Below are 55,536 nucleotides of genomic sequence, written 5' to 3' on the forward strand. Positions count from 1 at the left end.
GTTCGCCGCGGCGATAAGGCAGCCCACCTGCTCGCCCCGCCGGAAGGTGGGGCCGGCGTGACGCCGGCCCCGATGCCTACTGCGCGGCCTCCATCACCTTGACCGGTTTCACGTTGTGATTGACCCGGAACAGGTTGCCCGGATCGTACTTGGCCTTGAGCTCCTGCAGCCGTTTCAGGTTGCTTCCGTAGACGCCGTTCACCCGGTCGGTTTCATCCTCCGGCATGAAGTTGATATAGGCGGTGCCCATCGAGAAGGGCGCCGTCCGCTTGAAGACGTCGCGCGCCCAGGCCCGGCAGGCCTCGTCCCTGGCCTTGTCGACCCAGCGGGTGTGGATGTTCATGATGTAATGCGCATTGCGCTGCGGATAGGCGGTTTCGCCGGGGGCCACCCTTGCCATCGCGCCACCGACCTGTGCGATGAATATCTCGCAATCCGGCGCCGGGCTGTCGTCGAGCGCCCGCGAAAGCGAGTCGATCAGGTCATCGGGAAGGTCTGCGAAGTCGTGGCTTTTCCAGTAGTTGCGGGAACCGGGCGCGAGCAGCGGATCGAAGGCCGTCTGCCAGCCGGTGAAGGGGTTCGGGCCGACGACGTCGGCGATCGGCTTGCCGAGCCCGCGCAGTTCCTTCAGCGCCTTTTCCCCCTCTGCCGGGTCGCCGGCATAGCAGACCGCGAAGACGAAGATTTCCCGGCCGTGCCAGTCCTCGGGCAGGAACGGCAGCGGCGGCGCCTTGCGGCAGACGGTCCAGACCGCAAGCTCTTCGGGCAGGCGCGGCGCAATCTCGCGATAAGCGCGATAGAGCCGCCGGGCCTCGGCAAAGGGATGGACGATCAGCCCGGCGAGGACCTCGCCACGCATGGGATGCAGGGCAAACTCGAAGCCCGTGACAATGCCGAAATTCCCGCCACCTCCCCGGATCGCCCAGAACAGGTCGGGGTTCTCCGTGTCGCTCGCACGCCGGCGCTTGCCGTCCGCCGTCACCACATCGGCGGATATGAGGTTGTCGAGCGTCATGCCGTATTTCCGCGTGAGCCAGCCGAACCCGCCGCCGAGCGTGAGCCCGGCGATGCCGGTCGTGGAGTTGATGCCAGTGGGCAGGACGAGGCCATTGGCGGCCGTCTCCTTGTCGACATCGCCAAGCGTGGCGCCCGGCTCGACCCAGGCGGTCTTGGCGGACGCATCGACGCGAACCGACTTCATCAGGGACAGGTCGAGCAGCACGGCCCCCTCGGCGACCGAATGGCCCGCGATCTGGTGCCCGCCGCTGCGGATCGAGATCAGGAGGCCATTCTCGCGGGCGAAGTTGACGGCCGCGCAAACGTCGGCGGCCCCGAGGGCACGGACCACGAGGCCGGGCTTGCGGTCCACCATCGCGTTCCAGACGGTCCGGGCCTCCTCATACCCAGGCTCGCCGTCGAGGGCGACCGTTCCACGGATTTGTGCGCGTAGCGCCCCCACGGCGTCTTCAGAGACAGCGACAGGCTTCAACTCGAGACTACGGATTTGCACTGTCATGGCGTTTCCTCCTTGTGGACTGCTAGGTCTTGCCTGCTGAAACGCCGTTCAAACGCATACCAGATCGCGCCGCTTTCTCCAAAGGCTTCCGGTCGGGCTCTTGCAGTCTCTCAGGCCGCGCTCCCGGCGCCGGTCCCGACCATCAGCCGTTCGAGGCCGTGGAAGTGATAGAGATTGGCGTAACGCGGCGATTCGGCCAGCCCAAGGCGCGGGAGGCGCGCGAAGAGGATCGGCAACGCGATCTGCAACTCCAGCCGGGCGAGCGGCGCGCCGACGCAGAAATGCAGGCCCGCGCCGAAGGTGAGATTGGGTTTCGCCGGTCGGGCGGGGTTGAAGCGGGCGGGCCTTTCCCACTGCGCGGGGTCGCGGTTCGCCGCGGCGAGAAGGCAGCCCACCTGCTCGCCCCGCCGGAAGGTGTGGCCGGCGATCTCCACCTCCTCGTAGGCCCAGCGGGTGAAGAGGTGCAAGGCGGGGTCGAAGCGCAGGATTTCCTCGACCGTGCCCTCGACGTTTTCCGGTGAAAGCGCCCCGCCGCCGAAGCCGTTCTCGATCAGCGTCTTCACGCCGTTGCCGAGGGTGTGGACCGTCGCCTCGTGGCCCGCATTCAGGAGAAGGATGCAGGTGGCGATCAACTCTTCGGTGGTGAGCCGCTCGCCCTCCGCCTCGGCGGCGATGAGGTGGGTGATGAGGTCGTCGGCGGGGCGCGAGCGGCGTTCCTCCACGTAGCCGCGCAGAAAGGCGACGAAGGCTTCAGTGGCAGCGATGGCGGCGTCCTCGGTCGCGCGGCTGCGGCGGGCCTGGTACATGCCGACCATCGCGTTCGACCAGGCGAGAAGGTCGGGGCAGCGCTCTTCGGGGACGCCGAGAAGCCGGGCGATGACGATCACGGGCAGGCGCTGGGCGAAGGCCGGCAGCAGATCGAACTCGGCCTGCGGAAAGGCGTCGATGAGGTCATGCGCGAGGGCAGCGATCTCGGGCGCCAGCGCGGAGATCCGGCGCGAGGTGAAGGCGCGGAGCACCAGTGAGCGGAGCCGCGTGTGGCGCGGCGGCTCCAGTTCCAGCATCGAATGCGCCTCGACCGCGTAGAAGGGGGCAAGGTGATCCGGGGCCGGGCGGCGCCGTTCGTCGGGCACCTCGCGGCCGAAGCGGCGGTCGCGCAGGATGGCGCCGACCACGGTCGCGGAGGTGGCGCAGACGAGCCCGTAGTCGTGCCAGAAGAAGAGCGGGCCGGCTTTGCGGGCGCGGCCGTAGAAGCGGTAGGGGTTCTGGACGAAGGCGTCGTCGGTCGGCGACTGGGTCAGCGTTTCCATGGGGCGAGCTAAGCGCAGGCGAGGGAAGGGTTCAAGCGCGGGGCCTCGTCTGGGCGAGGGCAACGCCGGCCAGCACGAGCGTTGCCGCCAGCGCGGAGGGCCAGCTCCAGCTGTCGCCGAAGGCGAGGGCGAAGAGCATCACGTAGAAGGGCGCCACGTTGGTGTGCATCGCGGCGACGCCGATGCCGAGGCCGGCGACGCCGATCAGGAACAGGATCTGCGACAGCGCCATCGAGCCCGCGCCGTAGGCGGCGGCGAAACCCCATTCCCGCGCACCGATCAGGTGCCAGGGAACGGCCTGGCCGCCGACGGCGGGCAAGGTCGCCTGAACCACGAACACGAGGAGCATCCCCCCGGCGATGGTGACCGCCGTCCGGCCGACTGCCGAGAGCCCCGGCAACGCCGTCACCGAGGCGCGGGAGGCCCAGGTGAAGATGATCGTCGAGGCGAACGTGGCGAAGGCGCCGAGGCCGAGGTTCAGATGTCCCATCCGCGCGCCGTAGACCGCGACACCGCCCGCGACGCTGAGCACGATGCCGAGCACGATCCGTCCAGTCAGGCGGCGGCCGTCCAGCAGGCATTCGAGCGCGATGCCGGTGATCGGCATCGTGGCGGCGATGACCGCCGTGGTGATTCCGTCGGTCCGGCTCTGGCCAAAGATCAACAGGAGCGAACCGCCTCCCATTCCGATCGCCCCCACGGCAAGACCCCGGGTCCAGCGGGCGCCGCGCAGAGCCTGCCAGCCTTCGAGGAGGAACCAGGCTGGCAGCAGGAAGGCGCTCGCGAAGGCGAGGCGCAGTGCCGTGACCGTGACCGGCGGCAGGACGGCGAGGAGCGCGTCGGCGAGCGGAAATCCGATCGCCCAGACAATCATGGAGCCCATGCAGGCCAGGTTGGCCAGAACCACCGAGGGGCCGGGCGAAGGTATCGTGGTTGCGATCGTCACGCCCGGCGTCCGTGCTTGAGGTCCGAGGGCGAGGCTAGGTGCCGGACGGCGGAACCTCCCGCCCGGAAGCGACAGGGGGCGTCGCGAATGTCAGGCGGAGTCGAGCGCGGCGAGGATCGCCCCGAAATCTGCGGCCTTGAGGCTCGCACCACCCACGAGCGCGCCATCCACGTTCGACGTGGCGAAGATATCGGCCGCGTTCGAGGGCTTCACCGAACCCCCGTAGAGAAGCCGCACCCCCGCGGCATCGGCGAGGCGCTTCGCCAGTTCGGCGCGGAGGAAGTCATGGACCTCGGCGATCTGCGCGAGCGTCGGGGTGCGGCCGGTCCCGATGGCCCAGACAGGTTCGTAGGCGATGACCGTGTTGGCGGCCGTCGCCCCGTCGGGAACCGATCCGCGAAGCTGGGCGCCGATGACGTCTAGGGTCGTGCCCGCGTCGCGCTGGGCCTCGGTCTCGCCGAGGCAGATCACCGCGACGAGCCCCGCGGCATGGGCCGCCTCGGCCTTGGCGCGCACGAGGGCGTCCGTCTCGCCATGGTCGGCCCGGCGTTCGGAATGGCCGAGGATGACGTGGCTCGCACCCGCGTCCTTCAGCATGGCCGCAGCAATGTCGCCGGTATGTGCGCCCGAGGCCTCCGGATGGCAATCCTGGCCGCCGACCATCACCGGTCCGCCCTTCGCCTTCCATGCCATCTGGGCGAGGAGCGTCGCGGGCGGGCAGAGCAGGACCTCGGACCGCGGGGCGGGATGGGCCTTCGCCAGCGCCTCGACCTCGGCCAGGCTCGCGGCCAGTCCGTTCATCTTCCAGTTGCCGGCCGCCAGTTTCCGCCGCATCCGATCCTCCCTCAGGTCAAGGCACGCAATGCCTCGCGGGCGAGATCGCAGGCGAGGTCGGGGTCGTCAAGGGCGGCGTGGGGCAGCCGCCAGTAGGGCATGGCAGTCGGTTTCCGCCCGGGGCGGGCATAGGTCCAGCGTTCCCACCCTTCGGCGGTGATCCTCTCGGCGAAGGCGCCCTGGCCCTTCAGCCAGAGCGACCCGTCGGAATGGAGAAGCGCGAAGATCACGCCGTCGCGGTAAAGGCAGAGCCCGCCCATCATCCTGCGGGTCGTGAGGGGGGCGAGTCCGTCGAAGAGCTCGCATGCGAAGGCGATGTCGGCGTCCGAGACGCTCATCCCCGCGCGCCGTCGGCCGGAACGTCCTTGAACTTGATCGATTCGCCGCAGCCGCAGGCTTCGGCCACGTTGGGGTTGTTGAAGCGGAAGCCCGATTCCAAGAGCGAGGTCTCGTAGTCGATCTCGGTTCCGAAGAGGAACATCTGCGCCATCGGCGCGATCATGACGCGCGCGCCGTCCTGTTCCACGACTTCGTCCATGGCGCCGGGTTCGGCGGCGAACTCCATCGTGTATTCCATCCCCGCGCAGCCGCCCTTCTTCACGCCGAGGCGGAGCCCGAAGGCGCCGTCCTTTGCCATCAGGCGGCTGATCTGCGCCACCGCGCGCGGGGTCAGTGTGACCGGGCTCTTGCCGGGAATGCCGAACATGTCGCGTCTCCGTTTCCTGACGCTTAATCTAAGGAATTGCGGCGGGAATTCCAATGGGCGGCAGCGCCGCCATCAGCGCCTGCGTTGCATAGGCCGCGACGAGCGCCCAGCCGAAGGAGGCGAGGGTGCCGATGATGACGTATTCGCCGGCGCGCTGATCCCTCGAGGTCGTCTCGAACCTGAGGACGGATTTCGCAGCGACGAGGAATCCGACGCCGGCGGGCTGGCCAACCATCACCAGAAGGAAGATGAGCCCGCGTTCGAGCAGGCCGATCAGCGTGCCGCCGTTGGTCAGGCCCTTGGGCAGGTCGTCGCCGGCCCAGGGCCGCATCAGGAGCCCGACCGCGAAGCCGCCCGCCCGCGTGGCGATGATCGCGCCGGCGAGTGCCGTCATCAGCCCCGGCAGCCAGGCGAGGCCGGCCCAGACGCCGCCCGCCCAGAGATCGGGGCGGAGAGCTGCGAGGGCCACGAGCGCGGCCAGGTGCGCGCCCTGATCGGCGAGGAAGGCGCCGAGCCCCGGCATGGCCAACCGGGCCTTCACTCCGTCGATGGCCATGTGGAGCAGGGCGAGCGCGAGAAGCTCCCAGGCATCGACCCGGCCGAGCGCCGCCTGCATGAGTGCCAGCGCGATCGCGCCATGGAGGAGGAGGACCGACGGACGCCGCTTGTTCTGCACGATCCAGCGCGTCTGGAAGACGAAGTCGGCGAGGACATGGGCGAGAAGGAGCGCGGCGAGGGTCTCGGTCATGGCAGGTGCGGGGCCAGGGCGGAAAGGCGCTGCATCTCGAATTCCTCTTCCCAGTCGCGAAGGGCTCTGCGGATCGCGGAGGCGCCCGCGCCGTTCAGCCGGTAGCTGACTGCCTGCGGTGAAATGCCGAGGTGCGTGGCGAGGTCGGCGAGGGTCGGATTGTCGGGATCGAGCGCCAGCGCGACGGCCTCGGCCTGCTGCGGCGACCAGCGCCGGGCGCGCTCTTCGATGAGGCGGGTGATGATGGCGTCGCTGGTCGTGACCGCCGGTCCGGCAAGGCCGAGCCAATGGGTCCGGCCCATGTCCTCCAGCGCCTTTCCCGAAAGCTCGAACGCCGGGCCGCCGGCATCGGCCAGCGACTCCCCGCCGAGGTTCCCGGCCTCGCCCAGGCCGATCGCGACGCGCGTCGCGGGCGCGCCCTTCGCCCGCAGCCGCGCGGCGAGGCACAGCGCCGCGCGCAGGCAGAGCCACGGCCGATCGGTGATCACCAGTTGCCAGCCGTCGCCGCGATAGCGGGTGAAGCGGGTGTCCGATCCGCCCTGCCAGGTGGCAATCTCGGCCGCGGCCGCCGCGAGTTCCGCCATCGCGATGCCGAGCGCATCGCCTCCGGCCGCGGTTGAGCCGATCAGGTCTCCGGTGAGGACTGCCGCGATGGTCACCTGTTCAAGTCTCGTTGCTTGATTCCGTGAAATCAAGCTATAAGGCTTGAAGTGAGTAAAATCAAGCCATAATGCTTGATCACATGAAGCCGAGTTCCAGCCGCGCCTCGTCGGACATCATGTCCATGCCCCATTGCGGCTCGAAGGTCATCTCGACATCGACCTGCTTCACCCCGTCGATCGGCTCCACCGCATCGGCGACCCAGCCCGGCATCTCGCCAGCCACGGGGCAGCCTGGCGCGGTGAGTGTCATCACGATCCTCACCTCGTTTTCTGAAGAGATATCAATCGTGTAGATGAGCCCGAGGTCGAAGATGTTGACCGGGATCTCCGGGTCGTAGACCGTGCGGCACGCGCCCACCACGCTCTCGTAGAGCGGATGTTCGGTGGTGGAGGGCTTGATCAGCGGCGTGCCTTCGATCGGCTCTTTCGATTCAGCTGTCATGACGCCTCGTTCGGTTCCTGATAGAATATATAAGGAATGGCGCCGGCGAGGTCCAGAGGCGAAAGGCGGCTAGCCCGCCCGCGCCGCCCGCGCCTTCAGATGTGCGACAAGGGCCCGCACATCGGGGCGGCGTCCCCGCGCGGCCGGGAGGACGGCGACATAGGGCAGGGGCATCGGCATCTGCGCGGGATGGGCGAGCCCGAGCGCGCCCGAGGCGAGGAAGGGCGCGGCCATCCGCCGCTGCACCAGCGCGACCCCCAGCCCCGCGCGCGCCACCGCAAGCGCAAGGCCGGATTGGCCGACACGGGTGCCGCGGGCGGGATCGAGAGACCTGTCGATCCCCGCATGGGCGCAGAAGTTCGCCCAGGTGGGCTGGGTCAGGTAGGTCGGGCCCCAGTGGGTATGGATGAACTCCGCCGCGTCGAGATCGCCCAGCCTGCGCCCCGCGCAGACCTGCGGCGCGGCCACCGCCACGATCACGTCGGTGTAGAGGTCCTCGATCTGCATGCCTCCGTAATAGGTGGCGCCATAGGTGATGCGGATGTCCGCGCCGTCGCGCGCGAAGGCCACCGGGTCATCCTCCACCCGGATGTCGAGGCCGCCGCGGCTTGCGATCCCTTCGAGCGCGGGGGCCAGCCAGTGCTCGGCGACGGAAGGCAGGACAGAGAGGACGAGGCGCGGCCGCGCTGTTCCCTCGCGCAGTTGCCGGGCAAGGGCCGCAATCTCGGTCAGCGCCTGTTCCAGCCGCGGCTGAATCTCGCGGCCCGCGTCGGTGAGGAGAAGCTGGTTGCCCTGTCGCACGAACAGCCGCTTGCCGACATGGTCCTCGAGGTTGCGCACCTGCTGGCTGACGGCGGCCGAGGTCACGCCAAGCTCGCGTCCCGCCTCAACGAAGCTGAGGTGGCGGGCGGCCACCTCGAAGGTGCGCAGGGCGTTCAGCGGGGGCAGGGATTGCACGGCAGCCTCCGAAAGGTTTTCTTACGGATATCGAAAATGAAGTTGGTTGCAAGCCTGCCGCAAGCGGGGAAACCTGCGCCCAAAGGGAGGACGCCATGCATTCCATCATCGATCTCGACCGCTATCCGCTCGGCCGGCCCGGAGCGCCGGAGTGGCGGCACCTCGTCGACCGGGCGAAAGCCGACCTTGCGCGGGACGGCATGTTCAACCTGCCCGGTTTCCTCGCCGAGACGGCCCGGACCGCGACGGTGGCGGACCTCGCGCCGAAGTTCGCGGCCGAATGCTTCACCCACAAGCGCCGCCACAACATCTATTTCCGCAAGACCGTGGAGGGGCTGCCGCCCGATCACCCGGCGCTGCGCGAGGTCGAGACGGTCAACCATACGCTCTGCGCGGACCAGGTGGGGGGCGCGTTGGCGGAACTCTACCGGTGGCCGGCCTTCGCGGCCTTCCTCGCCGCCACGATGGACAAGTCCGCGCTTTACCCGATGGCCGATCCTCTCGCGTCCCACAATGTCATGAGCTACGGCGCGGGCGAGGGGTTGAACTGGCATTTCGACCGCTCGGAGTTCACCGTTACACTCCTCTTGCAGGCGCCCGAGGCGGGCGGAACCTTCGAGTTCCGCAGCGACCTGCGCAGCGAGGACGACCCGAACTACGACGGCGTCGCGCGGCTTCTGGAGGGCGCGGACCCGGAACTGCGCCGGCTCGACCTCGAGGCAGGAACCCTGAACGTCTTTCGCGGCAAGAACACCGCGCACCGGGTGACGCCGGTCGAGGGCGGGAGGAACCGCATCGTCGCGGTCCTGACCTACTACGAACGCCCCGGCGCGCGATTCACCAGCGAGGAGCAGATGGGATTTTACGGCCGCGTCGCCTGACCGGCCGGGTCCCCGTCGCCGGTCAAGCCGGGGCGAGGGGGCGGGGGCCGCGCGGCCGGGCGTGCGGCCGTCGCCGGCCCTTGGCAGCAGGCGCGCATCTGGTATATCGGCTGACGTCATGACAACAGCCTTCTCCTTCCGCATCGACGCCACCGACGGCGCCGCCCGCAGCGGCGTGATCGCGACCCCGCGCGGGAAAATCCGCACCCCCGCCTTCATGCCGGTCGGCACGGCGGCCACGGTGAAGGCGATGCTGCCCGAGAGCGTCCGTGCGACCGGCGCCGATATCCTTCTCGGCAATACCTATCACCTGATGCTGCGGCCGACCGCCGAGCGGATCGCGCGGCTTGGCGGGCTGCACCGCTTCATGAACTGGGAGAGGCCGATCCTGACCGACTCAGGCGGCTTCCAGGTGATGAGCCTCGCCGCCTTGCGCAAGCTCAGCGAGGAGGGCGTGCGCTTTTCCTCCCATATCGACGGCTCCAGGCACATGCTCAGCCCCGAGCGCAGCATGGAAATCCAGCGGCTTCTGGGCAGCGACATCGTCATGTGCTTCGACGAATGCCCCGCGCTGCCGGCGCCGGTCGAGAAGGTGGCCGAAAGCATGCGGCTTTCCATGCGCTGGGCGCAGCGGTCGCGCGACGCCTTCGGCGACCGGCCGGGACATGCGCTCTTCGGCATTCAGCAGGGCGGAGTCACTCGGGAACTGCGCGCCGAGAGCGCCGAGGCGCTGAAGGCCATCGGCTTTGACGGCTACGCGGTGGGCGGCCTCGCGGTTGGCGAGGGGCAGGAGGCGATGTTCTCAGTCCTCGACTACGCGCCCGGCATGCTTCCGCAAGACAAGCCGCGCTACCTGATGGGCGTGGGCAAGCCCGACGACATCGTCGGCGCTGTGAGCCGCGGCATCGACATGATGGACTGCGTCCTGCCCTCCCGATCCGGCCGCACCGGGCAGGCCTTCACCCGGCGGGGCGTCGTCAACCTCAAGAACGCGCGGCACCAGGACGACCCGCGCCCGCTCGACGAGCACTGCACCTGTCCGGCCTGCCGCACCTACAGCCGCGCCTATCTGCACCATGTCTTCCGGGCGGGAGAGATCATCTCCTCGATGCTCCTGACCTGGCACAACCTGCACTATTATCAGGAACTGATGCAGGGCCTGCGCGATGCCATCGCCGCCGGACGGCTTGCCGCCTTCGTCGCGGAATTCCACGGGCAACGGGCCGAAGGCGACATCGAGCCTCTCTGACGGCCTGCCTCACCCGTGGGTCAGGTAGATCGACATCTGCTTCAAGGTCATGTGGACGTCTGGCGAGAAGGTCTCCACCGTGCCCGTCAGGTCGTGGAGTTCCTCCAGAGTGCTCTTCAGCGTCGCGATCTCGTCGTCGGAAAGCTCGCGGTCGCCGCGGGCGAAGCCCGCCATCGTCCGGCTGCCGTCATGCACGAAGGCGACGACCGCGCCGTATCGCAGGCCATGTGCCGCCGCGCGGTCCATCACGCGCGCAGGATCGTCGAGCGCGTTCCACCGGATGGTGCCCTCGTGGGTGAAACCCCAGCGCACCACGGGGTCGTGCAGCACCAGCCCCTCGCGCGAATAGGTGTCGAGCCACTCTTTCGCATAGGACTGGAAAAGATAGCGCGGAGAGGTGTAGCGCACGTGGAGCGCGATCGCGAAGCCCGCCGGGCTCGCAGCATGAAGCTTCGTCAGAAGCGCGCTTATCCTGTCCTGTCCCTTCATCCGGTCTCCCGGTCCCTTTGTCTTCCGTCGCCCGTCGTTTCGTGGCATATGCGCGAAGTTGCCACAACTCTGGGTCGTTTGTCGCAGGCCCGCCGGATCGCGAACGGGACGTATTTACCATGGAACAGGCCGGGGAGGGACGTGAGTTTTCCTACATCGCCCCCGCGGGTTACTACATCGCACTGCGCGTCGGCTTCGCTTTTCCGATCGCCGAGACCAATGCCTTACCCGACGCATGGATCGAACGCTACACCCAACGCGGCTACATGCTGTTCGATCCCGTCATGCAGTGGCTTTACGGCAATTCCGGGGCGATCCGCTGGAGCGAGATCGGGCTCCCGGACCCGATGGGCATCCTCACCGAGGCGGCGGCGCACGGTCTTGTCCACGGCGCGGCGATCTCCTGCGCCTCGACCGGCACCGAGGGGCAGCGCAGCTTCGGGTCCTTCGCGCGGAGCGACAGGGAGTTCAACGAAGAGGAGATCGCGCTCCTCGCCCAGAAGCTGCGCCGCCTGCACGAGGCGACGGCGCCTCCGACGAACCTGACCGAGGCCGAGCTCGAGGCGCTCAGGATGGTACGGGGCGGGCTCCTCCTGAAGGAGATCGCCGGCCGGCTTGGCGTCTCGGAGGGGGCGATCAAGCAGAGGCTGAAAAACGCCAAGCTGAAACTCGGCGCCAAGACGATCAGCCAGGGCGTGTCCACGGCATTGCGTTACGGGCTGATCTGAACCCGAAAACGCGCCGGGATGGTCGGGCCGTGACCGCGCGCACACTCATACGGCGAAACTATGTCACGGACTCGCCAATAAGGATTTTTCCCCATTCTGGTTAATGCTCTAATCGCCTCGCCTATCAGGAGGGGCACATCATGGAAAACATCACCTTCGACCTTCTCGGCATGCATCGGCACGGTGTGGCGTTCTACGACTATCTGAAGATGCGCAAACGGGTATTCGTCGACGAACTCGGGTGGGACATCCCCCACAACGAGTTCGTCGAGATGGACCAGTACGACAATCCGCTGACGCATTATTCGCTCGTCGTCCGGGACGGCCGCCTGATTGGCGGGGCCCGGATGCTCTCGACCCTGGCCGAATGGAACGGCGCGGGCTGCATGCTCAACGACGTGCTTGCGGGCAAGCTGCCGACGATCCCGAAGAGCGTCATCGACGGGCCGATCCGCAGCGCGCAGGTCTGGGAATGCTCGCGGCTCGTCATGGCCGAGGACATCGGCTCTGCCGAGGAGCGGGCGGAATGCCTGTCGCTGATCGTCGACGGTCTGGCGGACATGGCGCGCAGGCAGGGCGCCTCGCAATTGATCTCGCTGACCCGCCTGCCGCTTCTTCGCGCGCTGCGCCAGCTTGGCTGGGCCTGCGACCGGATCGGCCAGCCCTATGTGCAGGACGGGCGCAGCTACGCTGTCCTGAGCATGCCGGCCGCGAAGACCCCGGTCGCCATCGCGGCGGAGTGACCGCAGCCGGGGCGACGCCCCAGCCCGACCTGCGGGCCGGGCGCAGGGCGTCGCCCGGCCAAGGGGGCGACGCGTCGAATTCGCACGTTTGCATCCTTGCCGCGGATGCCGGTTGACGGCAATGTGACAGCGCCCGGCGGAGTCCGGTTGAACGCGGGTGCCGCCCTGCATAAATAGGACGCGGAACGGAAAGGGCCGGGTGCCGCCGATGTCCGGGGCCGGTGTCCTTTTGCGAAGAACAGGAAACGCGAATGAAAGAGCAGCTTTCGCCCAGCTACCCGGTGTTGCCCCTGCGCGACATCGTGGTGTTTCCGCACATGATCGTCCCGCTCTTTGTCGGGCGCGAGAAGTCGGTGCGGGCGCTGGAAGAGGTGATGAGGGAGGACAAGCAGATCCTGCTGTCCTCGCAGATCGACCCGACGCAGGATGAACCCACGCCCGAAGGCATCTACAAGGCCGGCGTCCTCGCCAATGTGCTGCAACTCCTGAAGCTGCCGGACGGCACCGTGAAGGTGCTTGTCGAAGGCCGCGCCCGGGTGCGGATCGTCGAATTCATCGACAATGACGCCTATTTCGAGGCGCGGGCCGAAGGCCTGACCGAGATGCCGGGCGACCGCGCGACGGTCGAGGCGCTCCTGCGCTCGGTTGCCGAGGAATTCGAGCGTTACGCCAAGATCAAGAAGAACGTGCCGGAAGAGGCGCTTTCGGCAGTGTCCGAGGCGCGCGACCCGGCCAAGCTCGCGGACCTCGTGTCGGGCCATCTCGGCATCGAGGTGGGCCACAAGCAGGAACTCCTGGAGACGCTCGATGTCGCCGAGCGGCTGGAGAAGGTCTATGGCCTGATGCAGGGCGAGATGTCGGTCCTGCAGGTCGAGAAGAAGATCAAGAGCCGCGTCAAGAGCCAGATGGAGCGCACCCAGCGCGAGTACTATCTGAATGAGCAGATGAAGGCGATCCAGCGCGAGCTTGGCGACGGCGAGGAAGGCCAGAACGAGATCAACGAGCTGACCGAGAAGATCGCCAGGACCAAGTTCTCGAAGGAGGCACGCGACAAGGCGGAAGCTGAACTGAAGAAGCTGAAGTCGATGTCGCCGATGTCGGCCGAGGCGACGGTGGTGCGCAACTACCTCGACTGGCTTCTGAGCCTGCCCTGGGGCGTCAAGTCCCGGGTCAAGAAGGATCTGAGGAAAGCCCAGGAAGTCCTTGATAACGATCACTATGGCCTTGAAAAGGTCAAGGAGCGGATCGTCGAGTACCTGGCCGTGCAGCAGCGCAGCCAGAAGATGAAGGGTCCGATCCTCTGCCTCGTCGGCCCTCCGGGCGTCGGCAAGACCTCGCTCGGCAAGTCGGTCGCGCGCGCCACGGGGCGCGAGTTCATCCGCATCTCGCTCGGCGGTGTCCGGGACGAGTCGGAGATTCGCGGCCACCGGCGGACCTACATCGGCTCCATGCCCGGCAAGATCATCCAGGCGCTGAAGAAGGCCAAGACCACCAATCCCCTCATCCTGCTCGACGAGATCGACAAGATGGGGCAGGACTTCCGCGGCGACCCGGCCTCGGCGATGCTTGAGGTGCTCGACCCGGAACAGAACAACACGTTCATGGACCACTATCTCGAGGTCGAATACGACCTTTCGAACGTGATGTTCCTGACCACGGCCAACAGCTACAACATGCCGGGGCCGCTACTCGACCGGATGGAGATCATCCCGCTCGCCGGTTACACCGAGGACGAGAAGCGCGAGATCGCCAAGCAGCACCTGATCCCGAAGCAGGTCAAGAACCACGGCCTGAAGAAGACCGAGTTCAAGCTGACGGACGAGGCCTTGCAGGAGATGATCCGCACCTACACCCGCGAAGCGGGGGTGCGGAACCTCGAGCGCGAGATCTCCAAGATCGCGCGGAAGGCGCTGACCCGGATCGTCCGCAAGGACGTGCAGAGGATCGAGGTGACGCCGGAAAACCTCGAGGACTTCCTTGGTGTGAAGAAGTTCCGCTACGGCCTGGCCGAGAAGGAAGACCAGATCGGCGTGGTCACGGGCCTTGCCTGGACCTCGGTCGGTGGCGATCTTCTGTCGATCGAGGCGCTGAAGCTGCCCGGAAAGGGGCGGATGAAGACCACCGGGAAGCTCGGCGACGTGATGAAGGAATCGATCGAGGCGGCGTCCTCGTTCGTCCGCGCGATCAGCCCGGAGATCGGGGTGAAGCCGCCGCTCTTCGAGAAGATCGACATCCACGTCCACGTGCCGGAAGGCGCCACGCCCAAGGACGGGCCGTCAGCCGGCGTGGCGATGGTCACCTCCATCGTCTCGGTCCTGACGCAGATCCCGGTCCGCAAGGACATCGCCATGACGGGCGAGGTCACGCTGCGGGGCAACGTGCTGCCGATCGGAGGCTTGAAGGAGAAGCTTCTGGCAGCACTTCGGGGTGGCATCAAGACCGTGCTGATCCCTGAGGAGAACGCCAAGGATCTGGCGGAGATTCCGGACAACGTGAAGGCAGGACTGACGATCATCCCGGTTGCCCATGTCCGCGAGGTCCTGAAGAACGCGCTCGTCCGGATGCCCGAGCCCGTCGAATGGGACGCCGAGGCCGAAGAGGCTGCCGCGCGGGCGGCGGTCGCGGACAAGTCCGGCGCGGCGGCGACCGCGCACTGAGCGCCTGACGCGGATCGCCTGTGGATTGCCCTGCGGCCGGCAGTGACCGGCCGCAGGGCTCTTTCGTTTATGCCGCCTCGCGCCGAGCACGGCGCTCGCGCCACTGCTTGCGCCGGCGCGACTTGCGCTCGCTCACCAAGTCTTGCGTGCGCAAGTCGTCTGTTCAGCGAGGGATGACGCTGTCCCGACCATGCCGCCGAGCCGGTCGGGCGTGGCGACGGGTTCGGCGTACGCGCCCCCCGGGCCCCGTGCAGCGGCAGTGTCGATCCGTCCACGCAATCGCCCCCGTCTGCGTGCGGTCTGCCCTCTTGCGCAGTGGCGCGATTGCGGCTAGGAACCGCGCCGATCGGGTGATTAGCTCAGTGGTAGAGCGCTTCGTTCACATCGAAGATGTCGGGGGTTCAAATCCCTCATCACCCACCATCCCTCCTTGCCCTGCGCCATGCCCGTCGTCGCTGGCACCCCTCCGGCCGACAGGCGCCCGCCTGCCAGGGGCGCCGACGCGCGGGAGGGGCGCGAATGTCCGGCCTGAACGCGTCGGCTTGCCACAAGACTGTTGATCTGTCGGCCAGTCGCATTATTGTCGGAAAGGAACGACTACAACTTCATGCGGCAACCAGGCCCCGAGCGCAGCGTCCGTCCTGCTGCTTCGGGGCTTTTGCGTTCAAGGGATACGGCGTGACCAAGCGGCGCATCGAGATTGGACTGCTCTATTCCCGTTCGGGAAGCTATTCGCTGATCTCCGAGGCCTGCCGTTCCGGCGCGCTCGCCGCCATCGCCGAACTGAACGCCGACCCTGCGCTCGATCTGTCCTTCGTGCCGGTCGAGCGCGATCCGGAAGGCAACGTCGATCTCTATGGCCCCCTCTGCGAGGAAATCCTTCGCGACACGGGCGCACGCCATGTTATCGGCTGCGTGACGTCCTGGAGCCGCAAGGAGGTCATCCCCACGCTCGAGCGCTATGGCGGGACGCTCTGGTATGCCGTTCCCTACGAGGGGTTCGAGGCGTCGGACCATGTCGTCTATACCCATGCCTGCCCGAACCAGCACCTTCTGCCACTGCTCGAGTGGGTGATGCCCGCGCATGGCCGCAAGGCCTATCTGACGGGATCGAACTACATCTGGGGCTGGGAGATGAACCGTCTCGCCCGCGAGCGCATCTCGCAGGCCGGAGGCGAGATCGCCGGGGAAAGGTATCTTCCCATCGGATCGCGCGACGTCGGCCGGATGATCGAGGAGATCCGCTTCTCGCGGCCTGATTTCATCCTGAATTCGCTGATCGGGCCCTCATCCTACGAATTCCTCTCTGCCTATCGCGATCTGGGCCAGCAGGACCCGCATTTCCAGCCGTCGCGCTGCCCGGTCCTGTCGTGCAACATGACGGAATGCGAACTGCCCGCGATCGGGATCGCCGCGGAAGGAATTGTCGCGGCCGGCCCCTACTTCCGCGGGGTGGAGGGCTGGCCTGGGGGCGGAAGGTTCGGCTCCTCGCACGAGGCGGCCGCCTATACCGCGGTGCGGGAACTCGCACGGTTGCTGGACGGGCGGCCGGGGGCCGAGGCACTGCCGCTGTCGCAGCTTCTCGCGGACGGCCATGCCCTGGGCGGGATCATCGACCCCGAAACGCATCATACCGTCCTGCCGGCCCTAGTGGCGCGGGTGGAGGGCGGCGTATTCCGCCTCGTCCACAGGCGCGATCGCGTGGCCGGCGATCCCTACCTCACCCGCTCGACCCATATGGGCACGGGCGCGAAGCTGCGGGTGGTGTCGTGAGGCGGCCGATACGGATTCCGGATCTCGGCGGCGCAAGGGTGGCAATCCTTCACCGGCCCCATCCGACCGTCCACGCCCTGGTGCGGCAGTTGACGGCCATCGGCCTCGACGTGGCCCAATCCTGGCCGGAACTCGGGGCCGATGCGATCGGCGCGGATTACGTCTTTTTCGATGCCGACATGGGGCATGACGGAATGTTCCCGTGGCCGCCCGGCCAACCCCCGGTGCCGATGATCGCGCTCATCGGGTCCGAGGCGCCGGGGCGGATCGAATGGGCGCTCAGGGCGGGCGCCCATGCCCAGCTTCTGAAGCCTGTGGGCGACAACGGGGCATATTCGGCGCTGTTGATCGCCCGGGACGCCTTCGACGCACAGAGGGCGCTCTTTGCAGAGATCGCCGACCTGAGGCGCAGGCTCGACGGGCGCCAGACGGTCGTGCGTGCGGTGACGCTGCTCGCCGCGCGGGGAAAGACCGAGGAGGAAGCCTACGCGCAACTGCGCCGGATGGCGATGGCCTGGCGGATCAGCTTCGAGGATGCCGCCGCGCGCATCGTCGCCAGCCGCGACGCGACCCTTCCTGGCGGAGAGGAGGTTCAGGGTGGCTGACCTGTCGCTTGCCGCGCCTCCCCCGCGGCCCCGGAGCGCCCTGCGACGCCTGATGGAGCGGCGGCTCGCGCTTTTCGGTCTTCTGCTTATCGTCCTCGTCGTCGGGGCCGCGGTGTTGGCGCCCTGGCTCGCCCCCTATCCGCCGCAGGAGCAACTCTTCGACGGGCTCACCCTGGAAGGCGCGCCGCTGCCACCCGACGGCCGCTTCGTGATGGGGACCGATCTTCTGGGGCGCGACCTGTTCAGCCGGATGCTCTACGGCGCGCAGACCTCGCTCATAATCGGGGTCGTGGCCAACGGGATGGCCCTCCTGATCGGAACGCTCGTCGGGCTGACCGCGGGCCTCTTCCGGGGCTGGATCGGCTCGGCGCTGATGCGCTTCACCGACCTGATGATGGCGTTTCCCGCGCTGCTCCTCGCGATCTGCCTCGCGGCGATCTTCAAGCCCTCGCTCTGGATCGTCGCGCTTGTGATTGCTCTGGTGAACTGGGTGCAGACGGCACGGGTGATCTATACCGAGACGACATCGCTCGCCGAGCGCGACTTCATCGCCGCCGAGCGCACGCTGGGCGCGGGAACCGGCCGCATCCTCTTTCATCACATCCTGCCGCACCTCGTGCCGACGATCATCGTCTGGGGAACGCTCGGAATTTCCACGACCGTGCTTCTTGAGGCGACGCTATCCTTCCTCGGCGTGGGCGTGCAGCCGCCGACGCCGTCCTGGGGCAACATCATCTTCGAGAACCAGACCTATTTCCAGGCCGCCCCCTGGCTCGTCTTCATCCCCGGCGCGGCGATCATCCTGCTGGCGCTCGCCTTCAACCTCGTGGGCGATGCCTTGCGCGACGTGCTCGACCCCACGCAGCGGGGGCGCGACTGACATGGCCGGCTACATCCTCCGCCGTCTGGTCCAGTCCGCCCTGATCCTTGTGGGGATCAGCTTCGTGACCTTCGTTCTGCTCTATGTCCTGCCCGCCGATCCGGTGCGCCAGATCGCCGGTCGGTCGGCCACGGCCGAGACGGTGGAAAACATCCGCCGGCAGCTCGGCCTCGATCAGCCTTTCGTGGTGCAGTACGGCCGCTACCTCGCGGCGCTGCTCCAGGGCGACATGGGGCGAAGCTACCTCCAGAAGACCGAGGTGACGGAACTCATCCTGTCGCGGCTTCCAGCCACGCTGCAACTCATGTCCGCCGGGATCGTGGCGGAACTTGTCCTCGGTCTCTCGATGGGTGTCGCGGCCGCTCTGATGCGGGGCAGGGCGGGTGACCAGCTTCTGATGATGGCCTCTTTCGTGACGGTCTCCGCTCCTCAGTTCGTGGTCAGCCTGCTTCTGCTCTATGTCTTCGCGGTGAAGCTCGGCTGGTTTCCGATCGGCGGCTACGGGACGGCGGCCCATCTGGTGCTGCCCGCGGTCACGCTCGGTATTCTCGGATCGGGCTGGTATTCGCGGATGATGCGCTCCTCCATGATCGAGGTCTTGCGTGCCGACTACATCCGGACCGCGCGGGCCAAGGGTCTTTCCGGCCTTCGCGTCGTTCTCGGCCATGCCCTGCCCAATGCGATCCTGCCGGTCGTCGCCATGATCGGCATCGACATCGGCATCTTCATGGGGGGCATCGTCGTCGTGGAGAGCGTCTTCGGCTGGCCCGGCATCGGCCAGCTTGCCTGGCAGGCAATCCAGCGGGTGGACATCCCGATCATCATGGGCGTCACCCTGGTCTCGGCGTTGGCCATCGTCATCGGGAACCTTCTGGCCGACCTCGTTGCCCCGCTCATTGATCCCCGCATCCGTCTGCGCTGACCATCACCAACCAGAAACCACCTCAACAGGAGAGAAGACATGAAGAAATGGCTCGTTTCCACCGCCCTCGCGCTGACGCTGGCACTGCCCGCCGCGGCGCAGGATTATACCCCCGACCCCAATGCGAAGCCGGGCGGGACGATCACCATCACCTACAAGGACGATGTGGCGACGCTCGACCCGGCGATCGGCTACGACTGGCAGAACTGGTCGATGATCAAGTCTATCTTCGACGGGCTGATGGACTACGTGCCGGGGACAACGACCCTGCGCGCCGGCCTCGCCGAGAGTTACGAGATCTCGCCCGACGGGCTGACCTACACCTTCAAGCTGCGCCCGGGCGTGAAGTTCCACAACGGTCGCGAGATGACGGCGGAGGACGTGAAATATTCGCTCGACCGGGTCACCGACCCCGCCACACAGTCGCCGGGCGCGGGCTTCTTCGGCTCCATCGCAGGGTTCGAGGCCGCCGGCCCCGACGGGCTGTCGGGGGTCGAAGTCGTCGATCCTCTGACGGTCAAGATCACGCTGTCGCGCCCCGACGCCACCTTCCTGCATGTCATGGCGCTGAACTTCGCCTCCGTGGTGCCGAAGGAGGCCGTGGATGCTCTGGGCAGCGATTTCGGCAAGCAGCCGGTCGGCACGGGGGCTTTCCGGCTCGGCGAATGGACGCTGGGACAGCGGCTGGTCTTCGAGAAGAACGCGGATTACTGGCGCGAGGGCGTGCCCTATCTCGACAGCGTCGTGTTCGAAGTCGGGCAGGAACCGGTGGTCGCCCTCCTCAGGCTGCAGAACGGCGAGGTGGACGTGCCCGGCGACGGCATCCCGCCGGCAAAGTTCACCGAGGTCATGGGTGACCCGGCGCAGGCGGCCCGCGTCGTCCAGGGCGGCCAGTTGCACACCGGCTACATCACGCTGAACGTGACGATGCCGCCGTTCGACAAGGTCGAGGTGCGCAAGGCCGTGAACATGGCGATCAACAAGGAGCGGATCACCCAGATCATCAACGGCCGCGCGGTGCCCGCCACCCAGCCGCTGCCGCCCTCGATGCCGGGCTACACGGAAGGCTATGCCGGCTATCCCTATGACGTGGAAGGCGCGAAGAAGCTTCTGGCCGACGCGGGCCTGGCCGACGGTTTCGAAACCGACCTTTACGTCATGAACACCGACCCCAACCCGCGCATCGCCCAGGCGATCCAGCAGGACCTCGCGACCATCGGCATCAAGGCCAACATCCAGTCGCTCGCGCAGGCAAACGTGATCGAGGCAGGCGGCGCGGGCACGGCACCGATGATCTGGTCCGGCGGCATGGCCTGGATCGCCGACTTCCCCGATCCGTCCAACTTCTACGGCCCGATCCTCGGCTGTGCCGGTGCGGGCGACGGGGGCTGGAACTGGTCGAAGTTCTGCGACGAAGCGCTCGACAAGATGGCGGTGGAGGCCGACAGCCTCTCCGACCCGGCGCGGGCGGAGGAGCGGCTCAAGCTCTGGTCGGATGTCTACATGGGGGTCATGGAAAAGGCGCCGTGGGTGCCGGTGTTCAACGAGGAACGCTACACCATGAAATCTGAACGGATGGGCGGCGACGACGCGCTCTACGTCGATCCGGTCTCGATCCCCGTGAACTATGACTACGTCTACGTGAAATAACATGTGCAAGGACTGCAACTACACGATCCATGGCGCGCAGCACCACTTCGGCTGGGACAACACCCTCGCCCCGGCGCTGCGCGTCGCCCCGGGATCGACCATCCTGTTTCACTGCAACGACTCTTCGGCGGGCCAGCTTGGCCCGTCGTCCACCGTCGCGGACGTTCAGACGCTCGACTTCGGCAAGATCAACCCGGTATCCGGGCCGATCTTCGTGGAAGGTGCCGCACCGGGCGACGCACTGAAGATCACCGTCGGCGATTTCATCCCGAGGGCGTTCGACGGCGCCGGCTTCGGCTGGACGGCGAACATCCCCGGCTTCGGGCTGCTGGCCGACCAGTTCCCCGACCCCGCGCTGAAGGTGTGGAAGTTCGACCCCGGCACCATGGCCCCGGCGCTCTGGTCCGATCAGGCGCGGGTTCCGCTGAAGCCCTTCGCCGGCACCATCGGCAACGCGCCGGCCGAAGCGGGGCTCCACAGTGTGGTGCCGCCGCGCCGGGTGGGCGGCAACCTCGACATCCGCGACCTGAACGCAGGGACGGTCCTCTACCTGCCGGTCGAGGTGGCGGGGGCGCTCTTCAGCGTGGGCGACACCCATGCGGCGCAGGGCGACGGCGAGGTCTGCGGCACGGCCATCGAAAGCCCGATGGATGTGGTGCTGACGCTCGATCTGGTGCGGGGGGCGAACCTGAAGACCCCGCGGTTCACCACGTCCGGCCCGGTGACACGGCACCTTGACGTCCGCGGCTACGAGGTCACCACCGGCATCGGTCCCGACCTCATGGCGGCCAGCCGGGACGCCGTGGCCAACATGGTCGACCTTCTCTCTGCCCGGCATGGCATGGCGGCCGTCGAAGCCTACATGCTGGTCTCGACCTGCGGTGACCTCAGGATATCCGAGATCGTGGACATGCCGAACTGGGTCGTCAGCTTCTATTTCCCGCGCTGCGTCTTCGAATGACTCTCGCGGAAGCGAACCAGCCCGGGGCCGTGCCGGCCCCGGACCCCGGGCCGGTCCTCTCGGTCGAGGGGCTGACAGTCTCGGTCAGGACCGAGGCGGGATTGCAGCCCCTCGTCCAGGACCTGTCCCTCACGCTGAAGCGGGGCGAGACGCTGGCCATCGCCGGCGAAAGCGGTTCGGGCAAGTCGATAACCTCGCTTGCGATCATGGGACTCCTGCCGCCGCCGGCGGTCCGCGTCACCGCCGGTCGCATCCGGCTCGGCGCGACCGAACTGACCGCGCTGACCGAGTCGGAGATGCGCAGCCTGCGCGGCGACCGGATCGCGATGATCTTCCAGGAACCGATGACGAGCCTGAACCCGGTGCTGACCGTGGGTTCCCAGATCGCCGAGGCGATCCGCGCGCACCAGCATGTCAGCCGCGGCGAGGCCCGCAGCCGGGCGCTGGCCGCGCTCGCCTCCGTCCGACTGTCGCAGCCCGAACGGCGCATGGCGCAATATCCCCATGAGCTTTCGGGGGGCATGCGCCAGCGGGTGATGATCGCGATGGCGCTTGCCATGCGGCCCGAGGTGCTGATCGCGGACGAGCCGACGACCGCCCTCGACGTGACGGTTCAGCGCGAGGTCCTCGACCTGCTGCGCGACCTGCAGCGGGAACTGGGGACGGCCATCATCCTCATCACCCATGACATGGGCGTCGTCGCCGAGATGGCCGACCGCGTGATCGTCATGAAGTCCGGCCGCAAGGTGGAAGAGGCCGCCGTCGGATCGCTTTTCCACGCTCCCGCAGAGCCCTACACCCGCGAGCTTCTCGCCGCGGTGCCAAGGATCGGCGACCGCCCCGACCGCACCCTCCGTCCCGACGCGCCGGCCGACGCGACCGTGGCCGAGCTTTCCGATGTCGTGGTGCGCTTTCCGATCAAGACAGGCTGGCTGGGCCGGGCGGCCCTCAACGTTCACGCGGTGGAACATGTCGGCTTCGACATCCGCAAGGGCGAAACCTTTGCGCTTGTCGGGGAATCGGGCTGCGGCAAGTCCACCATCGCCCGGGCCATGGTCGGCCTCGTGGCGCATTCCGGCCGCATCGCGATTGGCGGGCAGGTCCTGACGGGGCAGGGCCGGGGCGAAGCGAGATCCCTGCGCCGCAGGGTCCAGATGGTGTTTCAGGACCCGATGGCGGCGCTCGACCCGCGGATGCGGGTCGGCGAACTGATCGCCGAACCGCTTCTCATCCACGGTATCGGCTCGGCATCCGACCGGCGTGCGCGCGCGGCCGACCTGATGCTGCGGGTCGGCCTGTCACAGGACCAGCTGGATCGCTATCCGCACGAATTCTCCGGCGGCCAGCGCCAGCGCATCTGCATTGCCCGTGCCCTGGCGCTGAAGCCGGACCTGATCATCGCCGATGAAAGCGTGTCCGCGCTGGACGTGAGCGTGCAGGCGCGGGTGCTGGGGCTGCTGAAGGAACTGCAGGAAGAGATGGGCGTGGCCTATCTCTTCATCAGCCACGACATGGCGGTGGTCGACAACATCTCGGACCGCGTCGCCGTGATGTACCTCGGCCAGATCGTCGAGATGGGGACGCGGGCGCAGATATTCACGAACCCCCGACACGCCTACACGCGGCGCCTGCTCGACGCCGTGCCGGTGCCTGACCCTTCGCACCGGCGTCAGCACCGTGAACGCCCGGGCGGCGAAGTCCCGAGCCCGGTCTACCGGACCGGCGAGGGCCCCGGGCGGTTGACCCTTCGGGACGTCGGGGAGGGGCATCTGGTCGCAGGGGCCGGATAGGCACGGCGCGGGACGAGCGAACGCAGGCTTGGCGCGCCCTTAACCCGGGCGCTGTGTGATCGGGGGCGTTTCCGATCCAGCCAGGGACCCGCCGCCGTGCCAGCCTTCCGAAAATACGTCAAGCCGACCTCGCTCACGTGGGTCGCCTCGGCCCTGCCGATTCTCGCGGGCGTCTTCATCGCCTTCGAACCGGTCCATCATCTCGCCGACTGGACGCGGGCGGTGAGCCGGACCTTCGGCGATACCTCGCCGTACCTGCTGATCAATGCGGGTCTCGTCGGGATCGGACTCAGGGGGGCGGTCCGGGGCTGAGGCGCCGGCAGGGCTTGCCCCGGCCTGGCCAAGCCGCTAAATGCGGGTCCGGTGCCCGTGACGCCCCGGTTGGGGCGCCGCAGGGGTCGTTAGCTCAGTTGGTAGAGCGCTTCGTTTACACCGAAGATGTCGGGAGTTCGAGCCTCTCACGACCCACCATCCTCCTTCTCCAGCCATGAAAATCCCTCGCCGAATCTGCTCGGGCGCGCTTGACGGGGGGGGCGGGGATGCCTATTAACCGCTCCACGCTCGGGCGGCGATCCGGGCGGGGATGCGCGGTTGTAGCTCAGTCGGTTAGAGTACCGGCCTGTCACGCCGGGGGTCGCGGGTTCGAGCCCCGTCAACCGCGCCACCCGCCCCGGATCGCCCGAGTGTTCCCCTCCAGGGGGGCCATGCGCGGTTGTAGCTCAGTCGGTTAGAGTACCGGCCTGTCACGCCGGGGGTCGCGGGTTCGAGCCCCGTCAACCGCGCCATTCCATTCCCGATGATGTTCCGAGCCGGCCGATTCCAGCCCAGGGTGCGGGCTTTCCGGCAAGGGCTTGCCGATCCGGCCACGCGATCCGTCACGCCCCGGTCACCGCCGATCAACCCCGCGTGCGCCCCCCTTCCGGCACCGAAAGCGCCGGCTATGTTCCGCGCTGAAACCGCGGCCCGCCGGGCGGATACGGACCCGCCGACGCGACGGACCGGGACGGTTTCGCAAGGTGGCCCTGCCGGACCGGCGGGGTCTCAGACGGAGTGACGCAGATGCGTTCCCACATTCTCCCCCTCGTGCTCGTGACCGCGCTCGGCGCGACCTCGGTTGCCTATGCCTCCGAAACGACGACCGCCATGATCAAGTCCTTCGACATGAAGGCGCACACGCTCACGCTCGAGGATGGCACGATCTACATGCTGCCGGGCGTCTTCAAGGATCCCGGCCTGAAGATCGGCGAGAAGGTCAGCGTGCTTTGGAACAAGAAGTCCGGCGCGGGCAGCTCGAATGAGGAACGTGACGCGGTGTCGGTGACCATCGTCAAGTGACGGGGCCGAAGGGCACCGGCGCGGGGGCCTTCGGGCCCCCGTTGCGTTCTGCGCCCGCGCCAAATCGTCCCGCTGCGGCGGCCGGCGCGAAGGGATAAGACGGGACAGTACATTGCAGGACCAGCAGATGGCATACCTCGACCGGATCCCCCTAAGTCTCGCCGTCGTCGCGGCGCTGACGCTCGGACTTGCGCCCTTCGTGCCCGAACCGCACATCTGGGAAAAGCTGAAGATGCTCGCGGCCGGGACGCTCAGCCGGCGGATCGACATCTTGGACCTGCTTCTCCATGCCGTGCCCTGGGCCGTGCTGGCACTTAAGCTTCTGCGCATGGCGATGGTTCGCGGTTAGGAGCCTCCGGCCGGGGTGTCTCGGCAACAGGGACGCCCGGCCGCGTCAGAGCCGCATCCGGTAGCGGATGTGGCCGTCGCTTGCCGTGTAGCTGTCGTAGAGCGTGCGGGCGCGGGCGTTGCCTTCGTCGGTGTGCCAGTAGAGCCGGTGCCAGCCCCGCGCGCGCGCCAGGGCGATGAGGTCGTCGATGAGCGCCCGGCCGACGCCCGAGCCGCGCGCCTCGGCGTCCACGAAGAGGTCCTCGAGATAGCAGTCGTCGCCCGCCACCCAGCTCGACGGATGGTGCTGGTGCAGGGCGAAGCCCGCGAAACGGTCGCCCCGCAGCGCGAGGCGCAGCTTGAGCGGCGACGCCGGGTCCATGAGTCGCGCCCAGGTGGCGGCGGTGATCTCGGGCGCGAGGGCAATGTCGTAGAAGGCGAGGTATCCGTCCCAGAGGCGCCGCCATTCGGCTTCGTCGTCGGGGGTTGCGTCGCGGATCGTGATCGTCATGGCAGGAAGTCCAGAAGCGCCGCGGCCGTGGCGCCGGGCGCGGTGTCGATGAAGAAATGCCCGCCCGGGATCATTGCAGCGCGGCGAGGATGCACGCCCAGGAACGGATGCCCTTGTGGAAGCTTTCCACGTCGTATTTCTCGTTCGGGCTGTGGATCTGGTCGTCGTCCTTGCCGAAGCCGATGAGCATCGCGTCCATGCCGAGGATCTTCTGGAAATATCCGGCGATCGGGATCGAGCCGCCGCAGCCGATGTAGGCGGCGGGCCTTCCCCACTCCTCGCCGAGCGCCTTGCGCGCGGCCTCGAAGGCGGGGTCGGCGATGTCCATCACGCCCGCCTCGCTCGCGCCATGCTCGTGGAAGGCCACCTGGCAGTCGAAGGGGACCATGGTGCGGACATGGTTGCGGAAGTTGTCGCGCAGGCGATGCGGGTCCTGACCGGGGACGAGCCGGAACGAGATCTTCGCGTGGGCCTGCGACGGCAGCACCGTCTTGAAGCCCGCGCCGGTGTAACCGCCCCAGATGCCGTTCACCTCGCAGGTCGGTCGCGACCAAAGCATCTCGAGCGGCGTCCGGTCATGTTCGCCGGCAGGCACCGAAAGGCCCACGTCACCGAGGTACTTCCCGTAGTCGAAGGCCAGCGCCTGCCATTGGGCGCGCACCGCCTCAGGCAGTTCCTGCACCCCGTCATAGAAGCCGGGCACGGTGATCCGCCCGTGCTCGTCGTGAAGCGAGGCGATGATCCTCGCCAGCACCCGGATCGGGTTCATCGCGGCGCCGCCATAGGAACCCGAATGAAGGTCCTTGTTCGGGCCGGTGATGGTGATCTCCTCGCCGAGGAGGCCGCGCAGCATCGTGGTGATCGCGGGCTGTCCCTCGAAGAGGCCGGTATCGCAGATCAGCGCGATGTCGGCTTTCAGTTCCTCCCGATGCGCCTGCATGAAGGGGATGAGCGAGGGAGAGCCCGATTCCTCCTCGCCCTCAAGAAAGATCGTCAGCCGGCCGGGCAGGGCGCCGTGGACGTGTTTCCAGGCGCGCGCCGCCTCGATGAAGGTCATGAGCTGGCCCTTGTCGTCCGAGGCGCCGCGGGCGCGGATCACCCGGCCGTGGGGCGTGTCCTCCAACGCCGGATCAAAAGGGTCCCGGTGCCAGAGGTCGAGCGGATCGACGGGCTGCACGTCGTAGTGGCCGTAGAAGAGAAGGTGCCGCCCGCCCGTCCCGCCGTGGCCGACGACCATCGGATGTCCGGGCGTGGGCCGCGCGGCGGCGTCGAAGCCGAGCCCGCGCAGGTCCTCGGCAAGCCAGTCGGCGGCCCTGGCGCAATCGGCCTTGTAGGCCGGATCGGTGGAAACGGACGGAATGCGCAGGAGCGCGAAGAGACGCTCCATCGCGTCAGGCAGGGTCTCGTCGATGCGCGACAGGACGGCTTCGAGGGTCATGGGGGTCTCCTCCGGGTGTCGGGCAGGACGGTAGCAGCGTGTCCGGCATTGTCCAGTCGCGGCGGAACAAGGGAACGCGCATCGTGACCCGCGCGTCAAATTGTACCGTCGCGCCGGACGACTTTGACCTTTATCAAGGTAGCCTGCGGAGAGAGGGCGTAGGTCCCAGGATACGGAATGACAGCCGGGAGACGTGCGATGGACTACGAAGCTCAACTCGACAAGGCGCTCCAGCGTCTGCACGACGAAGGCCGCTATCGCACCTTCATCGACATCGAGCGCCGCAAGGGCAAGTTCCCGAAGGCCGTCTGGACGCGGCCCGACGGGACCGAGAAGGAAATCACCGTCTGGTGCGGCAACGACTATCTCGGCATGGGCCAGCACCCGGCCGTCCTTGCGGCGATGCACGCGGCGCTTGATGCCACGGGTGCGGGGTCCGGCGGCACCCGCAACATCTCGGGCACCACCGTCTATCACAAGCGGCTCGAGGCCGAGATCGCGGACCTGCACCGCAAGGAGGCGGCGCTGGTCTTTACCTCGGCCTACATCGCCAACGACGCCACGCTCTCGACCCTGCCGAAGCTCTTTCCCGGCCTCATCATCTATTCGGACGCGTTGAACCACGCCTCGATGATCGAGGGGATCAAGCGCAACGGCGGACAGAAGCGCATCTTCCGGCACAACGACGTGGCCCATCTGCGCGACCTGATGGCGGCGGACGACCCGCAGGCGCCGAAGCTGGTGGCCTTCGAGTCGATCTACTCGATGGACGGCGACATCTGCCCGATGGAGGCGATCTGCGACGCGGCGCAGGAATTCAACGCGCTGACCTACCTCGACGAGGTGCATGCCGTCGGCATGTATGGCCCGCGCGGCGCGGGGATCGCCGAGAAACTCGGTCTGATGGGCCGGATCGACATCATCAACGCGACCCTCGCCAAGGCCTATGGCGTGATGGGGGGCTACATCGCCGCGACGGCGAAGATGGTGGACGCGATCCGCTCCTATGCGCCGGGCTTCATCTTCACGACCTCGCTGCCGCCGGCGGTGGCGGCCGGTGCGGCCGCCTCGGTCCGCCATGTGAAGACGGCGCAGCACCTGCGCGACAAGCAGCAGGAACACGCCCGCATCCTGAAGACGCGGCTCAGGGCGCTCGGTCTCCCGATCATCGACCACGGCACCCATATCGTCCCGGTGCATGTGGGCAACCCGGTGCACTGCAAGATGATCTCGGACATGCTGCTGGAGCACTACGGGATCTATGTCCAGCCGATCAACTTCCCGACCGTGCCTCGGGGCACGGAACGGCTGCGCTTCACGCCCTCGCCGGTGCACACGCCGGAAGACATCGACCGGCTGGTTCGGGCGATGGACAAACTCTGGGCACACTGCGCGCTGAATCGCGCCCAACTCACCGCCTGAGGCCCTGCGCCGTCGCAATCGGTCTTGCCCTATGGTATGGATTTACCGATAGGACGGCACGGCCGAAGCGAATCGCCGGCCGTCGGGGAATTCGAAACGGGGCAGTGGGCATGATCGGGCGGAGGGTTCCTCCTTCGACGCGGGACGCGGACAAACCGAAAGGGTTTGACGACTACGAACTGCGGCTCGGCGACATCATGCGCGGCGAGCGCGCGACGATGGCCAAATCGCTCCTCGACGTGCAGCGGGAACTGAAGATCAAGGCGAGCTACATCGCCGCGATCGAGAATTGCGATGTCACGGCCTTCGAGACGCCGGGCTTCGTCGCGGGCTATGTCCGCTCCTATGCGCGCTATCTCGGCATGGACCCGGAAGTGACGTTCAGGCGCTTCTGCGAAGAGGCGGACTTCACCGTGGCGCATGGCATGTCCGCCGCCGCCTCCGGGCCGGTCAAGGCGCGGCGCAAGGTGGAATACGCCGATCCGCTCGCCAATCCCAATGCGAGCTTCGTCCCCAGGGGCGAGGCGGTCTGGGCGGGTATCCAGCCCGGTGCGGTCGGCTCCATCCTGGTTCTGATGCTGCTCATCGGCGGCATCGGCTATGGCGGCTGGTCCGTTCTGCAGGAAGTGCAGAAGGTCACGCTTGCGCCCATCGACCAGGCACCGGGCGTGGTGGCCGATCTCGACCCGCTCGCCGGGGCAGGCCAGACCCTGACCGCGCAGCAGGACACGGGCGAGGTCGCGCTGGCCGCGCTGCCCGGGCAGGACGCGCTGCCGCCCGCGCCCGAGGCGCTCGACCGGCTCTACCGGCCCCAGGCGCTCGACGTGCCGGTGCTGGTCGCGCGCGACGGTCCGATCGCGGCGATCGACCCGCGCAGCGTCGGCACTATTCCGGTCGTGACCGCCGCGGCCGAGCCGGCCCCGGGCGAGTTGCAGGCGCTGCCGGCCCTGGGCGAGACACCGGTGCAGGTCGTTGCGGCCGATGCGGCAGAGGTCGAGCTTCTCGCCGTGCGCCCGGCCTGGGTCCGGGTGCAGGCCGCCGACGGCACGGTGATCTTCGAGAAGATCCTGGATGCCGGTGAACGCTACGCGCTGCCCAAGCTCGAAGAACCGCCGGTCATGCGGGTGGGCGAGTCGGGCGCGCTCTATTTCGCCGTGAACGGTCAGACCTACGGGCCGGCGGGTTCCCGCGGCTCCGTGACGAAGAACCTCGTCCTGTCGCCCGAGGCGCTGACGGGAAAATACGCCGTCGCCGATCTGGAAAGCGACGCCGACCTCGCGAAGTACGCGACCGCCGTGGCCGATGCCGGCGCCGCCCTTCCCGCGGTCGACCCGGCTGCGCCCGCGGGCGAGTGACGGGCCGCACATTGCCGTCCGGCCACTCAGGGTCTATCTATCGCCCGACCGAACGCGCGCCGAGGCTGACATGACGCACAATCCGATCCGACCCTGGCGGAACATCGACCGGCGGAAGTCGCGCAGGATCATGGTGGGCACCGTGCCCGTGGGCGGAGACGCGCCGATTACGGTGCAGACGATGACCAACACGATCACCTCGGACGTGCGGGCGACCGTGGATCAGGTGCAGCGCGCAGTGGCGGCGGGCGCCGACATCGTGCGGGTCTCGACGCCGGACGAGGAGTCGACCCGCGCCCTGCGGGAGATCGTGCGCGAAAGCCCTGTGCCGATCGTGGCCGATATCCATTTCCACTATCGCCGCGCCATCGAGGCCGCCGAGGCCGGCGCGGCCTGTCTCAGGATCAACCCCGGCAACATCGGCTCGGCCGATCGGGTGCGCGAGGTCGTGAGGGCCGCGAAGGATCACGGCTGTTCGATCCGGATCGGCGTCAATGCCGGCAGCCTTGAAAAGCACCTGCTCGACAAGTACGGCGAACCCTGCCCGGACGCGATGGTGGAATCCGGTCTCGACCACATCAAGCTCCTGCAGGACAACGACTTTCACGAATTCAAGATTTCCTGCAAGGCCTCCGACGTCTTCCTCGCCGCGGCTGCCTACCAGCAACTGGCAGAAGCCACCGACGCGCCGATCCATCTCGGCATCACCGAGGCCGGGGGCCTTGTCTCCGGCACGGTAAAATCCGCGATCGGGCTCGGCAACCTCCTCTGGATGGGGATCGGCGACACGATCCGCGTCTCGCTCTCCGCCGATCCGGTCGAGGAGGTGAAGGTCGGCTACGAGATCCTGAAATCGCTCGGCCTCAGGACCCGCGGCGTGCAGATCATCTCCTGCCCGTCCTGCGCGCGGCAGGGCTTCGACGTCATCAAGACCGTCGAGGCGCTGGAGAAGCGGCTCGAACACATCAAGACGCCGATCTCGCTTTCGATCATCGGCTGCGTGGTGAACGGGCCGGGCGAGGCCCTGATGACCGACATCGGCTTCACCGGCGGCGGGGCAGGGTCGGGCATGGTCTATCTGGCCGGCCGGCAGGACCACAAGATGACCAACGACCGCATGATCGACCATATCGTCGAACTGGTCGAGGCGCGCGCGGCCGAACTGGAATCCGCCAGGGCGGCGGCCGAGTAGGTCGCGGCCGAATGGGCGGGGGCGCCGCCCCGCCGAGGTGTCTGGCGCAAGATGAAAGCACGTTGACGGCGTGCGGGCCGCCAATTAGCTGAGCCGTCATGGCACGCGCACCGCTTCTCCAGCTATCCGGCATCTCTTTGACCTTCGGCGGCTATCCGGTCTTCGAGGCACTCGATCTCACCGTCCAGCCGGGCGACCGCCTGGCGCTTGTCGGGCGCAACGGGTCGGGCAAGTCGACGCTGATGAAGGTCATGGCGGGGCTGGTGGAGCCGGACCGGGGCGAGCGGGTGCTGCCGCCCGGCGTGACCGTCGGCTACATGGAACAGGAGCCCGACCTTTCGGCCTATGCAACGCTCGGGGATTTCGCCGCCTCCGGCCTGCCGGAAGGCGAGGGCTACCGCGTCGCGGTCGTGGCCGAGGGGCTGAAGTTCGATCCCGCGACGCCTGTCGCCGCCGCCTCGGGCGGCGAGCGGCGGCGCGCGGCGCTGGCCAAGCTTCTGGCCGAGGCGCCGGAGCTGATGCTTCTGGACGAGCCCACCAACCACCTCGACATCGAGGCGATCGGCTGGCTGGAGGAACGGTTGCAGGACACCCGCGCCGCCTATGTCATCATCAGCCACGACCGCGCGTTCCTCAGGGCGCTGACCCGGGCGACGCTCTGGATCGACCGGGGCGAGGTCCGGCGCAACGAGCGGGGGTTTGACGCCTTCGAGGACTGGCGCGAGACGGTCTGGGCGGAGGAAGACCTCGCCCGCCACAAGCTCGACCGCAAGATCAAGGCCGAGGCGCGCTGGGCGGTCGAGGGCATCTCGGCGCGGCGCAAGCGCAACCAGGGACGGGTGCGGACGCTCGCCGCGATGCGGGCCGAACGGGCGGCGATGATCCGGCGCCAGGGCACGGCCGGTATGGCGCTGGAGACGGGGCAGGTATCGGGGCGGCTGGTGATCGAGGCGAAGGGCATTTCCAAGGCCTTCGGCGCGCGGACGATCCTCAGGCCCTTTGACCTGACGATCCTGCGTGGCGACCGGGTGGCCTTCGTCGGCCCGAACGGGGCGGGGAAGACCACGCTCCTGAAAATCCTCACCGGCGAGATCGCCCCAGACGCGGGGACGGTGCGCCACGGAACCAACCTCGAGGTCGCGGTCTTCGACCAGGCACGGGCGACGCTCGACCTCGACATGACGCTCTGGGACGGACTCGTGAACGACCCCGGGATGAAGGTTTCGGGCCGTTCCGACCAGGTCATGGTGCGGGGTGAACCGCGCCATGTCGTGGCCTATCTGAAGGATTTCCTCTTCGACGAGGCGCAGGCGCGGGCGCCCGTCGGCTCGCTCTCGGGCGGCGAGCGGGCGCGGCTCCTGCTGGCACGGATCATGGCGAGGCCCTCGAACCTCCTGGTGCTGGACGAGCCGACAAACGACCTCGACGTGGAAACGCTGGACCTTCTGCAGGACCTCCTCGGCGACTACGAGGGGACGGTGCTCATCGTCAGCCACGACCGGGACTTCATCGACCGCGTGGCGACGACGACGGTCGCCTTCGAGGGCGAGGGCCGCGTCACGGTCTATGCCGGCGGCTGGACCGACTATCAGGCGCAGAAGCCGGAGGCGGCGCCAGCGCCCTCCGCCAGGGCCCCCGCCAAGTCGCTTTCCTCGCCCGAGCCGAAGCAGAAGAAGGCCGCGCAAGGCCTTACATTTACAGAGAAACATCGGCTGGAGGCACTGCCTGCGATCATCGAGCGGCTGGAGGCGGAGATCGGGAAGCTCACCGACTTCCTTTCGGACCCGGACCTCTTCCAGAAGGCGCCCGACAGGTTCCGCCGCGCCTCGGAAGGGCTTGCCGAGCGGCAGGCGGCGCTGAGCGCGGCCGAGGAGGAATGGCTGATGCTGGAAGAGAAGGCCACCGCATGAGGGGGCCTCTTACCGGTCTCCGGATCGTCGAGATCGCGGGGCTCGGGCCCACGCCCTTCGCGGCGATGCTGCTCGCCGACATGGGCGCCGAGGTCGTGCGCATCGAGCGGCCGGGGCACCGGCATATCCTCGGGCTCGATCATGACATCCTGAACCGGGGCCGGGGTTTCGTCGTGCTCGACCTCAAGTCGGACACGGGGAAGACCGCGGCGCGGCGCCTCATCGATCGCGCCGACGGGGTGATCGAAGGGCTGCGCCCCGGCGTGATGGAACGGCTCGGCCTCGGGCCCGAGGACTTTCCCGGGAACCCCCGGCTCGTCTACGGGCGGATGACCGGCTGGGGGCAGTCCGGTCCTCTGGCGCACACGGCGGGGCACGACATCACCTACATTGCGCTCTCTGGGGCGCTTCATGCGGTCGGGCCGGTGGAGCGGCCGGTGCCGCCCCTGAACCTCGTCGGCGATTTCGGCGGCGGTGGAATGTATCTCGCCTTCGGCATGGCCTGCGCCTTCCTGGAGGCGGCGAGGAGCGGGCAGGGGCAGGTGGTGGACGCCGCAATCTCCGACGGAACGGCGCATCTGATGGCGATGATCCAGGGGCTGGCGGCGGGCGGGCTCTGGTCGGACGCACGCGAGGCGAACCTGCTCGATGGCGCGGCACCCTTCTATCGCTGCTATGCCTGCAAGGACAGCGGGTTCCTTGCCGTGGGCGCGATCGAGCCGAAATTCTGGTCCGAGTTCCTGAGGCTCGCCGGGATCGACCCGGGCGGGATGCCCGACCAGATGGACCGTGCGCGCTGGCCCGAGGCGCGGGCGCGGGTGGCGGCGCGGATCGCGGAGCGGACGCGGGATGACTGGGCCGGGGTCTTCGCAGGGTCGGATGCCTGCGCGGTTCCGGTCCTGACGCTGGTCGAGGCGCCCTCGCACCCGCACAACGCGGCGCGCGCGACCTACCTCGTCCACGATGGCGTCACCCAGCCCGCGCCGGCACCGCGGTTGTCGCGCACGCCGGGACGGGTCGCCGCAGGGTCGCAGTCCGAACCGCTGGACCTCGCCGCGCTTCTCGTGCGGTGGGGCGCCTGAAGGTCAGCCGCGCCGGCGCCTGCGCCCGCCATCGCCGCCGCCCGCGGTATTGAAGGCGACCTGCGGAAGGGTGACGATCGCGGCCAGTTCGGGGAAGGGATCGCTCGCGTGCGGGATCGCGTTCGCGGCGACGAAATGCTCCTGGAAGCGCGGTTCGATGGCGGTCTCCACCTTGTGGATGCGCGTCACCTCCGCCTCGATCGCCGCGCGGGCGGCGATGCTGCAAAGCGCGATGCGCGCGCCGGTGCCTGCGGCATTGCCCGCCGAGGCGACCTTGTCGAGCGGGCAGTCGGGGATCATGCCGAGCACCATGGCGTGCTTCGGCGAGATATGCGCGCCGAAGGCGCCGGCCAGCACCACGCGGTCCACCCGGTCGATGCCGAGCTCGTCCATCAGCAGCCGCGCGCCGGCGTAGAGCGCCGACTTCGCAAGCTGTATGGCGCGGATGTCACCTTGCGTGACCATGATGAGCGGTCCGCCCCCGGCGGAGCCGTCGTGAAGGACAAAGGCGTGGGTCCGGCCCTGCGGCACGCAGCGCAGCGTGCCCGTCTGCTCGGCCGAGCCGATGAGCCCGCCTGCGTCGACGATACCCGCCATGCGCATCTCTGCCACCACCTCGATGATGCCCGAACCGCAGATCCCGGTGATCCCGGTCTGGGCGGTCGCGGCGGCGAAGCCGGGGTCGTCCGACCAGAGGTCGCAGCCGATGACACGGAAGCGCGGCTCCTTCGTGGCCGGGTCGATCTCCACCCGTTCGATGGCGCCGGGCGCTGCGCGCTGGCCGCTGGAAATCTGCGCCCCCTCGAAGGCGGGCCCGGTGGGCGAGGAACAGGCGAGCACCCGATCCTTGTTGCCGAGAAGCAGCTCGGCATTGGTGCCGACGTCAACGATCAGCACCATGTCGTCGGACTTGTTCGGTTCCTCGGACAATGCCACGGCCGCGCAATCCGCGCCGACATGGCCCGCGATGCACGGCAGCACATAGATCCGCGCGTTTTCGTGGATCGCGGAAAGCTCGAGGTCGCGGGAGGGCAGCGACAGGCTTTCCGAGGTGGCAAGCGCGAAGGGTGCCTGGCCAAGCTCCACCGGGTCGATCCCGAGGAGCAGATGGTGCATCACCGGGTTGCAGACGAAGACCGTCTCGACGATCTGCGCCGGATCGACGCCGGCCTCCGCCGCGATGGCGCGGGCGAGGTCGTTGATCGCCTGCCGCACGGCTTTCGTCATCTCGACGTCGCCGCCGGGGTTCATCATCGCGTAGCTCACCCGGCTCATCAGGTCTTCGCCGAAGCGGATCTGCGGGTTCATGAGGCCCGAGGACGCCAGCACGTTGCCGTTCCTGAGGTCGCAGAGATGCGCCGCTATGGTCGTGGAGCCGAGGTCGATGGCAAGCCCGTAGAGCCGCCCCTCCCAGAAGCCGGGGTGAAGGTCGAGGATCTGGGGCCGGCCGTAGTGGTCGCGGTGGAGGATCACCGTGACCTTCCACTCGCCCTTCCGCAGGATCGGCTGCAGCCGCCGCAGGAGCCAGGGGTCCGCGGCGAGGCCGTCGATCTGCCACTGGTCCTTCAGCGCGGCGGCAAGGCGCTGGAAATCGCCAGAAGGCTCGTGCATGTCGGGCTCGGCCACCTCGACGTAGTAGGCGTGGGTCGCCGGGGCCATGGTCATCACCCGCGCGGTCGCGGACTTGCGGATCACCTGGCGGTGGACTTGGCTTTCCGGCGGAACGTCGATGACGACGTCGCCCATGATCTTCGCCTGGCAGCCGAGCCGGCGGCCCTCCTTCATGCCGCGGATGCGGTCGTAGCGTTCCTCGACCGCGTTCCACTCGGACAGCGCATCCGCTGTCACGGTCAGGCCGTGCTTCGGAAACTCGCCGTAGCCGGGCGTGATCTGGCACTTGGAGCAGATGCCGCGCCCGCCGCAGACCGAATCGAGATCGACGCCGAGCTGGCGCGCGGCGGTAAGCACGGGGGTGCCAAGGGCAAAGCGCCCGCGTTTACCCGAAGGCGTGAAGATCACCAGCGCATCGTCGGCCATGGCAAGCCCTTTTCGTCCGTTCGCAGGTCTATCTAAGCCCTTTCGCGGCAAGGGCAACGCCCGCAAGCGGCATGGCAGGGTCAGCCTGCGTCAGTGTTGGGGATCGGGCCGGTTCAGCCGCGTTCGCCGGCGACGATGGCGCGCATCGTCTCAAGCGGCGCGTAGCCGCGCAGCATCTGGTCGCCCATGACGAAGGTGGGCGTGCCGGAAATCTGCATCCGCTGCGCGAGAAGGTGGTTCGCCTCGATGACCTTGGTCACCTCGGGCGCGTCCATCTTCGCGAGGATCGCCTTGCCGTCGAGCCCGAGATCCTCGGCGAAGGAGAGGAGCGTGTCCTCGGTCACGTCGCCGCGGAAGTCCTCGTAGAAGCCCGCGTTGATCTTCTCGTAGGCATCCCGGCCGACCGACTGGAGCGCCGCGATCGCGAATCGCGAGGCGATCACGGACTGTTCGCCGAGGATCGGGAATTCCTTGACGATGTAGCGGATGTCGCCGTCCGAGGCCACGAGATCGGCGACCTCGGCATGGGCCTTCCGGCAGTAGCCGCAGCGGTAGTCGATGAACTCGACGACCGTGAGGCTGCCCTCCGGGTTGCCGCCGACGAAGGAGAAGCCGTCCTCGAAGATATCCGCGGCGTTGGCCTTCACAAGCGCGGCATCGCCATCAGCCGCCGCCTGGGCCTGGCGCTTCTGCAACTCGTCGATCGCCTCGGCGAGAACCTCGGGGTTTTCCATCAGATAGGCCCGGACCTCGGCGCGGAATGCATCGCGCTCGGCCTCCGTCATCTTCGTCATGTCGAAGGCGGTGGCGGGGGTCGCAATCATCGCGGCGAACGCGAGCGGGACGAGTTTCATCGGCGGCCTCTCATCGGGGGCGCGCCTGTGGCGCACCGGGTCGGACAAATCGGGACAGGCCATCGCAGGCTTTCCGGCGGCGCAAGGCCGGGCCGGTGCGGCCCATTGACCTTGGTGCCGCGGGCTGGAAAGAACGACCCCGTCAACGGCCGCCACCATAGAGAGAACGATGCGCACATCAAGCCGCGGGATGGTCGATCCCTTCATTGTGATGGACGTGATGGAGGCCGCCCGCGCGGCCGAGGCGGCGGGCCGCCACATCATCCACATGGAGGTGGGCCAGCCGTCCACGCCGGCGCCTGCCGCCGCGCGGGCGGCCCTGGCCCGGGCGCTGGAAGAAGATGCGCTCGGCTATACGGTGGCGCTCGGCCTGCCGGCGCTGCGGCAGGGAATCGCGCGGCATTACGCCGAGCGGTACGGCGTCGATCTCGACCCCGCGCGGGTGATCGTGACGGCGGGGTCCTCGGGGGCGTTCCTTCTCGCCTTCTCGGCGCTCTTCGACGCGGGCGACCGGGTGGCGCTCGGCGAGCCCGGCTATCCTTCCTACCGCCAGATCCTGCGCGCGATGTCTGTCACGGCCGTCGGTATCCCGACGCAGCCGGAGAACCGCTACCAGCCGGTGCCCGACGAGGTTCCCCATGACGTGCAGGGCCTGATCGTCGCCTCGCCCGGCAACCCCTCGGGGACGATGCTCGCGCGCGAGGAGCTTGCGGCTCTCGCCGGGCTCTGCGCGGCGCGCGGGCTCGCGTTCATCTCGGACGAGATCTACCACGGGCTGAACTATGACCGGCGACCCGTCACGGCGCTGGAGGTCACGGACGAGGTCTACGTCGTCAACTCCTTTTCCAAGTACTTCTCCATGACCGGCTGGCGCATCGGCTGGATGGTCGTTCCGGAGGCGCACGTGCGGGTGGTGGAGCGGCTGGCGCAGAACATGTTCATCTGCCCGCCACACGCGAGCCAGGTCGCGGCACTGGCCGCACTCGGCTGCGCCGAGGAGCTTGAAGCCAACGTCCGGGTCTATGCCGAGAACCGCCGGCTGATGCTGGAGGAACTGCCGAAGGCCGGGTTCACGCGGATCGCGCCGCCCGATGGCGCCTTCTACATCTATGCCGACGTGTCGGACCTAACCTCCGACAGCCGCGCCTTCGCGGCCGAGATCCTCGACCGGGCAGGGGTGGCGGTGACGCCCGGGCTCGACTTCGACCCGGTGCGGGGGGCCGGGACCCTGCGGTTTTCCTACGCACGGTCCACGGGCGACATCCGCGAAGGACTCCGGCGGCTTCACGACTTCATGACGACGCGCGGTTAGGGCTTGGGCCGCGCCGGCGCGGCGGCCTATCATCGCGGGAAAACGGGCAGGCGCATGATGCTTCGGGCACTCCTCCTTTGCCTCGCCATGCTGGCGGCGGCCCCGCTGCGGGCGGCGGACCTGACCGCGCTCGCCCATCTCGATCCGGCCGCGTCGCGCGTGGCCGACGAGGGCGCAGGCGTCGCGGTCGATCTCGCGATTTCCAAGGCGGTGCCCTATCGCGCCTTCCTCATGAACGACCCGCCCCGGCTCGTGCTCGATTTCTCCGAGGTCGCGTTCGGCGTCTCGCGGCCCGCGGCCCTCGACCGCTCCGAACGGGTGCGGGCGCTGGCCTGGGGGCCGGTCCGTGCCGGCTGGTCGCGGCTTGTGGCCGAGCTGGACGGCCCCTACCGGATCGACAGCGCCGAGGAACGGGTCGGAGCCGGTGGCGAGGGCGAGGTGCGCATCCGGCTTGTGCCCGAGGACGCCTCCGCCTTCGCCGCCGCGACGGCCGCCGGCCCGCCCGAGGTCGCGCGCTGGGCGCTTCCGAAGCCCGCCGTCGTCGATACGCCGAAGCGCCGCCAGACCGGCGAGGCGCCGCTCGTCGTGGTGATAGACCCCGGCCATGGCGGCATCGACCCCGGCGCCGAGGCGGGCGCCCTCCAGGAAGCGGACGTGATTCTCGGCTTTGCGCGCGAACTGGCCGAACTTCTGCGGCGTTCCGGGATGACCGTCGTGATGACCCGCGAGGAGGATGTCTTCGTCCCCCTCGAAACCCGGATCAGCGTCGCCCGCGCCGCCCGCGCGGACGTGTTCCTGTCGCTCCATGCCGATGCGCTGGCAGAGGGCGAGGCGACGGGGGCCACGGTCTTCCTCCTCGCCGAGGAGGCCAGCGACGGGGCCTCGGCGCGGCTTGCAGAGTGGCACGACCGGGCCGATCTCCTGGCCGGGGTCGATCTTTCCGCCCAGGACGACCTCGTGGCACAGGTGATGATGGACATGGCCCGGACCGAGACTCAGCCCCGGGCCGACCGGCTGGCGGCTGCACTCGCGGCGGCAATCCGCGAGAAGGGCGGCAGGATGCACCGGCATCCGATCCAGCAGGCGGCCTTCTCGGTGCTGAAGTCGCCGGACATTCCCTCGATCCTGCTCGAAGTCGGGTTCCTGTCGTCCGAGGCCGACCGCAAGCGGCTCGTCGATCCGGTGTGGCGCGCGACGATGCAAGAGGCCATCCTCGCGGCACTGAAGACCTGGGCGGAAGCCGACGCGGCCGAGGCGAAGCTCCTGCGGCAGTAGCACGCGGCGATCCGCCAAGGCGCGCGGCACAAGCCGAGTTGTTTTGACCCGCCCCGCCGTGCACTGTATAGACGCCGCGTTCTCTCGGGAGTCTCGCGTGATCCGGTTCGTTCTCTCCTTCGTCGGCGCCATCTTCAGCTGGATCGTCACCGGAGTCGCATTTGCCGCGCTGACGGTGGGGGCGGTCTTCTGGATGTATTCGCGCGACCTGCCGGACCACGAATACCTCAGCCGCTATACGCCGAAGACGATCAGCCGCATCTATTCGGGCGAGGGTCGCCTGATGGACGAATTCGCCACCGAACGTCGCATCTTCGCGCCGATCGAGGAAATCCCCGACGTCGTGAAGCAGGCCTTCATTTCCGCCGAGGACAAGAATTTCTATTCGCACCAGGGTTTTGACACGCGCGGCATGGCCGGTGCCCTCTGGGATGCGATCCGCACCCGCGGCCAGACGCTGCGCGGCGCCTCGACGATCCCGCAGCAGGTCGCCAAGAACTTCCTTCTCGGCGGCGAGCGGACGGCCGAGCGGAAGATCAAGGAACTCGTGCTGGCCAACCGGCTCGTGAACACGCTGCCGCGCGACAAGATCCTCGAGCTTTACCTCAACGAGATCGACCTCGGCTTCCTCTCGTTCGGCGTCGCATCGGCGGCGCAGACCTACTTCAACAAGACCCTGGCGCAACTCCAGCCCGAAGAGGCCGCCTACCTCGCCGCGCTGCCGAAGGCGCCCTACAGTTACCACCCGGTCAAGAACCGCGAGGCGGCGGTGGAGCGGCGCAACTACGTGCTGCGCGAGATGTTCCAGAACGGCTACATCGACAAGGCAACGTTCGACACCGCCACGGCGGCGCCGCTGAAGACGGTTCAGGGCGGCGACTACCCCTCGTTCAAGGGATCGCTGCCGCCGCGCGACTACTTCACCGACGAGATCCGGCGGCAGCTTTCGCGCAGCTTCGGCGAGGAGGAGTTCTTCGGCGGCGGCCTCGCGATCCGCGCGACCGAGGACCCTGAGATGCAGATGGCCGCCGCCGAGGCGTTGCAGGAGGCGCTGGAGGATTTCGACCGCCGGCAAGGCGTCTGGCGCGGCACCCGCAAGGCGCTGCCGGCCGAGGCGCTGGCCTCGGAGGAGGCCTGGCGGACGGCGCTGGCCGAAACCGAGGTGCCGCGCGACGTGCCGGGCTGGCTCCCTGCCGTGGTGCTTGAGGTCGGCGAAAGCGCCGCCCGCATCGGGATCGAGGGCGTCTCGGATGACGAGGACGGCCACTGGATTCCCGCCGAGGACGTGACCTGGGCCAGGAAGCGGCTGGAGGACGGCAAGCTTGGAAAGAAGGCGAAGGCCGCGGGCGACCTCGTCGCGGTCGGCGACGTGGTGATGGTGGCCGCCCTTGCGAACGAGGACGGGTCTTTCAAGCGCTGGTCGCTGCGCCAGGTGCCGGAAGTGCAGGGCGGTTTCCTGGCGATGGACGTGAACACCGGCCGGGTCATCGCCATGCAGGGCGGCTTTTCCTACCAGTCCTCGGTCTTCAACCGGGTCACGCAGGCGCAGCGCCAGCCGGGCTCCTCCTTCAAGCCCTTCGTCTATGCCGCGGCACTCGACAGCGGCTTTTCGCCCGCGACGATCGTCGTCGACGCACCGATCGAGGTGGACACGCCGCAGGGTCTGTGGCGCCCGAAGAACGCCTCGAACAAGTTCTACGGGCCGACGCCGCTCAGGACCGGGATCGAGCAGTCGCGGAACCTCATGACGGTGCGCGTCGCGCAGGAGATCGGGATGGAGACGGTGGCCGGCTATGCCGAACGCTTCGGCGTCTATGACCACCTCGACCCCTACCTCGCCAACGCGCTCGGGGCGCAGGAGACGACGCTCTTCAAGATGGTGGCGGCCTACGCGATGTTCGCCAACGGCGGCGAGCGTGTGGAACCGACGCTGGTGGACCGCGTGCAGGACCGCTGGGGCCGGACGATCTACCGCCACGACCAGCGCGATTGCGTCGACTGCAAGCTCGCGAGCCTCGACCCGGGCGTCGCGCCGCGGATCACCTCGGACCGCGAGCGGGTGATGGACCCGGTGACCGCCTATCAGCTCACGTCGATGTTGCAGGGCGTGGTGCTGCGCGGCTCGGGCTCCGGCGTCAAGCTGCCGGTGCCGGTGGCGGGCAAGACCGGCACCACGAACGACGCCAAGGATGTCTGGTTCATCGGCTTCACCTCGAACATCGTCGCAGGCTGCTACATGGGCTACGACCAGCCCAGAACGCTGGGGCAGGGGGCCTATGGCGGCACCCTCTGCGTGCCCGTGTTCAACGCCTTCATGAAGAAGGCGGTGGAGAAATACGGCGGGACCGATTTCCGCGTGCCCGCGGGCGGTCACTTCATCAAGATCAACCGCTTCACCGGCGAGCGCCTGCCCGACGACGTCACCGGCGACTTCGTCCAGGCCGAGTTCTTCCGCGATGGCGAGATCCCGATCTTCGGCATCGGCGCGATGGTCGACGGCGGCTTTGCCATGGGCCAGAACCTGCCGCTTTACGCCTACGGCGAATTGGGCGGCGACGAGGGCGGCGGGGGAACGACGGTCACCACCTCCACGGGCAAGACGAAGGTCATCCCGAAGAAGGCCGATTTCGGCACCCTCTCGGCCGGCGGTCTCTACTGACACGCGGCGCGTCGTCCGGCGCCCCGCCCTTGCCGGGCCGGGGCGGGTGGACTATCTGTGCGCTGCACTTTGACGGAAGGACGACGGCCCATGCGCGCCGAAATGGAAAATGTGGTCGAGGCGGTGGAGAAGTCGCTGCGACTCCTCGGTCAGCGGATGGACTGGGAGACGGCGGCGCACCGGCTGGAAGAGATGAACGCGATGATCGAGGACGGCGACCTCTGGTCCGACCCGACGCGCGCCCAGAAGCTGATGCGCGACCGTCAGATGCTTCTCGACCAGGTGGAGACCTACCGCCGGATCGAGCGCGAGCTGAAGGACAATGTCGACCTCATCGAGCTGGGCGAGATGGAGGACGACAAGGAGATCGTCACCGAGGCCGAGACCTCCCTGCGGTCACTGAAGGAATTCGCCGCCGCCAAGGAACTCGAGGCGCTGCTCGACGGCGAGGCCGATGGCAACGACACCTTCCTCGAGATCAACGCCGGCGCCGGCGGCACCGAAAGCTGCGACTGGGCTTCGATGCTGGCGCGCATGTATGTGCGCTGGGCCGAGAAGAAGGGCTACAAGGTCGAGCTTCAGTCGGAAACGCCGGGCGACGAGGCGGGCATCCGCTCGGCCTCCTACAAGATTTCGGGGCCTAACGCCTATGGCTGGCTCAAGTCGGAATCGGGCGTCCACCGGCTGGTGCGCATCTCGCCCTATGACAGCGCCGCGCGGCGGCACACGTCGTTTTCCTCGGTCTGGGTCTATCCGGTGGTGGATGACAACATCGAGATCGTGATCCCCGACAACGATATCCGCATCGACACCTACCGCTCCTCGGGCGCCGGCGGGCAGCACGTCAACACCACCGATTCCGCGGTCAGGATCACCCACCTGCCGACCAACATCGTTGTCACCAGTTCGATGAAGTCGCAGCACCAGAACCGCGAGATTGCCATGAACGCCCTGCGCTCGCGGCTCTACCAGCTCGAACTCGACAAGCGGAATGCCGCGATCAACGCCGCGCATGAATCGAAGGGCGATGCCGGCTGGGGCAACCAGATCCGCTCCTATGTGCTCCAGCCCTACCAGATGGTGAAGGACCTGCGCACCGGCTACGAGACTTCGGACACGCAGGGCGTGCTCGACGGCGACCTTGACGGCTTCATGGCGGCGACGCTGGCGATGGACGTCGCCGGCAAGAGCCGCGCCGAGGCGCGGGCAGAGGCCTGATCCCCGCCCGGTCCCTGTTGCCACGGCTCTTGCCACGGGCCCCGGGCCTGTCCTAGCCTTTCCCCGCATGCGCCGAGGGAGGAGACATGGACGCAACCGATCGCGGGCCCGACCCGCTGCCCGAGATCCGGCAGGTGGAGCTTTCCGACATCGGGGTGGTGCTCCGCCGGGGTTTGCGCGACTTCCTGCGTGCGCCGCTCTACGGCATCTTCTTCAGCGCCGTCTATGTCGCGGGCGGGCTGATCCTCTGGAAGGTCTACGGGGTGGCGGGCCAGCAATGGTGGCTCGCGCCGGTGGCCGTGGGTTTTCCGCTTCTCGGACCCTTCGCGGCCGTCGGGCTCTACGAGGTAAGCCGCCGGCTCGAGAAGGGCATTCCCCTGCGCTGGACCGAGATTCTCGGCGTCGTCTTCGCGCAGAAGGACCGGCAGATCCCCGCGATCGCCGCCGTCATCATCGTCCACTTCCTCTTCTGGGTCTTCGTTGCGCACGCGCTCTTCGCGCTCTTCATGGGTCTCAGGGCCTTCGGGCCGGCGTCCGACATGGCGAGCCTCTTTCTCGATGGCAACGGCCCCCTGATGCTCGCAGTCGGCAGCGTGATCGGTGCAGGCTTCGCCGGCGTCCTCTTCGCCACGACCGTGGTGGGCCTGCCGCTGCTGCTCGACAAGGAGATCGACTTCGTCACGGCGATGATCCACTCGGTGAAGACGGTGCTGGCGAACCCGCTTGTGATGGTCGTCTGGGGCGGGCTCATCGCGGTGCTCCTCTTCGTGGGAATGGTCCCCTGGTTCCTCGGGCTTTTCGCGGTCCTGCCGGTCCTCGGCCACGCCTCCTGGCACATGTACCGCAAGGCGCTCGAGGATTGACGGGCGGGGGTGGCGTGGCTGGTGCTCTGCGCCCGTCTTCGCTAGAAGGGCCGGCGCGGGAGGGCACCGCCCCTGGCCCGCGGGCAGGTCGATAACGAGGGAACAGAGGGTCATGCCCGGCATAGAGGCCCAGCACGCTGCGCGTCTGTCCGTGGCGCCCATGATGGACTGGACGGACCGTCACTGCCGCGTCTTCCACCGCCAGATAAGCCGCGAGGCATTGCTCTACACCGAGATGGTGACGGCCCCGGCGGTGATCCACGGGGACCGCGACCGTCTGCTGGCGTTCGACGCGGTCGAGCATCCGGTGGCGCTGCAGCTCGGCGGGTCGGACCCGGGCGAGCTTGCAGAGGCGACGCGGATCGCCGCCGGCTACGGCCATGACGAGATCAACCTGAACGTCGGCTGCCCCTCCGACCGGGTTCAGTCGGGCTGCTTCGGCGCCGTGCTGATGGAGCGGCCGGCGCTGGTGGCCGATTGCGTCGCGGCGATGATTGGGGTCGCGCCGGTCGAGGTGACGGTGAAATGCCGGATCGGCGTGGACGACCAGGTGCCCGAGGCGGTGCTGCCGGCCTTCCTCGAAACCGTCGCTTCCGCCGGCGTCCGGCGTTTCGCCATCCATGCCCGCAAGGCCTGGCTCAAGGGACTGAGCCCGAAGGAGAACCGCGAGGTTCCCCCGCTCGACTACCCGCTGGTCCTGGCCATGAAGCAGGCCTTTCCGGACCTTCACATCTCGGTCAACGGCGGGATCACCTCGCTCGATCAGGCCGAGGCATTCCTCGCGGCGGGGCTCGACGGGGTGATGATCGGTCGCGCGGCCTATCATGAACCCTACGATATCCTCGCCGACGCCGACCGGCGCCTCTTCGGCGGCGCGGCCGGGCCCGGCCGCTTCGAGGTGGTGGAGCGGATGCGGCCCTATATCGCGCGCCATCTGGAGGCGGGGGGGCGGCTCCACCAGGTCACGCGCCACATGCTCGGCCTCTTCCACGGCTGCCCCGGCGCGCGGCACTGGCGGCGCATCCTGTCGGAGCGCGCGAACGCGACGGGCGCGGGGCCGGAGGTCATCGACGCCGCGCTCGCGCCGATGCGCGCCCTCGCGGCCTGAATCGGCGCGCCTCGGCGCCGGATCGGTCGAGGCTTCTGGCCAATTCCGCGCGGAGCGGCTATGCGCTGCGCCGCAGGACTTTTCCGAACGGGAACGGGACGCCAGATGCCGGAGATATCAGAGCTTCTGCCCATGGTGGCGTTGCTGGCGGCGATAGGCGCCTTCGCCGGCGTGATCGCGGGGCTTTTGGGCGTCGGTGGCGGGATCATCCTCGTTCCGGCGTTCTACTATGCCTTCGAGGGGCTCGGCTTCGTCGGGCCCGACCTGATGCAGGTCTGCCTTGCCACCTCGCTCGCGACGATCATCGTCACCTCGCTGCGCTCCGTCTTCTCCCACAACCGCAAGGGCGCGGTGGATTGGACGATTCTCCGTGGCTGGGCGCCGGGGATTGCCCTCGGCGCCCTGGCGGCGGTCTTCGCCGTCGCGGCCCTGCGGACGCCGGTGCTGCAGGCGATCTTCGGCACGCTCGCGCTGGTCGTCGCGCTCTATCTCGGGCTCGGCCGCTCGACCTGGCGCCTGGGGCCGGCGATGCCGGCCGGGAGGGCGCGGGCGGTGCTCTCACCGCTCGTGGGGTTCCTTTCGGTCCTGATGGGGATCGGCGGCGGCTCCTTCGGGGTGCCGCTGATGAGCCTCTATGGCGTGCCGATCCACCGCGCCGTTGCGACCGCGGCTGGTTTCGGCGTGCTCATCGCCGCGCCCTCGGTCACAGGTTTCCTCTTCACCCCGGCGGTGGAGGCCCCGCCCTACACGCTCGGATCGGTGAACCTGCCGGCCTTTCTCGTCATCATCACGATGACGCTCGCCACCGCGCCTTTGGGCGTGCGGCTCGCCCATGCGATGGACCCGGCGCCGCTCCGCCGGGTGTTCGCGGCCTTCCTTGCGCTCGTCGCGCTCAACATGCTGCGGAAGGCGGCCGGCTACTGAGCGGTCGCCGGAAGGTCGGGGCTGCCGGGCGGTGGTATCGCGCGCGGCGCAACCTGCCGGGTCCCTTCGTGCCGGGGAAGGACCGGTGGGCGCGGCGGTCAGTCGATGGCCCTGCGCGCCGCCCGTCCACCGCGGCGCTGGCTGAGGCGCGGCGCGCGGGCGGGAAGCTCGGCCATGATCCGGCGCCGGTCCTCCGGGCTCATCCGGCTCCAGCCGGCGATCTCGTCGACCGATCGGTAGCAGCCGACGCAGATGCGTTCCGCGGGATGGACGACACAGACCCGCACGCAGGGGCTTTCGATCTCCGGCCGCTTCCAGACCTCGTCCGTCATGTGTCCCGCCTCAGATGCCCGATCCGGTCGAGCGCACCCTGGAGGATATAGCCTGCGGCCACATGGTCGATAACCTCGGCGCGACGCTTTCGGGACGTATCCGCCTCCAGGAGCGCGCGTTCGGCTGCGACGGTGGAGAGCCGTTCGTCCCAGAAGGTGACGGGAAGTTCGGTCAGCCGTTCGAGGTTGCGGGCGAACGCGCGGGTGGACTGGCAGCGCGGGCCCTCCGTCCCGTCCATGTTGCGCGGCAGTCCGAGAACCAGTCCGCCGATCCCCCGCTTGCCGCAGAGGTCGAGGAGGGCCGCGGCATCGGCGGTGAACTTCGTCCGCCGGATGGTCAGGAGCGGCGAGGCGACCGAGAGGAGCGGATCCGAGACCGCGACGCCGATGGTCTTCGTGCCGAGGTCCAGCCCGGCGACCGCCCGGGCCTGCGGCAGGGCGGCAGCGAAATCCTCGATCCGTTCGAAGATCACTCCGCGACCCCGGCCTGCGCGGCCGCCGCGCGGATCACGGCGAGGTCCGCGTCGCGGCCGGCGAAGCGCCCCTCAGCCTCTGCGAAGACCGACTTCGCGCGCTCGGCCTCGCCGAGGACGCCGAGCGACATGATGAGGCGCGCCCAGTCCGCGGCCGGGCCGCCCTCGGACGCGAGCCGGTCGGAAAGCTGGTCCACCATGCCGCGGATCATCTGCTGGCGCTCTTCCGGCGTCATCTCCGCGGCGGCGGCCACCTGGCCGGCGTCCGGACCGGGTGCCGTGCCGGGCGCCGGGGGCGGCATGTAGTTCACCCCGGCGGCCTGTGCGAGCATGGCGATGTCGGCCCGGATCGCGGGAATCCAGGGCGCCTCCTCCGGGCCCTCCTCCAGCAGGCCGCGCCAGAGCGCGAAGGCATGGTCGGGCCGGCCCGTCTGCGCCCACATCAGGCCGAGGTAGAACCGCGCGGTGCCGTTCCTCGGGTCGCGCTCGAGCGTCCGGTCGAGCGCCTCCTCCGCCTCGGGGGAGACATAGCCGCCGGTGGCGAGGATCATCGTGTCGGCAAGCGTGGCAAAGTCCTCGGCCGTGGCCGCGGTGCCGGAGAGCTCGATCACCCGCCTTTGCGCCGCGATCGCCGCCGGGAAGTTGCCGAGCACGGCCTCGTTCCGGGCGAGGAGCCTCTGGCCGGCGACGTCGTCGGGCTTGTCGGCAACGGCGGCGCGGAGCCGCTCGACCAGCGCGAGATAGTCGGCCGCCGGTGCGGGCCGCTCGGGCAGGACTACTGCCGCCTCGGCCTCTGCCTGCGAGGGACGGGTCTCGCGGAAGGTCTCGGCCCGGGCGATGCGCTTCGCGATCGGCAGGTCGGGATAGCCCGGGGCGCCGGTCGTCGCGTAGAGCCCGACTGCGCCCGCCACCGCCGCGCCGATGACGATGAGCGGGATCAGGGGGTTGCCGCGCGCCGCCGTGACCGCGCCCCGACCCGTGCGGTCGGCCTCCAGGAGCTTGCGCGAGATCTCGATCCGGGCGCGGTCGGCCTCTGCCGCGGGCATCACGCCGCGGGCAAGGTCGCGGTCCACCTCGCGGAGCTGGTCGCGGTAGACCTGAAGGTCCGCCTCGGCCTCCGCGCGGCCGGCGCCGCCGCGCCAGAGCGCACGGGCAAGTGCCAAGGCAACGAGGGCCGCCAAGCCGATCGAGAGGGTCCAGAACAGCATCGCGTCTCCGTTTCCGCCGCCCGATGTAAGCGTTCCCTTCGCCGCGCGAAAGCCCGAAGCGGCCCGCGCCGGGGGGCACCTTGTCGCAGAACCGGGACCCCTGTCGCATTTTTACCTGTTGCGACGTTTGCCGGAGGGTTGGCGGAGCCGTCAGGCTCCACAAGCATCAGGACGCCTCTACGGCTGAACCAGGGGGATTCGCATGGGCCTGAAACGCTACTCCGTCTTCGCCATCGTGCGCGAGGCGATGAGCTACCATCAGGGTTGGGAACGCGCCTGGCCGTCGCCCAAGCCGAAGCGGAAGTACGATGTCGTGATCGTCGGCGCCGGCGGCCACGGCCTCGCCACCGCCTACTATCTCGGCAAGAATTTCGGCATCACCAATGTCGCGATCATCGAGAAGGGCTGGCTGGGCGGTGGCAACACCGGGCGCAACACCACGATCATCCGCTCCAACTACCTCCAGGACCCCTCGGCCGCGATCTACGAAAAGGCCCGCTCGCTCTACGAGACGATGAGCCAGGACCTGAACTACAACGTCATGTTCTCCCCCCGCGGCCTTCTCATGCTCGGCCAGACCGAACACGAGGTCCGGGGCTACAAGCGCACCGTCTACGCCAACAACCTGCAAGGGGTGGAGACGCGCTGGATCGAGCCGGACGAGGTCAAGAAGCTGGTGCCGATCATCAACATCGCCGGGCCGCGCTATCCGGTGCTCGGCGCGCTCTACCAGGCGCGCGGCGGCACCGCGCGGCACGACGCGGTGGCCTGGGGCTATGCGCGGGCCTGCAGCGCGATGGGCATGGACGTGATCCAGCAGTGCGAGGTCACCGGCGTGCGCAGCGAGGGCGGCCGCGTCAAGGGGATCGACACGACGAAGGGTGCCATCGACTGCGACAAACTGGGTCTGGTCGTTGCCGGCAATTCGAGCGTGCTGGCCGAGATGGCGGGCTTCCGCCTGCCGATCGAGTCGCTCGCCCTTCAGGCGCTGGTCAGCGAGCCGATCAAGCCCTGCATGGACGTGGTCGTCATGGCCAACACCGTGCACGGCTACATGAGCCAGTCCGACAAGGGCGAGATGGTGATCGGCGGCGGCACCGACGGCTTCAACAACTACACCCAGCGCGGCAGCTTCCACCACATCGAGGAAACCGTCCGCTCGCTGATCGAGACCTTCCCGATGCTCTCGCGCCTGAAGATGCTGCGCCAGTGGGGCGGCATCGTCGACATGACCGGCGACCGCTCGCCGATCCTCTCGAAGACGCCGGTCGAGGGCGTCTTCGTCAACTGCGGCTGGGGCACCGGCGGCTTCAAGGCGATCCCGGGCTCCGGCTGGGCCATGGCGGAACTGATGGCGCGGGGGCACTCGCCGCTCACCGAGGAATTCTCCATGTACCGCTTCCGCGAGGGCAAGTTCATCGACGAAAGCGTCGCCGCGGGGGTGGCGCACTGATGGAAGCACCGCTCTTTCATTGTGGCGAAAATACTCCGGGGGTCCGGGGGCAGCGCCCCCGGCCCGGCTCCGAAAGGACAATGACATGCTGACCCTTGAATGCCCCTACTGCGGCGTGAAGGCCGAGGAAACCGAACTGACGGCCGGTGGCGAGGCGCATCTGAAGCGCTACGGGCCCGGCTCCAGCGACGAGGACTTCGAAAGCTATCTCTTCGTCCGGAAGAACCCCAAGGGTGTGCATTTCGAACGCTGGCGGCATGCCTACGGCTGCGGCAAGTGGTTCCTCGCCGCCCGCTGCACGGCGACGCTCGAGGTCTTCGGGACCTATCCGGCGCAGTCGAAGGAGCCACCGGCGGAACTTCAGGCGAAGATCAGGGCGAAGCGCCCGAACTGGGAGGGCTACAGGTGAGCACGCGTCTATCGAAGGGCGGCCGGCTGATCGACCGCACGAAGCCCCTTTCCTTCACTTTCAACGGCCGTCGGATGAAGGGCTACCACGGCGACACGCTCGCCTCGGCGCTTCTCGGCGCGGGCCAGACGATGGTCGGGCGATCGTTCAAGTACCACCGCCCGCGGGGGGTGATGGCCTCCGGCGCCGAGGAGCCGAACGCGCTCGTCGGGCTCGGGCAGGGCGGGCGGTTCGAGCCGAACCAGCGCACCACCACGACCGAGCTCTTCGAGGGCGCGGAGACCATCAGCCAGAACCACTGGCCGAGCCTCGAATTCGACATCGGCGCGATCAACAACAAGGTCGCAAGATTCCTGCCGGCCGGGTTCTACTACAAGACATTCATGTTCCCGCGCTTCGCCTGGAAACATGTCTTCGAGCCGATCGTCCGGCAGTCGGCCGGCCTCGGCAAGGTGCCGCAGCACCGCGACGAGGACCGCTACGAATACGCCTATGCGTTTGCCGACGTGGTGATCGTCGGCGGCGGCATCGCCGGGATCGCCTCCGCGCTCGCAGCGGGCCGCGCGGGCAAGCGGGTCTGGCTCATCGAGCAGTCGGCGCACTGGGGCGGACGGGCGGTCGTGGACGGCGTCCAGATCGACGGGCAGGACGCCGGAGACTGGGTGAAGAACGCCATCGAAACCCTTGGCAAGATGGCGAATGTCACGCTCCGTGGGCGCACGATGGCGGCCGGTCTCTATGACCACGGATATCTGCTGGCCTACGAGCGGATCGCCGACCACACGCCCGGCGACGGGCGTCCGCGGCACCGGCTCTGGCGCATCCGTGCGGGCCATGTCGTGACGGCGACGGGGGCCATCGAGCGGCCGCTCAGCTTCGCCGGCAACGACATTCCGGGCGTGATGCTTGCTTCCGCCGTGCGCGACTATGTCGTCAACTGGGGCGTCAGCCCCGGCGACCGCACCGTGATCGTGACCAACAGCGACGACGCCTACCGCACCGCGCTGGCGCTTCTCGACGCCGGCCTCGTGGTCCCGGCGGTGATCGACGCGCGGCCCGAGGCGAAGGGCGAGCTCCCCGAGGCCGTGCGGGCGCGCGGGGTGCGCGTCCTCGCCGGTCACGGCATCGCCAAGGTCAAGGGCGGCAAGGAGGTCACCGGCGTCTCGGTCTGCATCCAGGCGGGCGAGGGCGCCGAGATCGAGAGCATCGCCTGCGACGCGGTCGCCATGTCGGGCGGCTGGTCGCCGGTCGTGCATCTCTGGTCGCACTGCGGCGGCAAGCTCCTCTGGGACGAGGCGCAGGCGATGTTCCGTCCCGACCCGAAGCGGCCCGCGACGGGCGATGACGGCGCCGCGATGGTCACCGCCGTCGGGGCCGCGAACGGCATCCTGACGCCGCACGAGATCCTCGCCGATGCGCACCGGGCCGCCGGCGGCACCGGCACCGCGCCCGGTGCCGTGGCCGCGGTCGAGGCGCCGATGCAGCCGGTCTGGATCATGCCGCAGGGCGCCGGGCCCGCGTTGCGCATGAAGATGTGGCTCGATCCGCAGAACGACGTGAAGGTTTCGGACGTGCAGCTTGCCGCGCGCGAGGGCTACGAAAGCGTCGAGCACACCAAGCGCTACACCACGCTCGGGATGGCGACGGATCAGGGGAAGATCAGCAACATCAACGGTCTGGCGGTACTTTCCGATGCGCTCAGCCAGGCGATCCCGGCCACCGGCACCACGACCTTCCGCCCGCCCTACACGCCGATCTCGATGGGTGCCATCGCCGGCGAGGCGCGGGGCGAGATATTCCAGCCGCTCCGGCGCACGCCGATGCACGGCTGGCACGAGACCCATGGCGCCCATTGGGAGCCGGTGGGCCAGTGGCGGCGCGCCTATTGCTACCTGCGCAGCGGCGAGGGCGTCCATGACGCCGTCAACCGCGAAATCCGCAACACCCGGAACGCCGTCGGGCTTCTCGACGCCTCGACGCTCGGCAAGATCATCGTCAAGGGGCCGGACGCGGGCCGCTTCCTCGACATGCTCTACACCAACCTGATGTCCACCCTTCCCGTGGGCAAATGCCGGTACGGCCTCATGTGCACCGAGAACGGCTTCCTCAGCGACGATGGGGTGGTCGTCCGGCTGACCGAGGACACCTGGCTTTGCCACACCACCACCGGGGGCGCGGAGCGCATCCACGGCTGGATGGAGGACTGGCTTCAGTGCGAGTGGTGGGACTGGAAGGTCTATACCGCGAACGTCACCGAGGAATATGCCCAGGTCGCGGTCGCGGGTCCCAACGCCCGGAAACTGCTGGAGAAGCTCGGTGGCATGGATGTCTCGAAAGAGGCGTTCCCGGCGATGGAATGGCGCGAGGGCACGCTCGGCGGGTTCCGCGCGCGGATTTACCGCATCTCCTTCTCGGGCGAGCTTTCCTACGAGGTCGCGGTGCCCGCGTCCGAGGGCCTTGCCTTCTGGGAGGCGCTGCTGAAGGCCGGCGAGGCGCTCGGCGTGATGCCCTACGGCACGGAGGCCATGCACATCATGCGGGCCGAGAAGGGCTTCATCATGATCGGCGACGAAACCGACGGCACGGTGATCCCGCAGGACCTGAACCTCCAGTGGGCGATCTCGAAGAAGAAGGACGACTACCTCGGCAAGCGGGCGCAGGAACGAAAGCACATGGTCGATCCCGACCGCTGGAAACTCGTGGGTCTGGAGACGCTCGACGGCAGCGTGATCCCGGACGGGGCCTATGCGGCGGCCGAGGGCGTCAACGCCAACGGCCAGCGCAACATGCAGGGCCGCGTGACCTCCACCTACTTCTCGCCGACCCTCGGCAAGGGGATCGCCATGGGGCTCGTGAAACGCGGTCCGGACCGGATGGGCGAGGTGCTCGACTTCCCGGTGGATAACGGCAAGGTCGTCAAGGCGCGGATCGTCGATCCGGTCTTCTTCGACAAGGACGGGGAGAAGCAGAATGTCTAAGGCTGTCAGTGCCCTGAGTGGCGTTTCTCACAAGGGCTTCGTGCAGGTGTCCGAGGCCGGGCTGAGGGGCATGATCACCGTCCGCGGCGATCTCGGGTCGGCCGCGATGAAGAAGGCGGTGAAGGCCGCAACTGGCACGGCCGTGCCGGCGCAGCGCCGGATCGAGGTCGCGAGCGACCGGGCCGCCGCATGGATGTCGCCCGACGAACTTCTCGTCCTCGTGCCCTACGGCGAGGCGCAGGCGACCGTCGCGGCGCTGGAACAGGCGCTCGCGGGCACGCATCACCTCGTGGCCGATGTCTCCGACGCCCGGGCGGTCTTCACCATCCGGGGTGCCAGGGCCGACGAGGTGCTGAGGAAGCTCTGCCCGGTAGACTTCGACGCTCTGGCCGAGGGCGAGATCCGCCGCACCCGCGCGGCGCAGGTCGCCGCCGCCTTCTGGAAATCGGGGCCGGAGGAGTTCACGCTGGTATCCTTCCGCTCGGTCGCGGCCTATGTGATGGGCCTTCTGGAGGTCTCGGTCCGGCCGGGATCGGAGCTTTTCCCGGCCTGAAGCCGCCTCGGGGCAAGCGCCGGGCCAAGGTCGGGCCCGGCAACGCCTGATCAAGAAATGCCGTTCTCGCGCTTCAGCGCGCGGATGGGCGAAGGTGCCCTCATGCTCTCCTCTTGTCGCCGCGCGCGACCGCGACGCGGGCGGAAGGTCGCAATCCGCCCGCGCGCCGCTCTGGTCTTGACCTTGGGAACCCAAGCGCGCTTATACGGGTTAGGCTTTCCCCATGCGCGAAAGGATTGACCCATGGCCTTCACCCTTCCCGACCTTCCCTATGCCCATGACGCGCTCGCGTCGCTCGGCATGTCGAAGGAGACGCTCGAATACCACCACGACCTCCATCACAAGGCTTACGTCGACAACGGCAACAAGCTCGTCGCCGGGACCGAGTGGGAGGGCAAGAGCCTCGAGGACATCGTCCGCGGCACCTATCAGGCGGGCGCGGTGGCGCAGTCGGGCATCTTCAACAACGCCAGCCAGCACTGGAACCACAACGAGTTCTGGAAGATGATGGGGCCGGGCGAGAACAAGAAAATGCCGGGTGCCCTGGAAAAGGCGCTGACCGACAGCTTCGGCTCCGTCCAGAAGTTCAAGGACGATTTCGCCGCCGCCGGGGCGGGCCAGTTCGGCTCGGGCTGGGCCTGGCTCGTCAAGGACAAGGACGGCGCGCTGAAGGTGACCAAGACCGAGAACGGCGTGAACCCCTTGTGCTTCGGCCAGACCGCGCTTCTCGGCTGCGACGTGTGGGAACATTCCTACTACATCGACTTCCGCAACAAGCGCCCCGCCTATCTCGCGAACTTCCTCGACAAGCTCGTGAACTGGGAGAACGTCGCCTCGCGGCTGTGACCCGTTCGCCCGCGGTGGCGTGCTGAAAGGCCTGCCGGGGACCGCCCCGGCAGGCTTCTTCGTTTCGCGGCGCTTGGCTCACCTCTGTTCGAGGCAGAAGCCTTCGATGTCGCCCGCGTCCCAGTGGTTCGGGCCGCTGCTCACGATCGTCCGGTCCTGCACGTAGATGCGGATGTTGTAGCCGCAGGGGGCCATGCCGGTGGTGTCGAGTTCCCAGGTGCCCGCCGCCCCGTTGGTGTTGAGCGACAGCGCGGCATAGCTGATCGACACGGAGGAACTCCCGCCGGCGAAGGGCGGCGTGAAGAAGGCGGCCGGGGCGGCCGAGGTGATCACCATCGTGCCGCCGGCGGCCTCCGGAAGCGGCGTGACGTGGATGAGGAGGCTGCCCGAGTGGTTCCCGGTCATCGCATAGGTGCCGGAGATCACCTCGCCGATGCCGAACTTGCCGCAGTTGCCCGCGCCGCTGGTGATCTCGATGTCTGCGGTCGGCGCGGTGTTGTCGACCATGAAGGCCTTCGGCGGCGTCGTGGCGAGGACCGGGCCGAAGGGCTGGCGGAACTCCAGATAGACGTTGTGGAGCCCGTTCTCGAGCCCGGTGAGCGCGCCGAGAAGGTTGTCGGCCACCGTGACGAGCGGCGAGGCGGCGAGCCAGGGGAACCAGTCGCCGACGGCGTTCACCGTCTGGCTGACCGGCGTGATCGACGGGAAGGTCGTCACGTCGGCGTCGAAGGGCACGGTCCAGGCGCGCGGGCTGACATCCGAGGGGCCCTGGATCATCACCCGGTACTCCATCGGCCCGGCCGGAATGTTGAAGCCGTTCCCCTTCAGGAGCGTGCGGCCGCCGAAGGGGGCATCGTCGGCGGTGAAGGTGCCGCCCACGCTCGCGCCGTTGGCGTAGCCCGCGCCATCGATCTTGGCCACGGACATGTTGCCGATCGACTCCAGCACCGGGGTGAAGACGCCGGGGATGACGCCCTTCGGCAGGTGCTCGACCTCGATCCAGCAGTCCTCGC

At 68.3% G+C, this 55,536-nt stretch carries 51 protein-coding genes and 4 tRNA genes; 36 read left to right on the top strand and 19 right to left on the bottom strand.

Annotated elements, in window-relative coordinates; genetic code table 11:
• Nucleotides 1-76: 76 nt before the first annotated feature.
• The 10 genes from ACMUOO_RS02435 to ACMUOO_RS02480 form a co-directional block, all read right to left on the bottom strand.
• Entirely contained in the window at nt 77-1,516 is a 1,440-nt protein-coding gene (locus tag ACMUOO_RS02435) for an FAD-binding oxidoreductase (RefSeq protein WP_301918638.1), read from the bottom strand.
• A gap of 110 nt (nt 1,517-1,626) precedes the next feature.
• Nucleotides 1,627-2,826, bottom strand: coding sequence for a cytochrome P450 (locus tag ACMUOO_RS02440; RefSeq protein ID WP_301918639.1), 1,200 nt, complete (start codon nt 2,824-2,826; stop codon nt 1,627-1,629).
• A gap of 31 nt (nt 2,827-2,857) precedes the next feature.
• On the bottom strand, nt 2,858-3,772 hold the full coding sequence (locus tag ACMUOO_RS02445) for a DMT family transporter (protein ID WP_301918640.1): 915 nt from the start codon (nt 3,770-3,772) through the stop codon (nt 2,858-2,860).
• Between the two features lie 90 nt (nt 3,773-3,862).
• Nucleotides 3,863-4,606: a triose-phosphate isomerase gene (gene tpiA / locus ACMUOO_RS02450; protein WP_301918641.1), complete on the bottom strand. Its 744-nt coding sequence runs from the start codon at nt 4,604-4,606 to the stop codon at nt 3,863-3,865.
• 11 nt (nt 4,607-4,617) lie between these two features.
• Nucleotides 4,618-4,944 (bottom strand): TfoX/Sxy family protein, encoded by a 327-nt coding sequence (locus ACMUOO_RS02455; RefSeq protein WP_301918642.1) that lies wholly within the window; start codon nt 4,942-4,944, stop codon nt 4,618-4,620.
• Nucleotides 4,941-5,312 (bottom strand): HesB/IscA family protein, encoded by a 372-nt coding sequence (locus ACMUOO_RS02460; protein WP_301918643.1) that lies wholly within the window; start codon nt 5,310-5,312, stop codon nt 4,941-4,943. The genes ACMUOO_RS02455 and ACMUOO_RS02460 overlap by 4 nt, the downstream gene beginning before the upstream one ends.
• A gap of 28 nt (nt 5,313-5,340) precedes the next feature.
• The gene (locus tag ACMUOO_RS02465) at nt 5,341-6,060 is read right to left on the bottom strand and encodes a DUF3307 domain-containing protein (protein WP_413854845.1); all 720 of its coding nucleotides are present in this window, start codon (nt 6,058-6,060) and stop codon (nt 5,341-5,343) included.
• Nucleotides 6,057-6,719 (bottom strand): hypothetical protein, encoded by a 663-nt coding sequence (locus tag ACMUOO_RS02470; protein WP_413854846.1) that lies wholly within the window; start codon nt 6,717-6,719, stop codon nt 6,057-6,059. Before ACMUOO_RS02470 ends, ACMUOO_RS02465 begins: the two co-directional genes overlap by 4 nt.
• 79 nt (nt 6,720-6,798) lie before the next feature.
• The gene (locus ACMUOO_RS02475) at nt 6,799-7,164 is read right to left on the bottom strand and encodes an SUF system Fe-S cluster assembly protein (RefSeq protein ID WP_301918646.1); all 366 of its coding nucleotides are present in this window, start codon (nt 7,162-7,164) and stop codon (nt 6,799-6,801) included.
• A 69-nt stretch (nt 7,165-7,233) separates the two neighbouring features.
• Complete coding sequence (locus ACMUOO_RS02480) at nt 7,234-8,121, bottom strand: LysR substrate-binding domain-containing protein (protein ID WP_413854847.1); 888 nt, start codon at nt 8,119-8,121, stop codon at nt 7,234-7,236.
• A 95-nt stretch (nt 8,122-8,216) separates the two neighbouring features.
• On the opposite strand from ACMUOO_RS02480, the gene ACMUOO_RS02485 reads away from it, so the two are divergent.
• Entirely contained in the window at nt 8,217-9,002 is a 786-nt protein-coding gene (locus ACMUOO_RS02485; RefSeq protein ID WP_301918648.1) for a 2OG-Fe(II) oxygenase, read from the top strand.
• A 118-nt stretch (nt 9,003-9,120) separates the two neighbouring features.
• Complete coding sequence (tgt, locus tag ACMUOO_RS02490) at nt 9,121-10,251, top strand: tRNA guanosine(34) transglycosylase Tgt (RefSeq protein WP_301918649.1); 1,131 nt, start codon at nt 9,121-9,123, stop codon at nt 10,249-10,251.
• Nucleotides 10,252-10,260: 9 nt separating this feature from the next.
• Here the strand turns inward: tgt and ACMUOO_RS02495 are convergent, their stop codons facing one another.
• On the bottom strand, nt 10,261-10,740 hold the full coding sequence (locus ACMUOO_RS02495) for an autoinducer binding domain-containing protein (RefSeq protein WP_301918650.1): 480 nt from the start codon (nt 10,738-10,740) through the stop codon (nt 10,261-10,263).
• Between the two features lie 119 nt (nt 10,741-10,859).
• On the opposite strand from ACMUOO_RS02495, the gene ACMUOO_RS02500 reads away from it, so the two are divergent.
• From ACMUOO_RS02500 to ACMUOO_RS02580, 17 genes are all read left to right on the top strand, one after another.
• A complete protein-coding gene (locus tag ACMUOO_RS02500) occupies nt 10,860-11,468 on the top strand; it encodes an autoinducer binding domain-containing protein (RefSeq protein WP_301918651.1) in 609 nt (202 codons plus the stop codon).
• A 140-nt stretch (nt 11,469-11,608) separates the two neighbouring features.
• On the top strand, nt 11,609-12,211 hold the full coding sequence (locus tag ACMUOO_RS02505) for an acyl-homoserine-lactone synthase (RefSeq protein ID WP_301918652.1): 603 nt from the start codon (nt 11,609-11,611) through the stop codon (nt 12,209-12,211).
• Nucleotides 12,212-12,462: 251 nt separating this feature from the next.
• Nucleotides 12,463-14,868 (top strand): endopeptidase La, encoded by a 2,406-nt coding sequence (lon, locus tag ACMUOO_RS02510; RefSeq protein ID WP_301918653.1) that lies wholly within the window; start codon nt 12,463-12,465, stop codon nt 14,866-14,868.
• A gap of 348 nt (nt 14,869-15,216) precedes the next feature.
• A tRNA-Val gene (locus tag ACMUOO_RS02515) sits at nt 15,217-15,291 on the top strand.
• Nucleotides 15,292-15,546: 255 nt separating this feature from the next.
• A complete protein-coding gene (locus ACMUOO_RS02520) occupies nt 15,547-16,641 on the top strand; it encodes a transporter substrate-binding protein (protein ID WP_301918654.1) in 1,095 nt (364 codons plus the stop codon).
• A gap of 38 nt (nt 16,642-16,679) precedes the next feature.
• A complete protein-coding gene (locus ACMUOO_RS02525) occupies nt 16,680-17,246 on the top strand; it encodes an ANTAR domain-containing response regulator (RefSeq protein WP_301918655.1) in 567 nt (188 codons plus the stop codon).
• Nucleotides 17,239-18,126: an ABC transporter permease gene (locus ACMUOO_RS02530; RefSeq protein ID WP_367891203.1), complete on the top strand. Its 888-nt coding sequence runs from the start codon at nt 17,239-17,241 to the stop codon at nt 18,124-18,126. Before ACMUOO_RS02525 ends, ACMUOO_RS02530 begins: the two co-directional genes overlap by 8 nt.
• A gap of 1 nt (nt 18,127) precedes the next feature.
• The gene (locus ACMUOO_RS02535) at nt 18,128-19,048 is read left to right on the top strand and encodes an ABC transporter permease (protein ID WP_301918656.1); all 921 of its coding nucleotides are present in this window, start codon (nt 18,128-18,130) and stop codon (nt 19,046-19,048) included.
• A 39-nt stretch (nt 19,049-19,087) separates the two neighbouring features.
• On the top strand, nt 19,088-20,698 hold the full coding sequence (locus ACMUOO_RS02540) for an ABC transporter substrate-binding protein (protein ID WP_301918657.1): 1,611 nt from the start codon (nt 19,088-19,090) through the stop codon (nt 20,696-20,698).
• 1 nt (nt 20,699) lies between these two features.
• On the top strand, nt 20,700-21,659 hold the full coding sequence (locus ACMUOO_RS02545) for an acetamidase/formamidase family protein (protein ID WP_301918658.1): 960 nt from the start codon (nt 20,700-20,702) through the stop codon (nt 21,657-21,659).
• A complete protein-coding gene (locus ACMUOO_RS02550; protein WP_301918659.1) occupies nt 21,656-23,449 on the top strand; it encodes an ABC transporter ATP-binding protein in 1,794 nt (597 codons plus the stop codon). Before ACMUOO_RS02545 ends, ACMUOO_RS02550 begins: the two co-directional genes overlap by 4 nt.
• Before the next feature lie 96 nt (nt 23,450-23,545).
• Nucleotides 23,546-23,761: a hypothetical protein gene (locus tag ACMUOO_RS02555; RefSeq protein WP_301918660.1), complete on the top strand. Its 216-nt coding sequence runs from the start codon at nt 23,546-23,548 to the stop codon at nt 23,759-23,761.
• Between the two features lie 83 nt (nt 23,762-23,844).
• Nucleotides 23,845-23,920, top strand: a tRNA-Val gene (locus ACMUOO_RS02560).
• Between the two features lie 116 nt (nt 23,921-24,036).
• Nucleotides 24,037-24,113 (top strand) — tRNA-Asp (locus ACMUOO_RS02565).
• Between the two features lie 44 nt (nt 24,114-24,157).
• Nucleotides 24,158-24,234 (top strand) — tRNA-Asp (locus ACMUOO_RS02570).
• Between the two features lie 274 nt (nt 24,235-24,508).
• A complete protein-coding gene (locus ACMUOO_RS02575; protein WP_301918661.1) occupies nt 24,509-24,784 on the top strand; it encodes a DUF1344 domain-containing protein in 276 nt (91 codons plus the stop codon).
• 127 nt (nt 24,785-24,911) lie between these two features.
• Nucleotides 24,912-25,133: an RND transporter gene (locus ACMUOO_RS02580; RefSeq protein ID WP_301918662.1), complete on the top strand. Its 222-nt coding sequence runs from the start codon at nt 24,912-24,914 to the stop codon at nt 25,131-25,133.
• A 45-nt stretch (nt 25,134-25,178) separates the two neighbouring features.
• Here the strand turns inward: ACMUOO_RS02580 and ACMUOO_RS02585 are convergent, their stop codons facing one another.
• Both ACMUOO_RS02585 and ACMUOO_RS02590 read right to left on the bottom strand, forming a co-directional pair.
• Nucleotides 25,179-25,622: a GNAT family N-acetyltransferase gene (locus ACMUOO_RS02585; RefSeq protein WP_301918663.1), complete on the bottom strand. Its 444-nt coding sequence runs from the start codon at nt 25,620-25,622 to the stop codon at nt 25,179-25,181.
• Between the two features lie 70 nt (nt 25,623-25,692).
• Entirely contained in the window at nt 25,693-27,060 is a 1,368-nt protein-coding gene (locus tag ACMUOO_RS02590) for a M20/M25/M40 family metallo-hydrolase (RefSeq protein WP_301918664.1), read from the bottom strand.
• Nucleotides 27,061-27,258: 198 nt separating this feature from the next.
• Between ACMUOO_RS02590 and hemA the strand changes: the two genes are divergently transcribed.
• The 5 genes from hemA (at nt 27,259) to ACMUOO_RS02615 (ending at nt 34,021) form a co-directional block, all read left to right on the top strand.
• On the top strand, nt 27,259-28,482 hold the full coding sequence (hemA, locus tag ACMUOO_RS02595; protein WP_301918665.1) for a 5-aminolevulinate synthase: 1,224 nt from the start codon (nt 27,259-27,261) through the stop codon (nt 28,480-28,482).
• 110 nt (nt 28,483-28,592) lie between these two features.
• Nucleotides 28,593-29,837, top strand: a complete 1,245-nt coding sequence (locus ACMUOO_RS02600) for a helix-turn-helix domain-containing protein (protein WP_301918666.1) — start codon at nt 28,593-28,595, stop codon at nt 29,835-29,837.
• Nucleotides 29,838-29,907: 70 nt separating this feature from the next.
• Nucleotides 29,908-31,029 (top strand): flavodoxin-dependent (E)-4-hydroxy-3-methylbut-2-enyl-diphosphate synthase, encoded by a 1,122-nt coding sequence (gene ispG / locus ACMUOO_RS02605; RefSeq protein ID WP_301918667.1) that lies wholly within the window; start codon nt 29,908-29,910, stop codon nt 31,027-31,029.
• A 98-nt stretch (nt 31,030-31,127) separates the two neighbouring features.
• Nucleotides 31,128-32,939 carry an ABC-F family ATP-binding cassette domain-containing protein gene (locus ACMUOO_RS02610; protein ID WP_301918668.1) on the top strand — a complete coding sequence of 604 codons (1,812 nt, stop codon included), beginning with the start codon at nt 31,128-31,130 and terminating at the stop codon, nt 32,937-32,939.
• Nucleotides 32,936-34,021, top strand: a complete 1,086-nt coding sequence (locus ACMUOO_RS02615; RefSeq protein WP_301918669.1) for a CaiB/BaiF CoA transferase family protein — start codon at nt 32,936-32,938, stop codon at nt 34,019-34,021. Before ACMUOO_RS02610 ends, ACMUOO_RS02615 begins: the two co-directional genes overlap by 4 nt.
• 3 nt (nt 34,022-34,024) lie before the next feature.
• Here ACMUOO_RS02615 and ACMUOO_RS02620 read toward each other — a convergent pair whose 3' ends face one another.
• A complete protein-coding gene (locus tag ACMUOO_RS02620; protein ID WP_301918670.1) occupies nt 34,025-36,058 on the bottom strand; it encodes an ASKHA domain-containing protein in 2,034 nt (677 codons plus the stop codon).
• Between the two features lie 113 nt (nt 36,059-36,171).
• Nucleotides 36,172-36,912: a DsbA family protein gene (locus ACMUOO_RS02625; RefSeq protein WP_301918671.1), complete on the bottom strand. Its 741-nt coding sequence runs from the start codon at nt 36,910-36,912 to the stop codon at nt 36,172-36,174.
• Between the two features lie 169 nt (nt 36,913-37,081).
• Between ACMUOO_RS02625 and ACMUOO_RS02630 the strand changes: the two genes are divergently transcribed.
• From ACMUOO_RS02630 to ACMUOO_RS02660, 7 genes are all read left to right on the top strand, one after another.
• A complete protein-coding gene (locus ACMUOO_RS02630; protein WP_301918672.1) occupies nt 37,082-38,224 on the top strand; it encodes a pyridoxal phosphate-dependent aminotransferase in 1,143 nt (380 codons plus the stop codon).
• Between the two features lie 54 nt (nt 38,225-38,278).
• The gene (locus tag ACMUOO_RS02635) at nt 38,279-39,499 is read left to right on the top strand and encodes an N-acetylmuramoyl-L-alanine amidase (RefSeq protein WP_301918673.1); all 1,221 of its coding nucleotides are present in this window, start codon (nt 38,279-38,281) and stop codon (nt 39,497-39,499) included.
• Nucleotides 39,500-39,596: 97 nt separating this feature from the next.
• On the top strand, nt 39,597-42,158 hold the full coding sequence (locus tag ACMUOO_RS02640) for a penicillin-binding protein 1A (RefSeq protein ID WP_413854848.1): 2,562 nt from the start codon (nt 39,597-39,599) through the stop codon (nt 42,156-42,158).
• 90 nt (nt 42,159-42,248) lie between these two features.
• Nucleotides 42,249-43,376, top strand: a complete 1,128-nt coding sequence (gene prfB / locus ACMUOO_RS02645) for a peptide chain release factor 2 (RefSeq protein WP_301918675.1) — start codon at nt 42,249-42,251, stop codon at nt 43,374-43,376.
• An 86-nt stretch (nt 43,377-43,462) separates the two neighbouring features.
• Nucleotides 43,463-44,239: a DUF2189 domain-containing protein gene (locus ACMUOO_RS02650; RefSeq protein WP_301918676.1), complete on the top strand. Its 777-nt coding sequence runs from the start codon at nt 43,463-43,465 to the stop codon at nt 44,237-44,239.
• Nucleotides 44,240-44,351: 112 nt separating this feature from the next.
• Complete coding sequence (dusA, locus tag ACMUOO_RS02655) at nt 44,352-45,347, top strand: tRNA dihydrouridine(20/20a) synthase DusA (protein WP_301918677.1); 996 nt, start codon at nt 44,352-44,354, stop codon at nt 45,345-45,347.
• Nucleotides 45,348-45,452: 105 nt separating this feature from the next.
• Nucleotides 45,453-46,271 (top strand): sulfite exporter TauE/SafE family protein, encoded by an 819-nt coding sequence (locus tag ACMUOO_RS02660; RefSeq protein WP_301918678.1) that lies wholly within the window; start codon nt 45,453-45,455, stop codon nt 46,269-46,271.
• A gap of 98 nt (nt 46,272-46,369) precedes the next feature.
• Here the strand turns inward: ACMUOO_RS02660 and ACMUOO_RS02665 are convergent, their stop codons facing one another.
• The 3 genes from ACMUOO_RS02665 to ccmI are packed head-to-tail and all read right to left on the bottom strand — an operon-like array spanning nt 46,370 to nt 48,284.
• A complete protein-coding gene (locus ACMUOO_RS02665; protein WP_301918679.1) occupies nt 46,370-46,603 on the bottom strand; it encodes a DUF1289 domain-containing protein in 234 nt (77 codons plus the stop codon).
• The gene (gene ruvX, locus ACMUOO_RS02670; RefSeq protein WP_301918680.1) at nt 46,600-47,076 is read right to left on the bottom strand and encodes a Holliday junction resolvase RuvX; all 477 of its coding nucleotides are present in this window, start codon (nt 47,074-47,076) and stop codon (nt 46,600-46,602) included. The genes ACMUOO_RS02665 and ruvX overlap by 4 nt, the downstream gene beginning before the upstream one ends.
• A complete protein-coding gene (gene ccmI, locus ACMUOO_RS02675; RefSeq protein ID WP_301918681.1) occupies nt 47,073-48,284 on the bottom strand; it encodes a c-type cytochrome biogenesis protein CcmI in 1,212 nt (403 codons plus the stop codon). The genes ruvX and ccmI overlap by 4 nt, the downstream gene beginning before the upstream one ends.
• Nucleotides 48,285-48,492: 208 nt before the next feature.
• Here ccmI and ACMUOO_RS02680 point away from each other — a divergent pair, with 208 nt between their 5' ends.
• From ACMUOO_RS02680 to ACMUOO_RS02700, 5 genes are all read left to right on the top strand, one after another.
• The gene (locus ACMUOO_RS02680) at nt 48,493-49,737 is read left to right on the top strand and encodes a sarcosine oxidase subunit beta family protein (RefSeq protein ID WP_413854850.1); all 1,245 of its coding nucleotides are present in this window, start codon (nt 48,493-48,495) and stop codon (nt 49,735-49,737) included.
• A gap of 85 nt (nt 49,738-49,822) precedes the next feature.
• Nucleotides 49,823-50,146 (top strand): sarcosine oxidase subunit delta, encoded by a 324-nt coding sequence (locus ACMUOO_RS02685; protein WP_301918682.1) that lies wholly within the window; start codon nt 49,823-49,825, stop codon nt 50,144-50,146.
• Nucleotides 50,143-53,124: a sarcosine oxidase subunit alpha family protein gene (locus tag ACMUOO_RS02690; protein WP_301918683.1), complete on the top strand. Its 2,982-nt coding sequence runs from the start codon at nt 50,143-50,145 to the stop codon at nt 53,122-53,124. The genes ACMUOO_RS02685 and ACMUOO_RS02690 overlap by 4 nt, the downstream gene beginning before the upstream one ends.
• The gene (locus ACMUOO_RS02695) at nt 53,117-53,677 is read left to right on the top strand and encodes a sarcosine oxidase subunit gamma (RefSeq protein WP_301918684.1); all 561 of its coding nucleotides are present in this window, start codon (nt 53,117-53,119) and stop codon (nt 53,675-53,677) included. Before ACMUOO_RS02690 ends, ACMUOO_RS02695 begins: the two co-directional genes overlap by 8 nt.
• A gap of 243 nt (nt 53,678-53,920) precedes the next feature.
• Nucleotides 53,921-54,523, top strand: a complete 603-nt coding sequence (locus ACMUOO_RS02700; protein ID WP_301918685.1) for a superoxide dismutase — start codon at nt 53,921-53,923, stop codon at nt 54,521-54,523.
• A gap of 78 nt (nt 54,524-54,601) precedes the next feature.
• On the opposite strand, the gene ACMUOO_RS02705 is transcribed toward ACMUOO_RS02700, so the two are convergent.
• Nucleotides 54,602-55,536: hypothetical protein (locus tag ACMUOO_RS02705; RefSeq protein ID WP_413854849.1), on the bottom strand; the 935-nt coding region annotated here is incomplete at its 5' end.

It is taken from the genome of Albidovulum sp., assembly GCF_041919395.1.
Classification (GTDB): domain Bacteria; phylum Pseudomonadota; class Alphaproteobacteria; order Rhodobacterales; family Rhodobacteraceae; genus Albidovulum.

What these genes read in the sequence shown, in the direction of transcription:
- ispG (WP_301918667.1), top strand. Translation starts at nt 29,908, where the DNA reads ATGACGCACAATCCGATCCGACCCTGGCGGAACATCGACCGGCGGAAG.
- ACMUOO_RS02500 (WP_301918651.1), top strand. Translation starts at nt 10,860, where the DNA reads ATGGAACAGGCCGGGGAGGGACGTGAGTTTTCCTACATCGCCCCCGCG.
- ACMUOO_RS02635 (WP_301918673.1), top strand. Translation starts at nt 38,279, where the DNA reads ATGATGCTTCGGGCACTCCTCCTTTGCCTCGCCATGCTGGCGGCGGCC.
- ACMUOO_RS02540 (WP_301918657.1), top strand. Translation starts at nt 19,088, where the DNA reads ATGAAGAAATGGCTCGTTTCCACCGCCCTCGCGCTGACGCTGGCACTG.
- ACMUOO_RS02615 (WP_301918669.1), top strand. Translation starts at nt 32,936, where the DNA reads ATGAGGGGGCCTCTTACCGGTCTCCGGATCGTCGAGATCGCGGGGCTC.
- ACMUOO_RS02585 (WP_301918663.1), bottom strand. Translation starts at nt 25,622, where the DNA reads ATGACGATCACGATCCGCGACGCAACCCCCGACGACGAAGCCGAATGG.
- lon (WP_301918653.1), top strand. Translation starts at nt 12,463, where the DNA reads ATGAAAGAGCAGCTTTCGCCCAGCTACCCGGTGTTGCCCCTGCGCGAC.
- tgt (WP_301918649.1), top strand. Translation starts at nt 9,121, where the DNA reads ATGACAACAGCCTTCTCCTTCCGCATCGACGCCACCGACGGCGCCGCC.
- tpiA (WP_301918641.1), bottom strand. Translation starts at nt 4,606, where the DNA reads ATGCGGCGGAAACTGGCGGCCGGCAACTGGAAGATGAACGGACTGGCC.
- dusA (WP_301918677.1), top strand. Translation starts at nt 44,352, where the DNA reads ATGCCCGGCATAGAGGCCCAGCACGCTGCGCGTCTGTCCGTGGCGCCC.
- ACMUOO_RS02630 (WP_301918672.1), top strand. Translation starts at nt 37,082, where the DNA reads ATGCGCACATCAAGCCGCGGGATGGTCGATCCCTTCATTGTGATGGAC.
- ACMUOO_RS02550 (WP_301918659.1), top strand. Translation starts at nt 21,656, where the DNA reads ATGACTCTCGCGGAAGCGAACCAGCCCGGGGCCGTGCCGGCCCCGGAC.
- ACMUOO_RS02455 (WP_301918642.1), bottom strand. Translation starts at nt 4,944, where the DNA reads ATGAGCGTCTCGGACGCCGACATCGCCTTCGCATGCGAGCTCTTCGAC.
- ACMUOO_RS02695 (WP_301918684.1), top strand. Translation starts at nt 53,117, where the DNA reads ATGTCTAAGGCTGTCAGTGCCCTGAGTGGCGTTTCTCACAAGGGCTTC.
- prfB (WP_301918675.1), top strand. Translation starts at nt 42,249, where the DNA reads ATGCGCGCCGAAATGGAAAATGTGGTCGAGGCGGTGGAGAAGTCGCTG.
- hemA (WP_301918665.1), top strand. Translation starts at nt 27,259, where the DNA reads ATGGACTACGAAGCTCAACTCGACAAGGCGCTCCAGCGTCTGCACGAC.
- ACMUOO_RS02590 (WP_301918664.1), bottom strand. Translation starts at nt 27,060, where the DNA reads ATGACCCTCGAAGCCGTCCTGTCGCGCATCGACGAGACCCTGCCTGAC.
- ACMUOO_RS02575 (WP_301918661.1), top strand. Translation starts at nt 24,509, where the DNA reads ATGCGTTCCCACATTCTCCCCCTCGTGCTCGTGACCGCGCTCGGCGCG.
- ACMUOO_RS02700 (WP_301918685.1), top strand. Translation starts at nt 53,921, where the DNA reads ATGGCCTTCACCCTTCCCGACCTTCCCTATGCCCATGACGCGCTCGCG.
- ACMUOO_RS02610 (WP_301918668.1), top strand. Translation starts at nt 31,128, where the DNA reads ATGGCACGCGCACCGCTTCTCCAGCTATCCGGCATCTCTTTGACCTTC.
- ACMUOO_RS02685 (WP_301918682.1), top strand. Translation starts at nt 49,823, where the DNA reads ATGCTGACCCTTGAATGCCCCTACTGCGGCGTGAAGGCCGAGGAAACC.
- ACMUOO_RS02465 (WP_413854845.1), bottom strand. Translation starts at nt 6,060, where the DNA reads ATGACCGAGACCCTCGCCGCGCTCCTTCTCGCCCATGTCCTCGCCGAC.
- ACMUOO_RS02535 (WP_301918656.1), top strand. Translation starts at nt 18,128, where the DNA reads ATGGCCGGCTACATCCTCCGCCGTCTGGTCCAGTCCGCCCTGATCCTT.
- ACMUOO_RS02600 (WP_301918666.1), top strand. Translation starts at nt 28,593, where the DNA reads ATGATCGGGCGGAGGGTTCCTCCTTCGACGCGGGACGCGGACAAACCG.
- ACMUOO_RS02485 (WP_301918648.1), top strand. Translation starts at nt 8,217, where the DNA reads ATGCATTCCATCATCGATCTCGACCGCTATCCGCTCGGCCGGCCCGGA.
- ACMUOO_RS02545 (WP_301918658.1), top strand. Translation starts at nt 20,700, where the DNA reads ATGTGCAAGGACTGCAACTACACGATCCATGGCGCGCAGCACCACTTC.
- ACMUOO_RS02665 (WP_301918679.1), bottom strand. Translation starts at nt 46,603, where the DNA reads ATGACGGACGAGGTCTGGAAGCGGCCGGAGATCGAAAGCCCCTGCGTG.
- ccmI (WP_301918681.1), bottom strand. Translation starts at nt 48,284, where the DNA reads ATGCTGTTCTGGACCCTCTCGATCGGCTTGGCGGCCCTCGTTGCCTTG.
- ACMUOO_RS02440 (WP_301918639.1), bottom strand. Translation starts at nt 2,826, where the DNA reads ATGGAAACGCTGACCCAGTCGCCGACCGACGACGCCTTCGTCCAGAAC.
- ACMUOO_RS02475 (WP_301918646.1), bottom strand. Translation starts at nt 7,164, where the DNA reads ATGACAGCTGAATCGAAAGAGCCGATCGAAGGCACGCCGCTGATCAAG.
- ACMUOO_RS02505 (WP_301918652.1), top strand. Translation starts at nt 11,609, where the DNA reads ATGGAAAACATCACCTTCGACCTTCTCGGCATGCATCGGCACGGTGTG.
- ACMUOO_RS02495 (WP_301918650.1), bottom strand. Translation starts at nt 10,740, where the DNA reads ATGAAGGGACAGGACAGGATAAGCGCGCTTCTGACGAAGCTTCATGCT.
- ACMUOO_RS02460 (WP_301918643.1), bottom strand. Translation starts at nt 5,312, where the DNA reads ATGTTCGGCATTCCCGGCAAGAGCCCGGTCACACTGACCCCGCGCGCG.
- ACMUOO_RS02625 (WP_301918671.1), bottom strand. Translation starts at nt 36,912, where the DNA reads ATGAAACTCGTCCCGCTCGCGTTCGCCGCGATGATTGCGACCCCCGCC.
- ACMUOO_RS02650 (WP_301918676.1), top strand. Translation starts at nt 43,463, where the DNA reads ATGGACGCAACCGATCGCGGGCCCGACCCGCTGCCCGAGATCCGGCAG.
- ACMUOO_RS02620 (WP_301918670.1), bottom strand. Translation starts at nt 36,058, where the DNA reads ATGGCCGACGATGCGCTGGTGATCTTCACGCCTTCGGGTAAACGCGGG.
- ACMUOO_RS02580 (WP_301918662.1), top strand. Translation starts at nt 24,912, where the DNA reads ATGGCATACCTCGACCGGATCCCCCTAAGTCTCGCCGTCGTCGCGGCG.
- ACMUOO_RS02660 (WP_301918678.1), top strand. Translation starts at nt 45,453, where the DNA reads ATGCCGGAGATATCAGAGCTTCTGCCCATGGTGGCGTTGCTGGCGGCG.
- ACMUOO_RS02435 (WP_301918638.1), bottom strand. Translation starts at nt 1,516, where the DNA reads ATGACAGTGCAAATCCGTAGTCTCGAGTTGAAGCCTGTCGCTGTCTCT.